54 protein-coding genes (2 of these 54 cut by a window edge) are annotated in these 56,168 nt (G+C 66.5%); 27 read left to right on the forward strand and 27 right to left on the reverse strand.

Annotation, left to right across the window (positions count from 1 at the left end):
* From ACQR0W_RS30200 to ACQR0W_RS30225, 6 genes are all read right to left on the reverse strand, one after another.
* On the reverse strand, positions 1-948 hold the 5' portion of the coding sequence (locus ACQR0W_RS30200; RefSeq protein ID WP_316235253.1) for a methylmalonyl-CoA mutase subunit beta. It extends 915 nt beyond the left edge of the window; only the first 948 of its 1,863 coding nucleotides appear in the window; it begins with the start codon at positions 946-948; its stop codon lies off the left edge, out of view.
* A gap of 100 nt (positions 949-1,048) precedes the next feature.
* A complete protein-coding gene (folK, locus tag ACQR0W_RS30205) occupies positions 1,049-1,540 on the reverse strand; it encodes a 2-amino-4-hydroxy-6-hydroxymethyldihydropteridine diphosphokinase (protein WP_316171190.1) in 492 nt (163 codons plus the stop codon).
* A 5-nt stretch (positions 1,541-1,545) separates the two neighbouring features.
* On the reverse strand, positions 1,546-1,914 hold the full coding sequence (gene folB / locus ACQR0W_RS30210; protein ID WP_315716098.1) for a dihydroneopterin aldolase: 369 nt from the start codon (positions 1,912-1,914) through the stop codon (positions 1,546-1,548).
* Positions 1,911-2,768 (reverse strand): dihydropteroate synthase, encoded by an 858-nt coding sequence (folP, locus tag ACQR0W_RS30215; RefSeq protein WP_316167045.1) that lies wholly within the window; start codon positions 2,766-2,768, stop codon positions 1,911-1,913. The genes folB and folP overlap by 4 nt, the downstream gene beginning before the upstream one ends.
* Before the next feature lie 75 nt (positions 2,769-2,843).
* Positions 2,844-3,251, reverse strand: coding sequence for a DUF4332 domain-containing protein (locus ACQR0W_RS30220; protein WP_315716100.1), 408 nt, complete (start codon positions 3,249-3,251; stop codon positions 2,844-2,846).
* A 68-nt stretch (positions 3,252-3,319) separates the two neighbouring features.
* Positions 3,320-3,526 (reverse strand): hypothetical protein, encoded by a 207-nt coding sequence (locus ACQR0W_RS30225; RefSeq protein ID WP_316167043.1) that lies wholly within the window; start codon positions 3,524-3,526, stop codon positions 3,320-3,322.
* A 335-nt stretch (positions 3,527-3,861) separates the two neighbouring features.
* Between ACQR0W_RS30225 and ACQR0W_RS30230 the strand changes: the two genes are divergently transcribed.
* Together ACQR0W_RS30230 and ACQR0W_RS30235 are read left to right on the forward strand one after the other, a co-directional pair.
* Positions 3,862-5,472: a helicase HerA-like domain-containing protein gene (locus ACQR0W_RS30230; protein ID WP_315716102.1), complete on the forward strand. Its 1,611-nt coding sequence runs from the start codon at positions 3,862-3,864 to the stop codon at positions 5,470-5,472.
* A 159-nt stretch (positions 5,473-5,631) separates the two neighbouring features.
* Complete coding sequence (locus ACQR0W_RS30235) at positions 5,632-7,035, forward strand: M20/M25/M40 family metallo-hydrolase (protein WP_316171154.1); 1,404 nt, start codon at positions 5,632-5,634, stop codon at positions 7,033-7,035.
* Positions 7,036-7,094: 59 nt separating this feature from the next.
* Here the strand turns inward: ACQR0W_RS30235 and ACQR0W_RS30240 are convergent, their stop codons facing one another.
* Together ACQR0W_RS30240 and ACQR0W_RS30245 are read right to left on the reverse strand one after the other, a co-directional pair.
* Positions 7,095-8,306 (reverse strand): GGDEF domain-containing protein, encoded by a 1,212-nt coding sequence (locus tag ACQR0W_RS30240; protein WP_316171153.1) that lies wholly within the window; start codon positions 8,304-8,306, stop codon positions 7,095-7,097.
* Between the two features lie 145 nt (positions 8,307-8,451).
* Complete coding sequence (locus ACQR0W_RS30245) at positions 8,452-9,546, reverse strand: trypsin-like peptidase domain-containing protein (protein ID WP_315753079.1); 1,095 nt, start codon at positions 9,544-9,546, stop codon at positions 8,452-8,454.
* Positions 9,547-9,768: 222 nt separating this feature from the next.
* Between ACQR0W_RS30245 and groES the strand changes: the two genes are divergently transcribed.
* The 5 genes from groES to ACQR0W_RS30270 all read left to right on the forward strand — a co-directional run bounded on the left by groES (position 9,769) and on the right by ACQR0W_RS30270 (position 13,564).
* Positions 9,769-10,083 (forward strand): co-chaperone GroES, encoded by a 315-nt coding sequence (gene groES, locus ACQR0W_RS30250; protein ID WP_008961795.1) that lies wholly within the window; start codon positions 9,769-9,771, stop codon positions 10,081-10,083.
* A gap of 42 nt (positions 10,084-10,125) precedes the next feature.
* Positions 10,126-11,748 carry a chaperonin GroEL gene (groL, locus tag ACQR0W_RS30255; protein WP_316171152.1) on the forward strand — a complete coding sequence of 541 codons (1,623 nt, stop codon included), beginning with the start codon at positions 10,126-10,128 and terminating at the stop codon, positions 11,746-11,748.
* A gap of 261 nt (positions 11,749-12,009) precedes the next feature.
* Positions 12,010-12,240 (forward strand): hypothetical protein, encoded by a 231-nt coding sequence (locus tag ACQR0W_RS30260; RefSeq protein ID WP_315716108.1) that lies wholly within the window; start codon positions 12,010-12,012, stop codon positions 12,238-12,240.
* Between the two features lie 250 nt (positions 12,241-12,490).
* Positions 12,491-12,940: an Hsp20 family protein gene (locus tag ACQR0W_RS30265; RefSeq protein ID WP_315716109.1), complete on the forward strand. Its 450-nt coding sequence runs from the start codon at positions 12,491-12,493 to the stop codon at positions 12,938-12,940.
* Positions 12,941-13,030: 90 nt separating this feature from the next.
* The gene (locus tag ACQR0W_RS30270) at positions 13,031-13,564 is read left to right on the forward strand and encodes a hypothetical protein (protein WP_316171151.1); all 534 of its coding nucleotides are present in this window, start codon (positions 13,031-13,033) and stop codon (positions 13,562-13,564) included.
* A 108-nt stretch (positions 13,565-13,672) separates the two neighbouring features.
* Here the strand turns inward: ACQR0W_RS30270 and ACQR0W_RS30275 are convergent, their stop codons facing one another.
* Entirely contained in the window at positions 13,673-14,452 is a 780-nt protein-coding gene (locus tag ACQR0W_RS30275) for a class II aldolase/adducin family protein (protein WP_315828256.1), read from the reverse strand.
* Positions 14,453-14,558: 106 nt separating this feature from the next.
* Entirely contained in the window at positions 14,559-16,211 is a 1,653-nt protein-coding gene (locus tag ACQR0W_RS30280) for a glycosyltransferase family 39 protein (RefSeq protein WP_316171150.1), read from the reverse strand.
* 441 nt (positions 16,212-16,652) lie between these two features.
* Here ACQR0W_RS30280 and ACQR0W_RS30285 point away from each other — a divergent pair, with 441 nt between their 5' ends.
* Positions 16,653-17,573 (forward strand): hypothetical protein, encoded by a 921-nt coding sequence (locus tag ACQR0W_RS30285; RefSeq protein ID WP_316171149.1) that lies wholly within the window; start codon positions 16,653-16,655, stop codon positions 17,571-17,573.
* Between the two features lie 230 nt (positions 17,574-17,803).
* The gene (locus ACQR0W_RS30290; RefSeq protein ID WP_315716114.1) at positions 17,804-18,220 is read left to right on the forward strand and encodes a MucR family transcriptional regulator; all 417 of its coding nucleotides are present in this window, start codon (positions 17,804-17,806) and stop codon (positions 18,218-18,220) included.
* 9 nt (positions 18,221-18,229) lie between these two features.
* Here ACQR0W_RS30290 and ACQR0W_RS30295 read toward each other — a convergent pair whose 3' ends face one another.
* Complete coding sequence (locus tag ACQR0W_RS30295) at positions 18,230-18,655, reverse strand: SufE family protein (protein ID WP_315753075.1); 426 nt, start codon at positions 18,653-18,655, stop codon at positions 18,230-18,232.
* Between the two features lie 74 nt (positions 18,656-18,729).
* Positions 18,730-19,191: a DUF5330 domain-containing protein gene (locus ACQR0W_RS30300; protein ID WP_316171148.1), complete on the reverse strand. Its 462-nt coding sequence runs from the start codon at positions 19,189-19,191 to the stop codon at positions 18,730-18,732.
* Between the two features lie 451 nt (positions 19,192-19,642).
* Between ACQR0W_RS30300 and ACQR0W_RS30305 the strand changes: the two genes are divergently transcribed.
* From ACQR0W_RS30305 to ACQR0W_RS30315, 3 genes are read left to right on the forward strand one after another with little or no spacing between them, the layout of a single operon-like run.
* Entirely contained in the window at positions 19,643-21,406 is a 1,764-nt protein-coding gene (locus ACQR0W_RS30305) for a PAS domain-containing sensor histidine kinase (RefSeq protein WP_315753073.1), read from the forward strand.
* Complete coding sequence (locus tag ACQR0W_RS30310; protein ID WP_316171147.1) at positions 21,399-22,085, forward strand: peptidoglycan-binding domain-containing protein; 687 nt, start codon at positions 21,399-21,401, stop codon at positions 22,083-22,085. The genes ACQR0W_RS30305 and ACQR0W_RS30310 overlap by 8 nt, the downstream gene beginning before the upstream one ends.
* 50 nt (positions 22,086-22,135) lie before the next feature.
* Positions 22,136-22,486: a DUF1491 family protein gene (locus ACQR0W_RS30315; RefSeq protein WP_315716119.1), complete on the forward strand. Its 351-nt coding sequence runs from the start codon at positions 22,136-22,138 to the stop codon at positions 22,484-22,486.
* A 32-nt stretch (positions 22,487-22,518) separates the two neighbouring features.
* Here ACQR0W_RS30315 and ACQR0W_RS30320 read toward each other — a convergent pair whose 3' ends face one another.
* Entirely contained in the window at positions 22,519-23,472 is a 954-nt protein-coding gene (locus ACQR0W_RS30320; RefSeq protein WP_315753071.1) for a DUF2336 domain-containing protein, read from the reverse strand.
* A gap of 398 nt (positions 23,473-23,870) precedes the next feature.
* Between ACQR0W_RS30320 and ACQR0W_RS30325 the strand changes: the two genes are divergently transcribed.
* A complete protein-coding gene (locus ACQR0W_RS30325) occupies positions 23,871-24,059 on the forward strand; it encodes a hypothetical protein (RefSeq protein ID WP_315716121.1) in 189 nt (62 codons plus the stop codon).
* A gap of 19 nt (positions 24,060-24,078) precedes the next feature.
* Positions 24,079-24,840 (forward strand): hypothetical protein, encoded by a 762-nt coding sequence (locus ACQR0W_RS30330; protein ID WP_315716122.1) that lies wholly within the window; start codon positions 24,079-24,081, stop codon positions 24,838-24,840.
* On the opposite strand, the gene ACQR0W_RS30335 is transcribed toward ACQR0W_RS30330, so the two are convergent.
* Positions 24,837-25,736 (reverse strand): LysR family transcriptional regulator, encoded by a 900-nt coding sequence (locus tag ACQR0W_RS30335; RefSeq protein WP_316171146.1) that lies wholly within the window; start codon positions 25,734-25,736, stop codon positions 24,837-24,839. The two genes, ACQR0W_RS30330 and ACQR0W_RS30335, sit on opposite strands and share 4 nt — an antisense overlap.
* A 97-nt stretch (positions 25,737-25,833) precedes the next feature.
* On the opposite strand from ACQR0W_RS30335, the gene ACQR0W_RS30340 reads away from it, so the two are divergent.
* Complete coding sequence (locus tag ACQR0W_RS30340) at positions 25,834-26,682, forward strand: MBL fold metallo-hydrolase (protein WP_316171145.1); 849 nt, start codon at positions 25,834-25,836, stop codon at positions 26,680-26,682.
* Here the strand turns inward: ACQR0W_RS30340 and ACQR0W_RS30345 are convergent.
* From ACQR0W_RS30345 to ACQR0W_RS30365, 5 genes are all read right to left on the reverse strand, one after another.
* Positions 26,669-28,159 (reverse strand): acetyl-CoA hydrolase/transferase family protein, encoded by a 1,491-nt coding sequence (locus ACQR0W_RS30345; RefSeq protein ID WP_316171144.1) that lies wholly within the window; start codon positions 28,157-28,159, stop codon positions 26,669-26,671. The genes ACQR0W_RS30340 and ACQR0W_RS30345 overlap by 14 nt on opposite strands.
* 108 nt (positions 28,160-28,267) lie before the next feature.
* A complete protein-coding gene (locus ACQR0W_RS30350; RefSeq protein ID WP_315768122.1) occupies positions 28,268-28,771 on the reverse strand; it encodes a CYTH domain-containing protein in 504 nt (167 codons plus the stop codon).
* Positions 28,772-28,890: 119 nt separating this feature from the next.
* Complete coding sequence (locus ACQR0W_RS30355; protein ID WP_315716127.1) at positions 28,891-29,475, reverse strand: DUF1254 domain-containing protein; 585 nt, start codon at positions 29,473-29,475, stop codon at positions 28,891-28,893.
* Positions 29,472-30,053: a DUF1214 domain-containing protein gene (locus ACQR0W_RS30360; protein ID WP_315716128.1), complete on the reverse strand. Its 582-nt coding sequence runs from the start codon at positions 30,051-30,053 to the stop codon at positions 29,472-29,474. The genes ACQR0W_RS30355 and ACQR0W_RS30360 overlap by 4 nt, the downstream gene beginning before the upstream one ends.
* Before the next feature lie 14 nt (positions 30,054-30,067).
* Positions 30,068-32,347, reverse strand: coding sequence for a transglycosylase domain-containing protein (locus tag ACQR0W_RS30365; RefSeq protein ID WP_315716129.1), 2,280 nt, complete (start codon positions 32,345-32,347; stop codon positions 30,068-30,070).
* A gap of 342 nt (positions 32,348-32,689) precedes the next feature.
* Between ACQR0W_RS30365 and ACQR0W_RS30370 the strand changes: the two genes are divergently transcribed.
* Together ACQR0W_RS30370 and ACQR0W_RS30375 are read left to right on the forward strand one after the other, a co-directional pair.
* A complete protein-coding gene (locus tag ACQR0W_RS30370; RefSeq protein WP_315753066.1) occupies positions 32,690-33,202 on the forward strand; it encodes a YcgN family cysteine cluster protein in 513 nt (170 codons plus the stop codon).
* A 168-nt stretch (positions 33,203-33,370) separates the two neighbouring features.
* Positions 33,371-34,954 carry an MDR family MFS transporter gene (locus ACQR0W_RS30375; RefSeq protein ID WP_315753065.1) on the forward strand — a complete coding sequence of 528 codons (1,584 nt, stop codon included), beginning with the start codon at positions 33,371-33,373 and terminating at the stop codon, positions 34,952-34,954.
* A 195-nt stretch (positions 34,955-35,149) separates the two neighbouring features.
* Here ACQR0W_RS30375 and ACQR0W_RS30380 read toward each other — a convergent pair whose 3' ends face one another.
* From ACQR0W_RS30380 to ACQR0W_RS30395, 4 genes are all read right to left on the reverse strand, one after another.
* Positions 35,150-36,874 carry a cell envelope biogenesis protein TolA gene (locus tag ACQR0W_RS30380; RefSeq protein WP_316171143.1) on the reverse strand — a complete coding sequence of 575 codons (1,725 nt, stop codon included), beginning with the start codon at positions 36,872-36,874 and terminating at the stop codon, positions 35,150-35,152.
* A 12-nt stretch (positions 36,875-36,886) separates the two neighbouring features.
* Positions 36,887-39,004, reverse strand: a complete 2,118-nt coding sequence (locus tag ACQR0W_RS30385; protein ID WP_434840874.1) for an OmpA family protein — start codon at positions 39,002-39,004, stop codon at positions 36,887-36,889.
* A gap of 258 nt (positions 39,005-39,262) precedes the next feature.
* A complete protein-coding gene (locus tag ACQR0W_RS30390) occupies positions 39,263-40,855 on the reverse strand; it encodes an MBL fold metallo-hydrolase (RefSeq protein ID WP_316187284.1) in 1,593 nt (530 codons plus the stop codon).
* Between the two features lie 46 nt (positions 40,856-40,901).
* Positions 40,902-42,434: a thymidine phosphorylase family protein gene (locus tag ACQR0W_RS30395; protein ID WP_315753061.1), complete on the reverse strand. Its 1,533-nt coding sequence runs from the start codon at positions 42,432-42,434 to the stop codon at positions 40,902-40,904.
* 382 nt (positions 42,435-42,816) lie between these two features.
* Here ACQR0W_RS30395 and ACQR0W_RS30400 point away from each other — a divergent pair, with 382 nt between their 5' ends.
* On the forward strand, positions 42,817-42,981 hold the full coding sequence (locus ACQR0W_RS30400) for a Flp family type IVb pilin (protein WP_315716136.1): 165 nt from the start codon (positions 42,817-42,819) through the stop codon (positions 42,979-42,981).
* 182 nt (positions 42,982-43,163) lie between these two features.
* On the opposite strand, the gene ACQR0W_RS30405 is transcribed toward ACQR0W_RS30400, so the two are convergent.
* The 4 genes from ACQR0W_RS30405 to ACQR0W_RS30420 form a co-directional block, all read right to left on the reverse strand.
* A complete protein-coding gene (locus ACQR0W_RS30405) occupies positions 43,164-44,660 on the reverse strand; it encodes a porin (RefSeq protein ID WP_315753059.1) in 1,497 nt (498 codons plus the stop codon).
* Positions 44,657-45,007, reverse strand: a complete 351-nt coding sequence (locus tag ACQR0W_RS30410; RefSeq protein ID WP_315753058.1) for a hypothetical protein — start codon at positions 45,005-45,007, stop codon at positions 44,657-44,659. The genes ACQR0W_RS30405 and ACQR0W_RS30410 overlap by 4 nt, the downstream gene beginning before the upstream one ends.
* Before the next feature lie 60 nt (positions 45,008-45,067).
* Entirely contained in the window at positions 45,068-46,069 is a 1,002-nt protein-coding gene (locus ACQR0W_RS30415) for a LysR family transcriptional regulator (protein ID WP_315753057.1), read from the reverse strand.
* Positions 46,070-46,536: 467 nt separating this feature from the next.
* Positions 46,537-47,511 (reverse strand): Ku protein, encoded by a 975-nt coding sequence (locus tag ACQR0W_RS30420; protein WP_315753055.1) that lies wholly within the window; start codon positions 47,509-47,511, stop codon positions 46,537-46,539.
* 254 nt (positions 47,512-47,765) lie between these two features.
* Between ACQR0W_RS30420 and ACQR0W_RS30425 the strand changes: the two genes are divergently transcribed.
* The 9 genes from ACQR0W_RS30425 to ACQR0W_RS30465 form a co-directional block, all read left to right on the forward strand.
* The gene (locus ACQR0W_RS30425) at positions 47,766-47,918 is read left to right on the forward strand and encodes a hypothetical protein (RefSeq protein ID WP_315756472.1); all 153 of its coding nucleotides are present in this window, start codon (positions 47,766-47,768) and stop codon (positions 47,916-47,918) included.
* Between the two features lie 274 nt (positions 47,919-48,192).
* Entirely contained in the window at positions 48,193-48,867 is a 675-nt protein-coding gene (locus ACQR0W_RS30430) for a response regulator transcription factor (protein WP_006614547.1), read from the forward strand.
* 62 nt (positions 48,868-48,929) lie between these two features.
* Positions 48,930-50,306 (forward strand): sensor histidine kinase, encoded by a 1,377-nt coding sequence (locus ACQR0W_RS30435; RefSeq protein WP_316187285.1) that lies wholly within the window; start codon positions 48,930-48,932, stop codon positions 50,304-50,306.
* 110 nt (positions 50,307-50,416) lie between these two features.
* Positions 50,417-51,883: a hypothetical protein gene (locus tag ACQR0W_RS30440; RefSeq protein WP_316187286.1), complete on the forward strand. Its 1,467-nt coding sequence runs from the start codon at positions 50,417-50,419 to the stop codon at positions 51,881-51,883.
* Positions 51,884-51,989: 106 nt separating this feature from the next.
* A complete protein-coding gene (locus tag ACQR0W_RS30445; RefSeq protein WP_315716145.1) occupies positions 51,990-52,259 on the forward strand; it encodes a hypothetical protein in 270 nt (89 codons plus the stop codon).
* Between the two features lie 138 nt (positions 52,260-52,397).
* Positions 52,398-53,501, forward strand: coding sequence for a c-type cytochrome biogenesis protein CcmI (ccmI, locus tag ACQR0W_RS30450; RefSeq protein ID WP_316187287.1), 1,104 nt, complete (start codon positions 52,398-52,400; stop codon positions 53,499-53,501).
* Between the two features lie 31 nt (positions 53,502-53,532).
* A complete protein-coding gene (gene ccmE / locus ACQR0W_RS30455; RefSeq protein ID WP_315753052.1) occupies positions 53,533-54,051 on the forward strand; it encodes a cytochrome c maturation protein CcmE in 519 nt (172 codons plus the stop codon).
* A complete protein-coding gene (locus ACQR0W_RS30460) occupies positions 54,048-56,027 on the forward strand; it encodes a heme lyase CcmF/NrfE family subunit (protein WP_316171136.1) in 1,980 nt (659 codons plus the stop codon). The genes ccmE and ACQR0W_RS30460 overlap by 4 nt, the downstream gene beginning before the upstream one ends.
* A gap of 5 nt (positions 56,028-56,032) precedes the next feature.
* A protein-coding gene (locus ACQR0W_RS30465; protein WP_316171135.1) for a cytochrome c-type biogenesis protein crosses the window boundary here: on the forward strand, positions 56,033-56,168 show its start. The gene runs 353 nt beyond the window's last position; 136 of the gene's 489 nt are visible here — the first part of the coding sequence; the start codon lies at positions 56,033-56,035; the stop codon falls past the right edge of the window.

Raw genomic sequence — 56,168 nt, forward strand, 5'->3', positions numbered from 1 at the left:
GCGCAGCATGTTCACGTAAGGATCGCGCCGGGTGAGCATGCGCCAAGCCGTCTCGCCCGAGATGAAAAGCGGCTTTGGCGCCAGGCCGCAGGCCTCCTCGATGCGCGCCCACAGCCGCCGCAGGCTGCGGAATTTCGCCAGCGTGAGAAACTGATCGGTGTCGGCGGCGAGCCGGCCATAGATCATGCCGCGCGCGGTCTCGAGCGCGATGCCTTCGGCTTCGAGCGCCCGCAGATAGGCGACGGCGGAGGCGAGCACGAAAGCGATCTCCTGCGCCTCCGATCCGCCGGCGTCGTGCACGACCCGGCCGTCCGCGGCGAAGAACGGGCCCTTGAAGCCGGCCTCGTGCAGTTGCTTGACCAGCGCGCCCGAGTTGCCGCCGAGCGTCGATGCGTCATGCGAGCTTGCGCCGCGAGCGGCCGCATGCCCGATCGGATCGAGGCCGAACCGGATGTCGCAGGCCGCGGCCTTGATGCCGCGCTGCTTGACGGTGTCGGCGAGAAGCGAGGCGGGCGAGAGCGAGTCGCCGAGGTGCAATTCGATTGCAATCGCAGCATCGAGATGCACGCCATCGAGCGCGCGCGCCACTGCGTCGGGGCTGGCGGCGAGGCCGAAGCCGTGCGCGGCATTCGACCCGGCAAACACCAGCGACAAGCCGGTCGCGCCATTCTCGAGGTCGATCAGCGCCTGCGCATTGGCCTTGGTCGGATCGGGATGATCGACGCGCTGCATGATCTGCCAAGGCGCCGATGGCGCGCGGCCGGCGACCGGCGCGGCATGCTTGGCGCGCGGATAGATCGGCTGGATCTCGAGCCCGTCATAGGTCTTGCCGACCAGCTTCTCGAAGGCCGCGCCCTTCAGCACGCCATCGACCAGCTTGCGCCAGTCCGCCTCGCCGGCCGGCGCAAAATCGGCGGCCAGTCGCAGATTGTCGGTCTCGGTCGTCATGCGGATCGCGTCTCCCGGGCGTCTGTTATCGCGATTGTTGTGGCGCAAAATGCCACGTCAGGACGGCCAAGCCAAACGGTTGTTTGGCCGGAGATGTCAGCTATTCGGCTGACGGCAACGGCCGGATTCCGTCGCGCGAAACGGCGAGCATGGCCTCATCGACGCGGCGGCCGGCAATCTGTCGCGCCGGCACGATCTCGGCCAGGGGTACCAGCACGAAGCCGCGTTCGAACAGGCGAGGGTGCGGCAGCGTGAGATCGGGGGTGTCGATCGCGAAATCGTCATAGGCGATCAGATCGAGGTCGAGCGTCCGCGGACCCCACCGCGTCTCCTGCGCGCGATTGCGGCCGAACATGCGCTCGACCGCCTGCAGAACGCCGAGCAGCGGCCGTGGAGGCATCGCGGTCGCGATCTCGATGCAGGCATTGATGAAGGGCGGCTGCTGCTCCTCGCCCCATGGCGGCGTGATGTAGTCGGACGAGCGCGCGATAAGCGCCGCCGACGCGCGCGCACAGATCTCCGGAATGGCGCGCCGGAACGTCGCCCTGACGTCGCCGACATTGCCGCCGAGAGCAACCAGCGCGCTCGCCATCGCCGTCATGGATGCCGCGAGCGCGTCAGCACCACGCCGACATCCTCGAAGATGGCGGCGATCGGCGCATGCGGCTTGTGCACCGTGACCTTGACGGCGCGAATGCGGGCGAAGGTCGACAGGATCGCATCGGCCACCGCGCCGGCCGCGCGTTCGAGCAGGCGGTAGTTGGAGTCCTTGAACGCCGCCGTCGCCGTCTCCACCACGTCGGAATAGGACACGGTGTCGGCGAGGCGGTCGCTGCGCGAGGAGTCCGAAAGGTCGGTGTAGAGCTCGAGGTCGATCACGAAGCGCTGGCCGACCTCGCTCTCATGCTCCATCACGCCATGACGCGCGTGGATGAGAACGCCCTTGATGAAGATCGTATCGGTCATCGCAGTGCCTCGATTGCCGCGGCCACGCGTACGGCCTGAACCGTTTCGGCGACGTCATGCGCCCGGATGATTGCAGCACCGCGCCGAGCCGCAATCAGATGCGCCGCGATCGAGCCGCCGAGCCGCTCCTGCGGCTCCGACGCCACCACGGTGCTGATGAAACGTTTTCGCGATGCGCCGACCAGCAGCGGCAGCCCGAAGCATGCGAATGCATCGAGCCGGGCCAGCGCAATCATGCTCTGCTCCGCCGTCTTGCCGAAGCCGATGCCTGGATCGAGCACGATGTTCCCACGGGGAATGCCGGCCTTGGCCGCGATGTCGAGCGAGCGCGTGAAGAAGCCGATCATGTCGGCGACGATGTCGATCTCCGGATCGACGGCAGCACGGTTGTGCATCACCACGATCGGCGCGCCATGCGCGGCGACGACATCGGCCATCGCGGGATCGCGCTGCAGACCCCATACATCATTGGCGATCGCAGCACCATGGTCCAGCGCGTAGCCTGCAACTTGAGATTTCATGCTGTCGATCGACACGGGCACGCCGAGTGCGACGACCGCGGGCAGGATCGGCTGCAGGCGCGCCAGTTCCTCCTCGGCCGTGACCGGCACCGCGCCCTTGTAGGGCCGGGTGGACTCGGCACCGATGTCGATGATGTCGGCGCCGGCCGCGATCAAGCGCTCGGCCTGCGCAATGGCGCGTTCCGGTGCATCGAAGCGGCCGCCGTCCGAGAACGAATCCGGTGTGACGTTGAGAATGCCCATCACCGCCGGGAATGGACGCGAAAGCCAGCTCCGCAGCAGCGGGTGGCTCGACGCGAGGTCCGGGGCGGAGTGCGGCGAAATGGCGCTCATGGGCGCCGCTTTGCGCGGTTGCCACCCTCAAGTCAAGGTGTCGCGCTGCACAAGCGCGGTCAATCTAGAGGCTGGTCAATAGCTGATCTTCGGCTCCAGCCGGCGTGCCCTTTCGATGAGCTGGCCGACCGACTTCTCCGACGGCAGGATGCGAACCAGTTTCCGCCGGGTGTTCACCTCCTTGATGTTCTGCGCCAGCCGGGCGGGATTGCGGTGCGCCAGCTCGCGCACGGTGGTCACCCCGGCTGCGCGGACGAGGCAGACCTTGGCCTTGCCCATGCCGGGAATGCGCATGTAATCGGCGGCGTTTGCCCAATCGAGCAGTTGCTGCTCGCTGATGCCGGTCTTGGCGGCCAGCGCCTTACGCCCTTTCACGGTCCGGGCGGCTTCGAGAAATGTGTCGGTGGTCCGGATGCCCAAAGCTTTCAGCTTGGCGGCATAGAAGGTCGTCATGCCTTCGAGTTCGGTGATCGGATATGTCATGATACTCGGCGCGCGCGAAGGTGCTTCAGGTGATATGGCCCGGGCGGTCGGGCTTGGGGCAACCGGGCTCAGGCCGGGTGTGCCTGTCGCGATCGTGCCAACTGATCGGCTTCGATTTGGTCGCGGCCGAACGCAAAAAGTTCACCGGCTGACGGCTGCGGCGCCTGCCATTGCCGTCCATTGCCGCTAAGGAAGTCAGGCCCGATGCCGATGATTTCAGCCACGACTTTACTGATGCCGGCCGTTCTGGCCAGCGGCTCAATCAACTCGTTCATGTGAACCCCGTCTCATCCGGTCCCCCACGACCGGATGTCCTCTCGCTGAATTCATCTTGATCGGACGATCCGTGAATTACAAGCGAGGAGCCGGCTCGGTGCGCGAATCGATTCGCGATCGACGATGAACTGTTGCAGCGATGCAAGACCGGATGTTGAATCCACGGATCAAACGTGCGCATCGCGCAGCACCAATGCTAAGAAGAGTGCGTGCCGTGCGAAGAGGTGAGGCACCCTGACGCTGGTTCCAACTCGCGAAACTCAACTATGTTATCGCGCGCGATGCTCCGCACCACGTGTGATGCGAAACATTCTCTCTCGAAAGATGGATCATCATGGCACCATCCGGAAAACCCGTGGCTGATACCGACGACAAGATCTTCGTGGGTGCCGGAGAGCAGCCGGCCTGGTTGACGCTTGCGCTTGCCAATCGCCATGGACTGGTCACCGGCGCGACCGGCACCGGCAAGACAGTCTCGCTACAGGTGATGGCCGAGGGTTTTGCCCGTGCCGGTGTTCCGGTCTTCGCCTCCGACATCAAGGGTGATCTCTCGGGCATCTCGCAGACCGGCGAAGCGAAGGACTTCATCCTCAAGCGCGCCACCGAGCTCGGCCTCACCTATCAGCCCGATCAGTTCTCGACGGTATTTTGGGATGTGTTCGGGGAGCAGGGCCATCCGGTGCGCGCCACCGTTACCGAGATGGGACCGCTGCTGCTGGCGCGGATGCTCGACCTCAATGATGTCCAGGAAGGCGTGCTCAACGTCGCGTTCCGCGTGGCCGACGAGAACGGCCTCGCCCTGATCGACATGAAGGATCTGCGCGCGCTGCTCGACGCCATCATTCCGGAGGCCGGCAAGAAGGGTGCGGATGCGGAGGCCGATCCGCTGGCGCCGATCCGGAAGGCGGCGCAGTCGTTCGGCAACGTCACGCGCGCGACCGTTGGCACGATCCAGCGGCAGTTGCTCGTGCTCGAGAACCAGGGCGGCACGAAGTTCTTCGGCGAGCCGGCGCTGGCGCTCACCGACTTCATGAAGACCGACCGCGACGGCCGCGGCATGATCAACATCCTCGTCGCCGACAGGCTGCTGGAGAGCCCGCGACTCTACGCGACGTTCCTGTTGTGGATGCTGTCCGAGCTGTTCGAGGAGCTGCCGGAGGTCGGCGATCTCGCCAAGCCCAAGCTGGTGTTCTTCTTCGACGAGGCGCATCTGTTGTTCAACGATGCGCCGAAGGCGCTGATGGACAAGATCGAGCAGGTGGTGCGGCTGATCCGGTCGAAGGGTGTCGGCGTCTATTTCGTCACGCAGAATCCGCTCGATGTTCCGGACCGGGTGCTCGGGCAATTGGGCAATCGCGTGCAGCACGCGCTGCGCGCCTTCACGCCGCGCGATCAGAAGGCGGTGGCCGCGGCCGCCGACACCTTCCGCCCCAATCCCAAGCTCGATACCGCCAAGGTGATCACCGAGCTCGGCAAGGGCGAGGCGCTGGTGTCGTTCCTGGAGGGCAACGGCACGCCGGCGATGGTGGAGCGCGTCCTGATCCGGCCGCCGTCGGCGCGCATCGGACCCGTCACGCCCGAGGAGCGCAAGGCGATCATCGCCGCGAGCCCGGTCAAGGGCAAATACGACACCGCGATCGACGCGGAGTCCGCCTACGAGCTGCTGCAGAAGCGGATCAGCGGAACCGCCGCGACGACGGAAGCCTCCTCCGGCAGCGTACTCGGCAAGATCGGCGACATCGCCGCGACGATCTTCGGCACCAACGTCAAGCGCGGCCAGCTCTCGACCACGCAGGTGATCGCGCGCAACGTCGCCCGCTCGGTCTCCGACAAGGTGGTGGGCGGGATCGCGGCCGATCTCGGCAAGCAGGTCGGCGGCTCCTTGGGCAGTTCGATCGGCCGCTCCCTCGTGCGTGGCGCGCTAGGTGGACTGCTGCGGCGTTGATATGGTGTCGTGTTCCCGGTCGGCGTGATGGCCTTGTCATGTCATCTGCGCCGATTGGGGGGCAGGCGGCATTTGCTGCCTTTGCATGAGGCTGGCCCGGACCGCGCAACGGAGCTACAAGCGGGCCGATAGCCGTTACATGCGAAGGATCTGGTGGCCATGGCCAATGCGCAGCTTCAATCCGTTCTCGACCACATCGACGCCGACTTCGACAATAGCCTGGAGCGGCTGTTTGCGCTGATCCGGATCAAGTCGATCTCGGCCGATCCGGCCTTCGCTGGGGATTGCAAGGCAGCAGCCGACCATCTTGCCCAGGATCTTGCGACGCTCGGTTTCGCCGCCGAAGTGCGGCCGACCGCCGGCCATCCGGCCGTGGTCGGCAAGAGCAACGGCCATGGCGCGGCCAAGCCACATGTCCTGTTCTACGGCCATTACGACGTGCAGCCAGTCGATCCGCTCGAGCTGTGGCATCGGCCGCCGTTCGAGCCCGTGGTCGCCGACCATGCCGACGGCCGCAAGATCATCGTCGCGCGCGGTGCCGAGGACGACAAGGGCCAGCTGATGACCTTCGTCGAGGCCTGCCGCGCCTGGAAGAAGGTGACGGGCGCGCTGCCGCTCGACGTCACCGTGGTGATCGAAGGCGAGGAGGAGGTCGGCTCCAAGAACTTCGTGCCGTTCCTCGAAGCCAACAAGGACGAGTTCAAGGCCGACTTCGCGCTGGTCTGTGACACCGGCATGTGGGACCCGAACACCCCGGCGATCACGACCTCGCTTCGCGGTCTGCTCTATGAAGAGGTGAAGATCAAGGCCGCCAATCGCGATCTGCATTCCGGCGTGTTCGGCGGCGGCGCGCGCAATCCGATCCGCGTGCTGACCGAGATCCTCGGCGGCCTGTTCGACGCCGACGGCCGCATCACCATCCCCGGCTTCTATGACGGCGTGAAGGATGTGCCGCCGGAGGTCCTGGAGCAGTGGAAGAAGCTCAACTTGACGCCCGAGAGTTTCCTGAAGCCGATCGGCCTGTCGATCCCCGCCGGCGAGAAGGATCGTCTGCTGATCGAGCAAATCTCATCGCGGCCGACCTGCGACATCAACGGCATCTGGGGCGGCTATATCGGCGAGGGCTCCAAGACCGTGATTCCGTCGCTGGCGCATGCGAAGATCTCGTTCCGCCTCGTCGAGGGCCAGGACCCGCTGAAGATCCGCAAGGCCTTCCGCGACTACGTGTCGGCGCGCATCCCCGGCGACTGCTCGGTCGAGTTCGGCGATCATTCGGCGGGCGCTGCGATCGCGCTCGACTGGACCATGAAGCCGTTGGCGGCTGCCAAGCAGGCGTTGACCGAGGAGTGGGGCAAGGAGACCATCCTGATGGGCTCGGGCGCCTCGATCCCGATCGTCACCGATTTCAAGAAGACGCTCGGCCTCGACTCGCTCCTGGTCGGCTTCGGCCTCGATGACGACAACATCCATTCGCCGAACGAGAAGTACGACCTCAAGAGCTACCACAAGGGCATCCGCTCCTGGGCCCGCATCCTCGCCGCGCTCGCGGAGATGCCACGGTAGTGCAGGCGCGCGTCCGGGCTACGACCGCGACGGCGCTGATTGTTTGTACGAGGCTGAACTCACGCCGCGCTGGCGACCGACTTCGCCGCGAGATCGCTGCCGGCGATCTTGCGCAGCGCTGCGAGATTGGCTTCGGCCGAAGCCAATCGCCAGCAGGATTTCCCGCTCGACTTGGCTTCATACAATGCGGCGTCCGCCGCGAACAGCAGGGCTTCCGGATCGGTGCCGTGCTCGGGCGCGACGGCGATGCCGATGCTGATGCCGATCTGGACATGCGCGCCGCCCGGCAGGGCCATCGGCGAGGTCATCACCTCGATGATGCGCTCGCCGAGCGCCAGCGCGTGGTCGAGCGCATCATCGCCGGCGAGCACCACGAACTCGTCGCCGCCGATCCGGGCGATGACGTCGCCGCGAGAGGCGGTCTGCCGCAGCGTCCGGCCGACGATCTTCAGCAGCTCGTCGCCTGCGGCGTGACCGAAGGTGTCATTGACCGGCTTGAAGCCATCGAGATCGAGATACAGGACGGCGAAGCTCCGATCGCCGCCGGCGTCGAGCCTGCTCTGCAGCGCATCGACCAGGCCGGCGCGGTTGGACAGGCCCGTGAGTGGATCGAGCCGCGCCCGCTCGTCGCTCTCGCGCTTGGCCTGCATGACCGCCACCAGCATCTTGTTGAGCCGGAACGCCGCGCCGGTCATGGCGAGGAAGTAGACCGGCATCTGCAGATACATCGCGAACAACAACGGCTCATGCGACGTCGCGACGCCGGGGATGACGGGGCCGATGCTGAACAGGATCATCGTGCCGACCAGGCGCGGCGCGCTGAAATTGCGAAAGCAGATGCCGCCCACCATGGCGGCCGAGGAGATGCAGGTCAGTGACGCGGCCACCCAGTCGCCGGACGCGAGGCTGATGCCGACGCCGAAGCCGACGCTGGCGCTCCAGGCCACCGACAGCAGGATGTGGATGTCGGTCGGCGTCGCCAGCCGCTCGCGGGCGCGGCGGTAGGCAATCATCATCACGATCAGCCGCGACAGGCAGATCGCGACTTCGAGCACGAACCAGGTGATGAAGAGCGGGCTCGGCGTACGCAGTGCGAGCGCTGCGGCGACAGCAACGGTGTTGATGGCGCCGCCGGCGAACACCGACCAGCAGCCGTAGAGCTCACGCGTCAACGCGCGGCGGATATCTGATGACACCGGATATCCCGGGTCGGCCAGCCAGCGCGTCACGCGCCAGCGTGGCAAACTGAACGCCAAACCATCACCCCGCATTTCAATACCTCCGCGGGGTTGCAATAAGCGCGATAGCACTTAACAGGCGTTTAGAGAGGTATCGGCGTCTCGCTGCATGCTTGATGCACGGTAAAAATTTACTCCACGTGGTATGTGCAGCTAACAACGAACTGAAGTTGAATTCTCAGCCCGAGGTTCTCGCGCGCGCACGTTCTTCGGTGACCGGCGCGACCTCCACCGTCGCATTGCCGAGCGCGCGGTCGCGCTCGAACACGAGACGGACGCGCTGCCCGACCGGTGTGAGGCCGATCAGGTTGCGCACCTGCGTGGCGCTGCGCACCGGCATGTCGTTCGCCTTCACGATGATGTCGCCCTTGCGCAGTCCCGCGCGTTCGGCCGGCGAGCCCACGGTGACGTCGGCGACGCGCGCGCCCTGAATCCGGCCATCGGCCGGCGCATCCAGGTCGAGCAGGGTCACGCCGATGCGGCCGCGATCGACGCGGCCGTTGGCGACGAGCTGCTCCATCACCCGCCGCGCCATGTTGATCGGGACGGCGAAGCCGATGCCGACATTGCCGCCGCCGGGCGAGATGATCGCGGTGTTGATGCCGACCAGCTCGCCGCGCAGATTGATCAGCGCGCCGCCGGAATTGCCGGGATTGATCGCCGCGTCGGTCTGGATGAAATCCTCGTAGCCCTGCTTGCCGAGGCCGGTCCGCCCGAGCGCGCTCACGAGACCCGAGGTGACGGTCTGGCCAAGACCGAACGGGTTGCCGACGGCGATCACGAAGTCGCCGACCTCGAGCGCATCACTGTCGCCAAGCGCGATGGCCTTGAGGTCGATGGGGTCCCTGATCTGCAGCAGCGCGATATCAGTGGCGGGATCGCGCCCGACCAGGCGGGCGGCGAATTTGCGGCCATCCTTGGTGCGGATCTGCGCTGTCGTGACGTGCTCGACGACGTGATTGGCGGTCATGACGTAGCCGCGCTGCGCATCGACGATGACGCCCGAGCCGGTGGCGCTGATCTGCTTCTCGACCTGCTTGGGGACGTCAAAGAACTCGCGAAACAGCGGGTCCTGGTAGAGCGGATTGTCCTGGCGGACCTTGCCTTCGACCGAGATGTTGACGACGGCGGGCGTCACTTCCTTGACCAGCGGGGCCAGCGTCGGCACCCGGCCGAGCTTGAGATCGGGAATTTGGGCCAAGGCAGGCCCGGTCATCAGGCAAAGCAGAATGGCAGGCGCCAGGACGGCCCGGAGAAAAGGCGGAAGCTGCATCGTGATCCCCAACAAGCGCGATCAGGATTTTTTGGCGACGACAGAACTGGGAAAACGGCCGGCCCGGTTCAAGAGCCGCACTGGCAATCGTTCCCCGAGAGTGCCAAAAAATTTACGTGACCCTCTTGAACGAAAAGTTCGGCTTTCCTAGGTCGTTGCTCGCTCGGGGGCCTGATGGGACCCGAGGCTTATGACATCGCTGATCTGTAAAGGAGGATGTGCATGCATTTCCGTCCATTGCACGACCGCGTGCTCGTGCGCCGTATCGATGCCGAGGAGAAGACCAAGGGCGGCATCATCATTCCCGACACCGCCAAGGAGAAGCCGCAGGAGGGCGAGATCGTTGCCGCGGGTCCTGGCGCGCGGAATGAGCAGGGGCAATTGGTGCCGCTCGACGTCAAGCCCGGCGACCGGGTGCTGTTCGGGAAATGGTCGGGCACCGAGGTCAAGATCGACGGCAAGGATCTTCTGATCATGAAGGAGAGCGATCTGCTCGGCATCATCGACACGCCCGTCGCGGCCAAGAAGGCTGCGTGATTCCCTCAACTGACAGTCATCGAGAGAAAGGAGACGACGAACATGGCTGCCAAGGACGTGAAGTTTTCGACCGACGCGCGCGACCGCATGCTGCGCGGCGTCGACATCCTCGCCAATGCCGTGAAGGTCACGCTCGGTCCCAAGGGCCGCAACGTCGTGATCGAGAAATCGTTCGGCGCGCCGCGCATCACCAAGGACGGCGTGACGGTCGCCAAGGAGATCGAGCTGGAGGACAAGTTCGAGAACATGGGCGCGCAGATGGTGCGCGAGGTGGCCTCGAAGACCGCCGATCTCGCCGGCGACGGCACCACCACCGCCACCGTGCTCGCCCAGGCCATCGTCAAGGAAGGCGCGAAGTCGGTCGCCGCCGGCATGAACCCGATGGATCTGAAGCGCGGCATTGATCTCGCCGTCGACGCGATCGTCAAGGATCTCAAGTCGCACGCCAAGAAGATCACCAGCAATGACGAGATCGCGCAGGTCGGCACCATCTCGGCCAATGGCGACAACGAGATCGGCCGCTTCCTCGCCGAGGCCATGCAGAAGGTCGGCAATGAGGGCGTGATCACGGTCGAGGAGGCCAAGAGCCTCGACACCGAGCTCGAGGTGGTCGAGGGCATGCAGTTCGACCGCGGCTACGTCTCGCCGTACTTCGTCACCAATTCCGAGAAGATGCGGGTCGAGCTCGAGGATCCCTTCATCCTGATCCACGAGAAGAAGCTGTCGGGCCTGCAGACCATGCTGCCGCTGCTCGAAGCCGTGGTGCAGTCCGGCAAGCCGCTGCTGATCGTCGCCGAGGATGTCGAAGGCGAGGCGCTGGCCACCCTGGTCGTCAACAAGCTGCGCGGCGGCCTGAAGATCGCCGCCGTCAAGGCGCCGGGCTTTGGCGATCGCCGCAAGGCCATGCTGGAGGACATCGCGATCCTCACCGGCGGCACCACGATCTCCGAGGATCTCGGCATCAAGCTGGAGAACGTCACCTTGTCGATGCTCGGCCGCGCCAAGAAGGTCGTGGTCGACAAGGAGAACACCACGATCGTCGACGGCGCCGGCGCCAGGAAGGACATCGAGGCGCGCACCCAGCAGATCAGGCTGCAGATCGAGGAGACCACCTCCGACTACGACCGCGAGAAGCTGCAGGAGCGGCTCGCCAAGCTCGCCGGCGGCGTCGCGGTGATCCGGGTCGGCGGCGCCACCGAGGTCGAGGTCAAGGAGCGCAAGGACCGCGTCGACGATGCGCTGCACGCCACCCGCGCCGCGGTGGAGGAGGGCATCCTGCCCGGCGGCGGCGTCGCGCTGCTGCGCGCCACCAAGGTGCTCGACGGCGTCAAGACTGTTAACGCCGACCAGAAGGCCGGCGTCGACATCGTCCGGCGCGCCATCCAGGTGCCGGTGCGGCAGATCGTGCAGAACGCCGGTGACGACGGCTCGCTGGTGGTCGGCAAGCTGCTGGAGAAGGATACCTACAGCTGGGGCTTCAACGCCGCGACCGGCGAGTACCAGGATCTGGTGCAGGCCGGCGTGATCGACCCCGCCAAGGTGGTCCGTACCGCGCTGCAGGATGCGGCCTCGGTCGCCTCGCTGCTGATCACCACCGAGGCGCTGGTGGCCGACAAGCCGAAGAAGGCGGACGCCGCCGCGGCCGCGCCGTCGATGGACTTCTGATCTGATGAAGCCGGGGCTGGCCGCAGCCAGCCTCGGCTGCCTGAAGGAAATATCTACAAACAACTGATCGCTGCCCTGTGCGGTCGTGGATCGGCCACAACGGGCAGCTATCAATCAGGTTGGCGATCGCAGTTCGTCCAGAACCGGCCACAATTGCGTTCAGTGAGCCGGCTGTGATCGGACCGACGGTCGACGGGAGGTGTGGTTGAGCGCTGCCGCGCCGCCCGGTCTCATCAGCAGCGCGAGCTCGCAGGCCCGATCATGCCAGCCTGGCAATACGATCATCCGCCGCCCAACCCGACCTCCGTCATGAGCATGGGCGATCCCCGTCGCTTGACGCGGTTCTTGATCGAGAGCGAGCAACGCGTGGTGGCGCACTGCCAGGCCGTGTTGTCGCGTGGCGACATCGATCAGCGCGAGCGCGACCGGCTGGTCAGCGTGCTGCGGGAGGCGACGATGCGGCTGCAGCGGCTGTCCGCCGTGGCCGCCTGACGGGTTTTGCGCTGCGAAAAAGGCTGCGAAAAAAATCGATCCGTTCCTCTTGAAATGGATGCCGGCTTTTCTAATTCGTCTGCTGCCGCTTCGGCGGCGCCGGGTGCCATCAGGGCCCGGTCGAAATCTGGGCGCTGACCGGTTGTCTGGTACTCAGAAGTCTCTTGGTACTCGGACATCTCCGGGACTTTGAAGTCCGCATCGGCTCGGCGCTCCTTCGTATCCATCTTGCTCCTAGGAGGACTTGGCTATGAGGACCTACGACTTCTCTCCGCTGTGGCGTTCGACCATCGGCTTCGACCGTCTGTTCGACCTGCTCGACGAGACCCAGCGCGCGGTCGAGGACCACTATCCCCCGTACAACATCGAGCGGATCGGCGACGACCGCTACCAGATTTCGCTGGCGCTGGCGGGCTTCGCTCCGGACGAACTGTCCATCACCGCCGAGCACAACGTGCTCACGGTGGAAGGACGCAAGGGCGACAAGGAGACCCGCGAATACCTCTATCAGGGCATCTCGTCGCGGCCGTTCAAGCGGCAGTTCAATCTCGCCGACTACGTGCAGGTGACCAACGCGGCGTTCGACAACGGCCTGCTGCGGATCGAGCTCGTGCGCGAGATTCCCGAGGCGATGAAGCCGCGCCGCATCGCCATCGGCACGGCGCCGGTCGAGAAGATCGCGCAGCAGAAGGCGGCCTGACGCCTTGTTCGAGCTACGGCGCGGGCGGCGTGTCGCCCGCGCCGTTGCAGCATCTGTCTCTGGTGAAAGGAGTGGGAGAGGAGAGACGCCATGAGCGAGCACCGTTTTTCGATCACCGCGGGCAGTGCCGGATTCCATCCGGTCTCGCACTACGAGTCGCCGGCGGACCTGCTGAATGACCGCAAGCTGTCACTGGCCGAGAAGCGGCTGATCCTGTCGTCCTGGGCGTCGGACATGTATGCCGTCGAGTCGCAGCCGGGCCTGCGCAATATCCCGGGCATCGCCAGGCCGCTTTATCTGGCCGACGTGCTTGGCGCGCTGCGTCAGCTGGACCGCGAGGATCAGCCGCCGCGCCCACGCGGCGGGGCGGCCATGCGCATCGTTCCGCGCGTCGATGTCGAAGCCGATGGCGCCGCGATCGACAGCGCCGCGAGCGGCAGGATGCGGCCCGCCGCCCGCCTGCGGTTCTCGCGCGAGGCCAATGTGCGGCGCTATCGCAAGCTGCTCGCCACCCGCCTTGCCGAGCACGAGCGGCGCTTCGTCGAGCGGCGGCTGGCCGAGGAATTGCAGCAACTGCACGGCCCGTCCGAGCACCAGGGCATGGCTCGGGCAGGATGCTGCTGACGGGGCACAGCATCGCACGAATAAAAACGCCGCCCGGAATTGGGCGGCGTTTCATTCCGAAAAGCGTAGAGGGTGATCGGTTCAGACTAGCCGATCAGCGGGCGACAATCAATTCCGGTAGCCCGGATTGAGGCGATCGAGCCGGCGCAGCAGCGGCGGCCAGACCAGCTGGGTGGAGCGCAGCTCGACGCGATCCTCGTTGTCGAACAGCTTCGCATTCTTGTCGATGACCTCGTCGCGCACGGGATAGGCCGAGGGACCGAGCGTGCGCGTGCGGACCTGGATCGAGCAGGCACGCTCCAGGTGATACATGCGCTCGAAGGCGGAGGCGACCGAGCGGCCGACCGTCAGGGTGCCGTGATTGCGCAAGAGCATGTGGTTCTTGCTGCCGAGGTCGCGCTGCAGCCGCGGCCGCTCGTCATGGTCCAGCGCCACGCCCTCGTAGTCGTGATAGGCGAGGTCGTGGGTCACGTATTGCGCGATCTGGTTCAGCGGCAGCAGGCCGTCGGCGCAGCTCGACACCGCGACGCCGTCGAGCGTGTGCAGATGGATCACGCAGCCGGCATCCTCGCGGACCTCATGGATCGCGGAATGGATGGTGAAGCCGGCGGGATTGATGCTGTACTCGCTCTCGGACAACTGATTGCCGTAGAGGTCGACCTTGATCAGGCTGGAGGCGGTGATCTCCTCGAACAGCAGGCCGTAGGGGTTGATCAGGAAGTGATGCTCGGGGCCGGGGACGCGGGCCGAGATGTGAGTGTCCACCAGGTCGTCCCAGCCGAACAGCGCCACCAGGCGGTAGGCGGCGGCGAGATTGACCCGCTGCGACCATTCGGCCTCGGTCATGTTCGACGGCACTTCCTTGAGGCGCGCTTCGGCTGGCGACATGGCATTCTCCGATTTCCAAGAGTTCATCGGAGCCTAGGCGGCACGCCGCCGCGCGGCAAGGCGCGGGGCAGGGGGAGCAGTCATGTCGTTTGGCTGAGCAGGCCGCTCAGGGCGCCGGGATCGACAGCAGGCTGGAGATGCTGCGGCCGCGGATGTCGTAGACCCGGGCGAACACGACGTCGTCGCGCTTGATCTCGACCATGACAGGGGCAGTCAGTCCCTTGCAGTAGAACTCGCCGAGGGTCATGGCGAAGTCGGCCGCGTGGCTGTCCCAGCCGATGGTGAAATCGGGGCCGAGCGCGACCTGGGCCGGCCGCTGCGGACCGCAGACCGCGACCTTCCATTTGTGCCCGATCGGCGGCACCTCCTGGCGCTCGTCGAGCTGCTCCTTCAGCCCGTCGGAGGCCTGCTTCAGCGCCAGCCCCCAATAGTCGAGCATGAACCGGGTGTCGGCCTCGCGCACCGTGCCGGCGATGAAGTTGAAGTGGGTGTACTGATAGGGATGCAGCCGGATCATCTCGGCCAGCGGCAGCAGCAGGCCGAAGCAGAACGCGGCGATCGCCACCGGCTGCCAGCTGCGGCGCTCGTCGGCGTTGAGCCACGACAGCAGCCAGGAGAACGCGATGCCGCCGAGCAGCGCCATCGGCGGGATCACGAACACGAAGTGGCGGATGCCGTTGTAGAGCGCCGGGCGTTTGACGATCGCGATCAGGATCGGCAGCGTCGCCGCCAGGGTCAGCATCAGCAGGATGCTCTTCTGGCGCGCCGGCATGTTGGGCCGCGACAGCGACATGATGGAGGCGACGGTGCCGGCGACGAACAGCGCGATCATCAGTTCGGGCAGCTGCAGCGCGAACAGCGTCGGCAAATACGACCAGGGCATGTCCGGCACCGAGACCAGCGCCCCGTCGAACATCTCCTTCCACGGCTTCTCGAAGAAGTGCGAGAAATAGGTCAGGGCCCGGAACGGGTTGGCCGGTTCGATGATCGACCAGGGCCAGATCAGCCCCATGATCAGGTAGCCCAGGACCAGGCCTGGGATCAGCACGTAGAGCACGTGGGCGAAGCGGCGGATCGCCTCGCGCGGCCCTTGCGTGCGGTACTCCTCCAAGAACAGCGGCATGAAGCCGACCATCGCATAGACGACAGCCATGCCGCCCAGGATGCGGGAGCCGATCGAAAAGCCGGCGCCGAGGCCGAGGATCAGGATGGTGCGCGGCGAGGGGTAGGGGTACTCCTCGGCAAGGCGCACGAGACCCATCAGCAGCACCACCATGGCGACCGCGAAGGGGGCGTCCTTCGGGTTCATGAACATGTGGCCGTAGAAGATCGGGCACAGCGCCAGCAGCAGCAGTGCGGCGAGGCCGGCCACCGGACCGCCGATGCGACGCGCCAGGCGCCAGGTCACGCCAAGGCCGATCAGCCCGACGACGGCCCCGACCAGCCGGCGCGTCTCGAACAATTCCAGCGGCAGGATCTTGTGCAGCAGGGCTGCAACCATGTCGAAGCCGCCACCGTACATATACAGGTTGGCGAACGACAGCGCCGCCTGGTCCCTGAAACCGGAGCCGTACATGCGCAGCAACAGATCGGCATATTCGGCATGGGTGTAATCGTCCCAGCCGAGGCCGTAATCCCGGAAGGTCAGTCCGGCCACCACCGCGACCGCGGCAAGCACGAACAGTGCAAGATCGTCATACGTCCGCTCGAGGGACCGCCGCGTCGGGGTCTCAAGAACCGAAGTGGTTATCGTTGTCATGGCTGAGTGTGACCCGGCGTCCCCTGGCGACCCCGCTTCCGCGTTTCAGGCCTGTGTTCCCCGCCTCCGTATAGCGCGTCCCGGCTTCCGAGGTGTCGGAATTATGGGAAGGTATGCTTCTCGCAGCGCAGCGGGGACCCGAATTTCGGCTGCTGAGCGCCATATTGGCACAGTCAAATGAACGCCCGCTGAACCACAGGGGCCGGAAGAGCCCGGGAGGAACCTCAATGAATGCCGAGGGTTGGCCGATGTATATTGTGGCGACATCATGACGATGGCTGCACGGCGGACGAGAACTTCAGCAGGATTGGCCGAACTTCCGCTGCAAATTGTCGCGGATTTGGACTAGAAACCGGATTCAAGGACGCGCGCAACCGCAGCTATCTAATGTGATTTCGGTCGGGACACCGTCCGGAACCGGCGCATTAGGGGATGAGTTCGATGATGAGTGCAATGTTGGCCGCCGGAGCCCTCGCCGTGTTGGCCGGGCTCGGGGCGATCGCCTGGGGAATTCCGGTCAAGGAGTTCAGCGTCGGCAATACGCTGATCCTGTCGGGGACCCTTGGCGTCTGCAGCGGGCTGATCCTGTTCGGACTGGCGGCCGTCCTCAGCGAGCTGAAGGTGATTTCGAGCCGGCTGAGGTCGCGTCCGGACGCCGAGTCCGAGGCCAAGCCTCTGCAGCTCCCGCTCGGCGCCAGCAAGACCGACTTCGAGACCGCCCCGGTGCCGCCGACGGAGGACGTCTGGCGCGAGGGGGGCTCGCCACGTCCGCGTCCCCGCATGCCGGACCTGTCGTCTCCCCTGTCCTCGGGGTTGTCGTCGTCGCCTCTGTCCTCGTCTCCTTTGTCAGGCTCGCTGCGCGCCTCCGAGCCCTTGCCGGCGCCGGACGAGCCGCCAGCCGAACCCGCCGAGCGGCCCAAGCGCAACCTGCTGTTTGCGTCGTCGTCGCGGCGGGAACGGGAGCGCGCGGAGAAGCGCGGCGCCGAGCCGTTGCCGACGGATTTCCGGTCACCGCCCCTCGGCGCACCGCCGCCCGTGCCGCTGGACGAGCCTGCCGCGACCGAGTCGGGCCCGTCGGACGGCTGGTCTCGACCGGAGCGGACGCCGGAGCCTCTGCGCCCGCCGTTCCCGCGGCGCTTGGCGCGGGCCGCGCCGGCCTTCGTCGAACCCGAGCCAACCCCGCCGCTGCCTGAGCCGAAGGACCTGGACGCGCCGGCCGTCAGCATCGTCAAGTCGGGTGTGGTGGATGGGATGGCCTATTCGCTCTATTCCGACGGCTCGATCGAGGCGCAGATGCCCGAAGGGATGATGCGCTTTGCGTCGATCGACGAGCTGCGCACCCATCTCGAAGGCCGGACCTGACGCGGCCGGATCACACGGTCAGGTTGAATTCGGCTGGCGTGCGGTACGCAGTACTTGGCGGGTGACAGACTTCTCAAGAAGAAGTCCTCACTATCTTGTTATTTTGCCAGTCATTTGCCCATATTGCTTGCAGAATCGCGAGACAACGCTGCCACTCGGCGCGAGTGATACTTGCGATCGAGGGATACTTTGCGATCGACGGTCGCAGGGCGGAGCGGGATGAGGGTTCGATGACCGAAGCGGTCGGCAAGAGCTTTATCGATCTGACGGCCGACATCGTGTCGGCCTATCTCAGCAACAACCCGACCCCGGCGGCGGAGATTCCCTCTCTGATCAGCCAGGTGCATGCGGCGCTGACGCGGGTCGCAGCGGGACGAAGCGAGCCCGCGCCGGAGCCGGCGCGGCCAGCGGTCCCGGTGAAGAAATCGATTCACCCGGACTATCTGGTCTGTCTCGAGGACGGCAAGCGCTTCAAGTCGCTGCGGCGACATCTGCGCACGCAGTACAACATGACGCCGGAACAATACCGCGACAAATGGAACCTGCCGCCGGACTATCCGATGGTGGCGCCGAACTACGCGGTCACCCGCTCGCAGCTCGCCAAGAAGATGGGCCTGGGCCAGCAGCGGCCCGAGCGGGAGAAGTAGCCGAACCGATCAGGACGCCGTGGCGAGCGCCTCGCGAGCGTCGGCGCGGATGCGCTCGACCATCGAGCGCAGGCCGTTGGAGCGCTGCGGCGTCAGATGCTCGCGGAACCCGAGTTCGTCGAACACCGCGGGCGCATCGATGGTCATGATCTCCTGCGGCGTCCGCCCGGAATACAGCGTCAGCAGAATTGCGATCAGACCACGAACGATGTGGGCGTCGCTGTCGCCGAGATAGTTCAGCACGGGCACGGCGCCGCTGTGATCGACGTGCTTCGACAGCCAGACCTGGCTGGCGCAGCCCTGCACCTTGTTCGCGGCGGAGTGCTCGTCCTCGGGCATCGGCGCCAGGGTGCGGCCGAGCTCGATCACGTAGCGGTAGCGGTCGTCCCAGTCGTCCAGCAGGGCGAAATTGTCGCGGATGTCGTCGATCGTCATGATGCTCTTCGGTCCCGATGTCGGCCTTCATATAGGCGTTCGGGAGGACGAAAGCGACAGTCGGTTCCGTCGCTTCAGGGCGTCGGGGGCAGATGCCATTCGGCGGCGAGATCGTCGGCCGAGAGCGTATCGGCCGGCGCGTCACCCAGCGGAATCTCCTCGAGCACGGGGGCGTCGATCGAGCCGGTGTGATCGTTGCCGCGCTTGTCGAGACTGGCCGGCTTCACCGGGCCGATGAACTTGTCGGCGCCGGCCGGCTTCTCCGCGGCGTCGGACTTGTCGGTGATGATCTGGTAGATCTTGCGCGCGCCTTCCTGGGCGCGGTGGCCGATTACGGTCGCGGCCTGGCCGCCGACCTCGCAGGCCTGCGGCTGGCGCTTGCAGAACTGGCTCATGTCGGAGACGGCCGCGGTCGCGGCCTGCACGGCTTCGTGCGCATTGATCTGCGGCAGCTTGTCGGCGTCCGGGCTCTTCTCGCGCGGCAGCAGCACCAGCACGAGTCCGAGCCAGAATGCCATCCGAAGCAGAAAGAACATCACGCAACCCCGACCGTGCTGCTGATCTCGCGTGCTCAAGTCGCGCAACGGGATCGCAGCTGATTGTTCTATGTCGCGACTGCTTGCATTGGGCTTAATTGGTTGAGATTTCGCGAAGTCGGGCACTGGATTTTTTTCGGAGTAAATTTTTCATTGGCGCCGGGCGCACGCGCCGTGCAACCGGCTGTAGATCGCGCCGCTTTCGCAACCGCAGGCCCGGCCGGAAACGATGCATTCACCATCCCGGCCGAATGGCGGGCTCACCGCAGTCTGGCCCTTAGCGTTCGCTTAATGCGAGTCTGACACGGTGACTTCCGACGACAGGGGGCGTCCCGGCGCGTTCTCTTTGTGAGAACCACCGACAGGCCGAGGCGCGAGAGCCGTGAGTGTGTTGAGTATCATCCGCGATTGTCTCGATGCGTTATTGCATCCATCGGCTCGAACTGATGCGATGACGCGCGCGCGTCATCGCGCCTTCATCGCGCCGCGCCTGCTGGGCAGCCTCGCCGCCTTCGCCGTGTTTCCTGCCTTTCTCGCGATGCGCGGTGCGCCGAGCGCGCTCGAGGTCGGCGCGCTGTCCTGGCTGATCGCGCCCATTCTGCTGTCCTGGTATCTGTCGCGCACCGGCCGCTACGAGAGCGCCTGCGCGCTGTCGTCGCTGGCACTGTCGGCGCTGATCATGGCGGTGTCGATCGAGACCGGCGGCATCGAATCCTTTGCCGCGGTGTGGCTGATCGTCGTCCCCCTGGAAGCCTCATTCTCGGCCTCGCGCCGCGTCGTCGTGTTCTCCGCGGGGCTCGCACTGTGCTGCGCGCTGCTGCTGATCCTCATCGGTCAATTCGGCTGGCTGCCGAAGCCCGAGACCAACCCCGCCTTGCGCACCGGGCTGCTCGCGTTCGGCGTCGCCTCAGCCACGCTCTATGCGGCCGTGCTCGCGTTTGCCGCCGACACGCTCGCGCGCACCAGCGTGACGCTGCTGTCGATGGAGGAGGAGCGCTATCGCCTGCTCGCGCGTAATATGAGCGACGTGATCTCCCGTCACCGCCGCAACGGCGCGGTCATGTTCATCTCGCCGGCGGCCGAGACGCTGCTCGGCGCGCCGGTCGCGCAGCTGCACGGCCACGGCCTGTTCGAACGGGTCCATGTCGCCGACCGGCCGGCCTATCTCACGGCGCTGTCGGAAGCGGCGGGCGGCAGCGAAGCCTCGAGTGTCGAGTTCCGCCTGCGTCGCGATGCGCCGGGCGAGGGCCGCGGCTTTCATCATCCGGTCGATTTCATCTGGGTCGAAATGCGTTGCCGCCCGCTCGACCGCATCGGCGTGGCGCCGGGCGGGTCGGAGCAGGAGGTGGTCGCGGTCATGCGCGACGTCACCGATCGCAAGCTGCAGGAGCAGGCGCTCGAATTGGCGCGCAGCGCCGCCGAGCGCGCCGACGCCGCGAAGACGCGATTCCTCGCCACCATGAGTCACGAGCTGCGCACGCCCTTGAACGCCATCATCGGCTTCTCCGAGATGCTGATGCAGGAGCAGGTGCTGGTGCTGAACGCGGCGCGGCGCCGCGAATATGCGCAGCTCATCAATGATTCCGGCCAGCATCTGCTGTCGGTCGTGAACGGCATCCTCGACATGTCGAAGATGGAGTCCGGCAATTTCGAGCTGACGCCGGAGCCGTTTGCGCCGCGAGTGGCGCTTATCAATTGCTGCAACCTGCTGGCGCTGCGGGCGCGCGAGAACGGTGTCGATCTGTCCGCCGACGTGCCGCAGGACCTGCCGATGGTCACCGGTGATCCGCGCGCCTTCAAGCAGATCGTGCTCAACCTCGTCTCCAATGCCATCAAGTTCACCGAGCGCGGCGGCCATGTCACAGTCTCGGCTGGCGTCGACGGCGCGCGCCTGCTGCTGCGAATCACCGACACCGGCGTCGGCATCGCCGCCGATGATCTCAAGCGCATCGGCGATCCGTTCTTCCAGGCCGGCAAGACCTACCAGCGCCGTCACGAGGGAACCGGCCTCGGGCTCTCGATCGTCAAGAGCCTCGTGACCTTGCACGGCGGCGAAATGTCGATAGAAAGCAAGATCGACGAGGGGACCACGGTCACGATCGCGCTGCCGATCAACTTCGTGGCCGAGGCCGCTGCGGGCGCCACCGTCACGCCGCTGTCACCCTCGCGCTCCGCCCAGCCAGGGCAGGTCATGCAGGTGAAGAAGAGTGCCTAGACGAGCTGCAGAGGATGATCCGGCGCCGCCGCGCCGTCGCAAGCGCGCCGCTGCGGCCGTCGTCGACGTGGCGGAGGGGCGCGGCTGGCTGCTGCGGGCCATGCTCTACAGCCCGAAGGATCTGTTTGCGGGCCTGCTGGCCTGCGCGGCTGGCAGCGCCATCATCGTCAATGCCGTGTTCCTGCAATCGGGACCGCATCCGGCGCCGATGTTCGGGTCGATTGTGACCATTCCGCCCCATCTGACGAGCTCCAATCCGCTGCCGCGGCCCCGGCCGATGGACATCTCGCCTTTGGATCCGAAGGTGATCGAGACGCGGCCCGCCGAAACCAGGGCGGCGGAGCAGAGGGCGGTCGAGCAGCGCGCCACCGAGCCGCGTCCGGATCAGAAATATGCCGATCCTCTGGCCGATCTCGTCCGCTCGGTCAGCGGCGGTCAGGGCAACGTGCCGCGTCCGCAGCCGACGCAGCAGGGCGGCAATGTCCGTCGTGTCGCCGCGGTCCAGCGTGCGCTGACCGAATACGGCTACGGCCAGTTGAAGCCGACGGGGATGGTCGGCTCCGACACCCTGGCCGCGATCCAGAAGTTCGAGCGCGAGCGCAAGCTACCGGTAACGGGCCAGGTGTCGGACCGCCTGGTGCGCGAGCTTGCGATTGTCATCGGTCACCCGATCGAATAGAGCAGGGGCGGCTGCGACGTGCAGCGCGCTTGCACCTGCATCGAACCATCATGCGATTGAAGAGCAGCATCTGGGTGAGCGCCTATCTGCGGCGTTGCCAGTCGGCCGGCGCGTTCAGCGCGATCCGCCACCGTGGCGCGGAGGAAGCCGGCGCGGTCTTCGTCAAGGTCGCGATGATGGATGGCACGGCCCAGCTCTATGTTCCCGCCCCGCAGACCGTCTATGACGACAGCCAGCCGATCGACCGCTTCTTCGTACCGATATCGCCGCAGCCGATCGCGGAAGCGCAGATCGAGGAGCGGCTCGTCAAGGAGCTGCGCTTCGATCCCGACGCCTGGATCATCGAGACCGAGGACAGGCAGGGCCGTCATTTTCTCGATCTCGTGCGCGAGCGTCCCTGATCATCGCTAAGATTCGGGACAGCGATCGCGCGTCAGCGCTTGAAGCCATCGGTCCCCGTGCGCACGATCGGCCTCGTCGCGGTGCCGGCCCGCGCCGTGCTGCCACGGACGTGCTGACGTTCGTCGTCATAGAGCGCCGCGCGGTGCTTGGCCCTGATCGCGGCCATCCCGGAGCCGCGCCAGGCCGCCAGCATGATCAGCGCCGCGCGCTCGCTGAGCCGCTCGTAGAAGCGTGACAGCCGAAACACGGTCTGGACGGACTGGCCCATCTCGGGCTTGAGGAACAGCAGTACGCGCTCGAACACCGGCGCCGGCATGCCGAGCGCCTTTGCGGCGCAGGCCAGCGGCTCGCCATGGGGATCGTTGACAACCTCGTGGGTCATGCGTGAGGGCAGGATCAGGCTCTCGCCGAGCTCGATCGTGAACGTCTCGACGTCGGCGTTGAACGCGGCCATCTCCAGCGCCTCGATCGCATGCACCGCGCGGTGCAACGGCGTCGGCGCGGCGGGCCTCAGCGGCGTGGTGGCGAGGTTCTGCAGGATGGCGATGCGTTCGTGCGAGGCGGCGCGCATGAACATCTCGCTGAGCTCGGCGGCATCCTTCGGCTGCATCGACAATCCGGACGCCGCGTCGTCGCGCGGCGGGATCGGAGGCGACGAGCGAAGCGATGCGGGAATGGGGCCGGCGAGCGGCGGCGTCGGCTCGCTCTGCGCCGGGCGCAAGCCCAGCTTGTTCAGGATCTCGATCGGCGTCGCCGGATAGATCGCCAGCCGCGCACGCACCGCCGCACGGGTCGCATCGTCGACGTCGTCGACCAGACGGGAGGCCAATTCGACGAACTGCCGCTCCTCGTCGGCGGAATGCGCGCTCGCCTGGACATAGAGGTCGGTCAGGACGCGCAGCAGAGTGGGCTTGATGTCGACGCCCTCGCGGCGCGAGAGCGTGAGCAACCCGTCGAAGCCGGGGAACAGCGATGATCTTGTCATGTCGGGGTACGCAACTTCGGCAATCGTTGCGCCGATTAGAGCGGAGTTGTTTTAATGCGGCGTTAAGGAAAACAACCGGTGAAGATGGGCCGAAATGACCCGGTGAGACAAAGGCGCAACGCTGGCTTGCCTTCTCTCCCGCCGGTGCACGCGATCCGTGTCGGGCGGCCCGCGCATTAATATCCTCTTAACCACGTCCTGATCTTAATCGATCCGTTCGATGATCTCGCCTTGGCCGCGTCACGCGGCCAGCCTGATCTTCGCCGCGCCGAATGCCAACGTGCAGCTTCATGCGCCGGCATTCGTGATCGTCAGTTCTGCGTGCCCTCTTGCCTGCGAAGTTCGGGCGACGGGGAGTTTTCAGGGGGTAAGAACTTCGGGCACGAAAGAGAGTGGACATGGCGACCATCATTGAATTCCCGGCGGACGTTGCGCGTCGCGCGCGGCCTGCCGTGACCGGCGCGCCGCAGGAGGGCATGGGAACGATCCTGATTCTTCCCGTCGTTCGGATCGAGCGCGAGACCACGACCGACGATAGCGGACCCCGCGAGGGCACAGCGCCAAGCCGCCGTCGCCGTCGCCGCTGACAGGTCGGGGGAAACGGGAATGCCGGCCATCGTGAATCCGGTCCGGCGCGCGCTGCCGGTGTTCGTACTCGTTCTCGTCGGCGGACTGCTCGGCGCCTGCAGCGGCGGCGATTTCGGCCGCACCCGCGCCGACATGCGCAATGACGACATGCACAAATGGATCGGGGCGGAAGCCACCGCCAGCGTCGGCGTCAGGCCGTCGCAGTTCCAACTGACAGACAATGAGCGCCAGCTGCGCGATCTCGCTTATCCGCTGATCGAGCCACCGCATTCGCGCCCTGCCTGGAAGAGCGTGTTCGGCGACTATCAGCCGTCGGCCTCGCCGTGGCGCCAGAAGGTCGTGTTCGACCGCACAGCCTATGGGCGGGCCTTGATCGACGAGCCGCACCGCTCGCACGCCTCGCGCTACACCCAGCTGATCGACGACGTGCGCGACGACATCACCCGCTTCGAGCCGTTCTTCGCGTCGGCCATCCGCGTCATCGATCTCGATCGCAAGCGCGATGCCAGCATGAAATACATGACCGAGCTCTCGCCGCGCGAGCAAGCCGATGCCGTCGCGCGCATGCAGGAGAACTCGCTGATCGTGCAATGGGTGCAGATCAGCCTGGAGCAGCGCGTCTCGTCCTATCGCTGGGCCTTGGAGCGCCTGGTGCTGCAGGCGCCCGACGGCATGGCCGCCGAGGCCGATCGCCTGATCCACGAACTGGCGGCTCAGACCGCCAATCCGCCGGTCGCCGCGCGGCCCCTGATCGAACGGCCGCTGACGACGCGGGGCTAGCCCGGCGCGACCTTGCTCCGGCGCCGGCCTGGCTTGGCCGGTGCTCCCTTTTGCCGCCCTGCTGTCGCACGGAGCTTCTGCGGCGCTGCCGCGCGCAGCGTCGCGATCAAGATCTTCAGCGCCTCGGATGGAGCACGCGCGGCGGAGTAGGCGAGTCCGACCTGGCGCTTCAACGTCATCTCGATCTCGCGGACCGCAACGTCGCTTCGGCCGTGCACGACGCCCTCGGGAACGATCGCGACGCCGATGCCGGCTGCGACCAGCGCCAGGGCCCAATCCTCGGTTTCGGCGATGGCGGCGATCTCGCGCGGCCCGCCGCTGCGTCGCGCCAGCGCGCTGTGCTCGCAATGGCAGCGGTCGATCATGGCGACGTCGGCGAGGTCGGCCGCGCGCAGGCGCGGCTTCAGCGTGAGCGGATGCGCAAGCGGCAAAGCCGCGACATAGCGCTCGCTCCACAGCGGCAGGAAATGCTCGCCGTCGCCGACCAGGCTTTTTGAGACGATGCGTCCGTCGGCCCGCTCGGTCGGACCGACGATGTGAAGCCTGAGATCCTCGCGCGCCGTGAGCGGCTTGAGCAGCGCGGTCACGCGCCGGCCGTCGAGGGTGCGCATGAGCCCGAGCTTGAGCGCCTGCTTCGGCGCGCCGTGCCGGAACAGGTTGCGGGCGGCATCGGCTTCGCCGACGATCCGTCGCGCGATCGGCTGCAGGCGCTCGGCCGCCTCCAGCGGCACGACACCCTTGCGGTGGCGGAGGAACAGCTCGGTGCCGAGCTCGGCCTCGAGGTTGGCGATCGCCAGCGAAATCGATGGCTGCGAGACGAAGCAGCGCGCCGCTGCCCTGGTGAGGCTGCGTTCCTCGAACACGGCGGAGAAATAGCGGAGCTCGCGGATATCCATAGGAGAAGCCTATGATGCGTATCACTGATCAATATTTTACTTATCTCAGTCCGGCACGCAAGGATGCGCCCGATATCGGCAATGAAGGAGAAGATCGATGCGCGTCCACCACCTCAACACCGGCACGATGTGTCCACGCGGCGGTCGGCTGGTGAGCGGCAGCGGCGGCCTGTTCGCGCGCGCCCGCCTCGTCTGCCACTGCCTGCTGATCGAAAGCGATGACGGCCTGGTCCTGGTCGACACCGGCATCGGCACCGGTGACATCGCGGCGCCCGCACGATTGGGGGCACGCTGGGTGAGGCAGGCCGCGCCGCTTCTCGATGCGTCGGAGACGGCGCTGCAGCAGGTAAAGGCATTGGGCTTCTCGCCCGACGACGTCAGGCACATCCTGCTCACGCATCTCGACCGGGACCACGCCGGCGGCATCGGCGATTTCCCGAAGGCCAAGGTGCACGTTCATCGCGGGGAGCATGCGATGGCCGTCGAGGGGTCTCCGGCGCCGCCGCGCGGTCGCTATGTCGCCGGCCAATGGCGGCATCGTCCCGACTGGCAGTTCTACGGCGACGACGGCGAGGACTGGTTCGGCTTTCGCGGTGTCCGCGCTGCCGTGGATCGCAGCGGCGACATCCTGATCGTTCCTCTGCCGGGCCATACGCGCGGCCATTGCGGCGTCGCCGTGCGACGCGGCGACAAATGGCTGCTGCACGCCGGCGATGCCTATTTCTTCCACGGCCAGCTGGACGCCCGCCCACGCATGCCGCTGCTGCTCGGGCTGTTCCAGCGCAAGGGCGATCAGGATCGCACGATGCGTGTCGCCAACCAGGAGCGGCTGCGGCGCTTGAAATGCGACCATGGCGACCGGGTCACGATCGTGAACAGCCACGATCCCGTCGCCTACGACACGTGTCGCTGCGGTGATCGGGCCGCAGCGCTCATTCCGGCCTGAGCAGGCGGAACGCCTCCTCGAGCAGATGCGGCGTGTGCTTGCCGGTCGAATCGCGGCAGGCGCGTTCGAAATAATCCGCCAGCGCCGGCCGGAATTTTGGATGCGCCGCCTGATCGATGATGGTGCGGGCGCGCTGTTTGGGCGACAGGCCGCGCAGATCGGCGAGGCCGCGCTCGGTCACCAGAACCTGCACGTCGTGCTCGGTGTGGTCGACATGGGTGACCATCGGCACGATGCAGGAGATCGTCCCATTCTTCGCCGTCGAGGGCGTCATGAAGATCGACAGATAGGCGTTGCGGGCGAAGTCCCCGGAGCCGCCGATGCCGTTCATGATGCTGCTGCCGCGCACGTGGGTCGAGTTGACGTTGCCGTAGATGTCGGCCTCGATCATGCCGTTCATGGCGATGACGCCGAGCCGGCGGATCACCTCGGGGTGGTTGGAGATCTCCTGCGGCCGCAGCACGATGCGGTCGCGCAGGAACTCGATCTCGCGGTTGAATTCGATCGCCGCTTCCGAGCTCAGCGACAATGCCGTCGCGGAGGCGAGATCCATCCGCCCCGAGCGGATCAGGTTCAGCATGCCGTCCTGCAGCACCTCGGTGTAGGCGGTGAGATGCGGGAACGGCCCGTCGTCGAGCCCGGCCATCACGGCGTTCGCGACGTTGCCGACGCCCGATTGCAGCGGCAGCAGATTGCGCGGCAGGCGGCCCTGCTTCACCTCGTGCGCGAAGAACTCCAGGATGTGCCCGGCGATCGCGCCGGAGACGTCGTCGGGGGCGGCGAAGCTCGTGTTGCGGTCGGGCGCGTGGGTCTCGACGACCGCGATGACCTTGTCCGGATTGCAGCGATAGGTGGTCTCGCCGATGCGGTCGCCGGGCGCCACGATCGGGATCGGCTTGCGATGCGGTGGCAGGCGGGTGCCGTAATAGACGTCGTGCATGCCGAGCAGCGCCGGGTTCATCCACGAATTGACCTCGATGATGACGCGGTCCGCCAGATCGAGCCAAGTCTTGTTGTTGCCGATCGAGGTCGATGGGATCAGCCGCCCGTCGGGCAGGATGCCGGCGCATTCGATCACGGCGACGTCGAGATGGCCGAGAAAACCGAACCACACGAACTGTGCGACATGGCTGAGATGCAGATCGATATAGTCGATGCTGCCGGCGTTGATGCGCTGTCGTGTCGCCGGATCGGACTGATAGGGCAGGCGCAGGTCGATGCCATCAGCCCGGGCGAGCGCGCCGTCGAGCTCGGGCGCGGTGCTCGCCCCGGTCCACACGCCGACGCGGAACGGCTCGCCGCGCGCATGCGCGGCTTCGATCCGGCGCGCCAGCGCGAGCGGCACCGCCTTCGGGTAGCCCGACCCGGTGAAGCCGCTCATGCCGACATGGTTGCCGGGCTCGACCAGCGCGGCCGCCTCGTCGGCCGACATGATCTTGGCGCGCAGCGCCTGTGACATCACCTGCGATGAACTCATCGTGCAAACTCCATGCGCGATCGTTCAGACCGCCAAGTCCGCGCTGTTTAAGGTGTGCCCTCGACGGGTGATTTGACAGGGGTCAAGCCGCAACGGCCCGTGCGTGCATCACAGCCCTGCAAGGCGCGCGCGCCGCAGCTCCCGGACTTTCGCCGCCCGCGAGCGCTCCGTCAGCATGTTGGCCTTGCTGTAGCGCGGATCGCCGGTGACCTCGTCGCCGACCCAGTCGGGAAGGGTCACGACGGTCGTCTCGGTCGGCAGCTCGATCTCGGCGATGACGACGCCTTCGAGCGCGTCGTGGTAGACGTCGACTTCCCAGACGCCGCTTTCGGCCGGCACATAGTGACGCGTCTTCTCGAGGATGCGTCCGTCGCAATGCGCGAACAGCATCGCGGCGTGGTCCGCGGGAATATCGTACTCGAATTCATCTCGGGTCAGGCCGCGGCGGCCGCTCTTCACGCACAGCGTCGTCCGGTTGCCATAGCAGCGAACGCGGACCTTGAGGCCGTCCTGACGTGCGACGAGGCCGTCGCGAAGGCGTTCACTGTGCGTCGCCTGATCCCGCCAAGCATCGGACTTGACGAGAAACTTCCGTTCGATTTCGAGAGGCATGACCTGATGTTGAGCGAAGCGCCGCCGTCCTAATCCATCATAGCAGCGGCGCGCGACAACGACTATGCCACCAAGGATCAAGAGAGTGTTGTCGAATTCGTCCAGGACGTCGTATTGACTTATCGTTTGCCGCGCGGCTTCTCGGCCTTGGCCGGTGCCTCGGTCTGTACGCCGCAGCTTGCCGCTGCAAGGGAGGCCTGCGCCTGCGGCATGAGACCGGGCTCGGCGGCCAGGGCCTTCAGCACGATCAACCCGGTCGTCGTCGGCGAATCGATGATCAGCCGGTCGGCGGCCGTGATCTCCTCGTCCTCGGGCAGGTCTTCGTGCTGCGCCTCGGTCATCAGGTTGAGCTCGATCACGCGCTTGCCGGCGGAGCGGTCGTTGATGGCGTAGTAGGCGATCTCGTTGCGCGTGTAGAACGACACCGATGTATAGGCCTGGCTCACCGGAACCGTGAGCTTGAGCGGTCCGTCGGACAGATCATAGCGGCAGATCGCCATGGCGAACGCCGGATCCATGAACGGCATCGGTGAATTGCCGGGATCGGCCAATGGCAACTGCGTCACGGCGTTCAGCTTGGTCATCGGCGTCAGCCGGGAGTAGGCGTCCTGGGTCGAGATCCGCGGCAGCGCCAGCACGCTGACGAGATGGACCACGCCGCCGAGCAGCACGCCGACCACGACCGTGAACAGCAGCCGGATCATGATGGGCAACCTACTGTCGTGATCGACGGCATCGGCGCGTCGCGCTGCGTGCGGGTCGCGACGCCGACCGGCGTGTCGTAGAGCCGCAGCATCAGCGCGTAGCGCTCGATGCCGCCGGTCGGCAGCCAGTTGCCGGAGCGCGAGCGCGCGGCGACACGAATCTCGAAGGAGCCATCGGCACCTCGTACCAGCTCCTGGCTGGTGAAGCCGTAGCGCTGCAGCGTGTTGGCGACGAGGTGGCCCTTGCGGTCGTAGAGCGTGAGCGTCCAGAACCGGGCGGGTGGCGTGACGCCGCTGACCAGGATGTCGCAGCGCCCGTCGAGCGGCTTCCTCTTGTCGTCCGTGGTGGCGGTGAAGGCCACGCCGTCGCCGGTGCCGATCGGCAATTCGCCATTGCGGGTGATGGTCGCGCGCGCATAGGGGTCGACATCGGCCGTGCCGGTTTTCGGACGCGCCGTCCAGGCGCCGATCGTCAGCGTGCCGAACTCGGTGCCGCGGGTCGTCGTCATCCACGTTGCGCCGATGCCGACGCCGGTGGCGATCAGGAGCGTAACCAAGGTGATGAAGAGCAGCCGCACGGGGATCGCTGACGTCAGTTCTTGCGCAGGGCAGGGGTGGTGACGCCGTCGGCCGTTGCCGCGGCGTAGTTCTCAGGGAAGGCCAGCGCGCTCGATGAGACCGGCTTGCCGGGCTTGCGCGGATCGGCAGGCGCGGCCTTCTCGGCGAGGCGCGCCGCATCGTCCAGCATCTTCTCGACCTGAACCAGCACCTCGGCGCCGCGGCGGGTCAGGATCGGCGGCGGACCGGGCTTGATCTCCAGGGTCTTCGGCTGGCCGGCCTGTGCCATCGCGGCGGACGCCGACTGCGGCAGCTTTTCGCCCATGCCGACGCCGGGCAGCTCCTTCACCTCGACGCCCTGATGCGCGGCGACCATGATGTCGTGCCACGTCTGCGCCGGCAGCGAGCCGCCGGTCATACGGTTGGTCGGCGAATAGTCGTCATTGCCGTACCAGACCGCGCAGGTGAAGTTGCCGGTGTAGCCGACGAACCAGGCGTCCCGATAGGCGTTGGTGGTGCCGGTCTTGCCGGCGGTCGGAATGCCGTCGAGTGCGGCGCGGCGTGCGGTGCCTTCGCTGACCACGTGGCTCATCATGCCCGCCATGTCGGCAGCAACCGAGGCCGGGATCGCCTGCTTCGGCTTCGGCCCGTCACGGTCCCAGCGCCAGACCAGATCGCCGGCGCCGGTGCGGACCTCCAGCACGGAATGCGGCGTCACCGCCTTGCCCTTGTTCGGGAAGGTCGCATAGGCGACCGCGTGCTCCAGCACCGTGACCTCGTCGGAGCCGATCGGCATCGACGGGGTGTCGGGCAGCGGCGCCTTGAGGCCGAAGCGCCGCGCGACCTCGATGATCTTGGCGCGGCCGGCCTTCGGACCCTCCTTGCCGCCGAGCGCGATCGACAGCTTGACCGGGACAACGTTGATCGAGCGGGTGATCGCCTGCGTCAGCGTCACCGAGCCGGAATAGGAATGGCCATAATTCTGCGGGCACCAGTTGCCGATGCAGACCGGGCCGTCGACCACGATCGAGGTCGGCTTGAAGCCGTTCAGCAGCGCGGTGGTGTAGACGTAAGGCTTGAACGACGATCCCGGCTGCCGGTAGGCGTCGACTGCGCGGTTGAACTGGCTGGCACCATAGTCGCGGCCGCCGACCATGGCGCGGATGCCGCCGTCGAGGTCGGAGACGACGGTTGCCGCCTGGGTCGCGTGATAGTCGCGGCCGAACTGGCGCAACTGGTTCTCGATCGCCTCGTCGGCCGCATGCTGCACGGTCATGTCGATCGAGGTCCGCACCACGAAGACGCGCTCGGTGTAAGACTTCGGGAACGTGTCGACCAGCTTGCGCATCTCGTCGAAGGCGTAGTCGAGGAAGTAGTTCGGCGAGCTTTCGTCGCGGCGGTCGACTGCGAAGGCCGGGTTGCGGCGGGCGCCGAACACTTGGCCCTCGGTCATGAACCCGGCATCGACCAGATTGTCGAGCACGACGTTGGCGCGGGCGCGGGCGGCGGGCAGGTTGATGTGGGGGGCGAACTTGGTCGGCGCCTTGAACAGCCCGGCCAGCATCGCGGCTTCGGCGAGGTTGATGTCGCGCACCGACTTGTTGAAATAGAAGTGTGCCGCGCCGTCGACGCCGAAGGTGCCGCCGCCCATATAGGCGCGGTCGAGATAGAGCTTGAGGATCTCGTTCTTGGTCAGCCGGGTTTCCAGCCAGATCGCCAGGAACGCCTCGTTGACCTTGCGCTCGATGGTGCGCTCGTTGGACAGGAACAGGTTCTTGGCGAGCTGCTGGCTGATCGAGGAGCCGCCCTGGCGGACGCCGCCGGCCTGGGCGTTGGTGACGAGGGCGCGCGCCGTGCCGGCAATGTCGATGCCGAAATGGTCGTAGAAGCGGCGGTCCTCGGTGGCGAGCGTCGCCTTGATCAGATTGTCCGGGAAGTCCTCCAGCGGAATCGAATCGTTGTGCTTGATGCCGCGGCTGCCGATCGGGTTGCCATAGCGGTCGAGGAAGGTCACGGCGAGGTCGGACTTCTTCAGCCAGTCCTCATCGGCAGTTTCCCGGAAGGCGGGGATCGCGAGCGCCAGCATCAGCACCAGGCCGCCGAGCCCGATCGTGGCCGCCTCCGAGAACGGCTCGACGAACACCCAGCGCTTCCAGCCGCCGACATAGAAGCGGTCCATGAACGCCGAATAGCGCTCATACAGCTCGCGGGTGCCGCGCAGGGAGGAGAACAGCGCCGAATCGAAGCGGGCGTCGAGATCCAGGCGGAAATTGTTGATCCGCTTCTTCCAATCGTCTGGAATGATCTGCCGCACGGGAACCCTGGTCGTTTCGAAAGCGTGTCAGCTGGCTTCGAAAGCACTCAGCAAGTGGGGCTGGGGGCCATCGAAGGGTCTTGCGCGATTGTTGCGGCAAACCCATGGCACTGCACAGTCAGCCGCCCGAACCCGAGCACCTGACCCCAAGCCGCATTGCCGGCGCCGCCGCCGGAGTGACTCAATCATCTATCTAGCCGAGCGGGGGTCACAAACCAATGGTTCCGCTCATAATTTGATGCACAAAGCTAACGTGCCGCCGTAATCGGCAAAGCCCCTTGCGCGGCTCGGGGCCGGGCACCTAGATGGCGGCCACCTCACGCCCTCTTTGAGAATCGCCCGATGACCGCACCGCTCAAACGTCCCTCGGGCCAGGAGGGAATGTTCTGGAAAACCAAGATCTTGGAAGAGATGTCCGAGGTGGAATGGGAGAGCCTCTGCGATGGCTGCGGGCGCTGCTGCCTGGAGAAGCTGGAAGACGAGGATACCGGCGACATCTACTTCACCCACATTTCCTGCAAGCTCTTGGATGCCGGGCTATGTGCCTGCAAGGACTACCCGAATCGTTCCGAACAGGTGTCGGATTGCGTTCGCCTGACACCTGAGAACGTCCGCACGCTGACCTGGCTGCCACCGAGCTGCGGCTACCGCCTCGTGGCTGAGGGGCGCGATCTCTACTGGTGGCATCCCCTGATCTCGGGCGATCCTCAGACGGTCCATGAAGCCGGCGTCTCGGTGCGCGGCCGGGTCGAGGGCACCGAGGACGACGTTCCGGACGACCAGCTCGAGGACCACATCGTGCAGTGGCCGGTGCTGCTGCCGAAGCGGGCCAAGTTGAAGCGACGGCCGAAATAGCGCGATCACCTCGCACCCGCAGCAAGTCACGATGATGCGACCGTTCCCGTGCTGTCGGAATGCACCCATGCACCCGACCCGCTGCCGCACGGGAAAATTATGCCTTAAGTAGTTCGCCAGACAGCGAATCCGCGCGGCGTCGTCGCGCCCGGGCACGGCATTCATCCCATGAACAAGTTTGATCGGCAGACGCATTACCCTGCCGCGTCCCAATCCCTGCCCGAAGAGATCGCCGCCGAGCTGCCGGCCATTCCGCCGCAGGTTCAGGCGATCGAGGATGCGCCGTCGCTTGCGCCGCCGGTGCCGCTGACCCAGGCCGAGGTGCGCACCATCCTGATGAGCCTGCTGCTGACGATGTTCCTGGCCGCGCTCGACCAGACCATCGTGGCGACCGCGCTGCCGACCATCGGCCGCGAGTTTCAGGACGTCACCAATCTCTCCTGGGTGATCACCGCCTACCTGCTGGCGTCGACCGCGGTGGCGCCGGTGTTCGGCACGCTCTGCGACATCTATGGCCGCCGCTCGATGATCATCACCGCGCTCAGCCTGTTCGTGGTCGGCTCGGTGGTCTGCGCGCTGGCGCCGAACATGCCGGTGCTGATCCTCGCCCGCGGCCTGCAGGGGCTCGGCGGCGGCGGCATCATGCCGGTGGTCCAGACCGTGATCTCCGACGTCGTCAGCCCGCGCGAGCGCGGCCAGTACCAGGCCTATTTCAGCGGGGTCTGGCTGCTCGCCGGCCTGCTCGGGCCGGTGATCGGCGGCTTCTTCGCCGACCATCTGCACTGGTCGATGATCTTCTGGATCAATGTCCCGCTCGCGATCGCGGCGCTCGCATTGCTGCTGCCCAAGATGGGCCGGCTGCCGGTCTACCACCGGCTGCGCAAGGTCGACTGGGCCGGCGGCCTGCTGCTGATGGCCTCGGCCGTCGTGTTCATGCTGGTGCTGACCTGGGGTGGCCACAAGCTGGCCTGGCTGTCGCCGACCCTGCTGGCGATGATCGGCAGCGCGGTGGCGCTCGGCTTGGCCTTCGTCTGGCACGCCAAGCGGGCCGATGAGCCGTTCCTGCCGCTGTCGCTGATGGGCGGAACGGTGGTGCCCTACGGCATGCTGGCGAGCGGCTGCGCACTCGGCGCCCTGATCGGGCTCACGGTCCATCTACCGCTCTATTACGAGCTGGTCTATCATTTGACCCCGAGCCAGGCCGGTCTCGGCCTGATTCCGATCGCGGCGATCTCGACCCTCGGCGCCGCGGTTGCCGGCCGCACCATGGCCCGGGTCAAGCACTACAAGCGCGTCGCCATCGTGGGCACGATCATCGGCACCATCGCCGCCGCGGTCATGACGGTGACGACGCCCTCGCTCTGGGTGCTGATGGCGCTGCTGTCGATCTACGGCATCGGGCTCGGCACGGCGTTCCCGATCTCGGTGGTGTCGCTGCAGAACGCGGTGGACCGCTCCCAGATCGGCACCATCACCGGCGCCATGAACTTCTTCCGCTCGATGATGTCCTCGTTCACGGTCGCGGCCTTCAGCGCCATCCTGCTGATGGCGCTGGGCGCCGACATTTCGCTGGCGGAGGGCGCCCATGGCGCGGTCAGCGGCATCGCGGAAGCCGACATGATCCATGCCTTCCGCTTCGTTTATGCCGCGGCCACCGCGATGCTGGCCTGCGCCTCGGTCTGCATGATGCTGATGGAGGAGCGGCCGCTGGCCGGCCCGTCGCGCAGCGAGGCGGTCGAGCTCGCCGAGTAGGAAAGCAGGGTGGGCACGGCGCCATCACCATCGCGCGTGACGAGAGGGCAAGTCAGCGCCTTTGCATACCCGACGATTCGTTTAGATCATGATGCGATTCCACGGAAGCGCATCATGATCTCATCTCTTTGTTTGAGCATGATCTTTTCGGAAAACCGGTTTCCATTTTTCCGGATCATGCTCCAGTTGGCGCCGCTACTCGCGTGGTTGCACGATCTCGACGTTGTCCTGCCCGCGGGAGCCGTCGTCGGCGGATGACTTGACCAGACCAGCCTCGACGCGGCGGGCGAATTCCGTGGTCGCGCCGCCTGCGAGCTCCTTGGCCTGACTGATCCATTGCTCGCGCTCGATTCGTCCTGCGAACGCCAGATACGAGCCGACCCATTTGGCGTGCTCGGCGGTCCAGGCCGCGATCTGCGCGAAATGCCAGATGCCGAGGCCGTGCAGCCGCGCCTCGTTCTGCTTGCCGATGCCCTTGATCAGCTTGAGATCGTCGGCCTGGCCGCCGCGCGGCGCGACGAGCCCGAGCGGGCGGGCGCCGCCATGGACGTCCTCGTTCTCGACGGGCGGCATCAGCGCCGGCAGGTGGGCCAGGAGGTAGCTCGCCTCGTCCTCGCTCAGCGGCGCGTCGGCATGTTCGTCGATGGTGATCGCGCCGGACTTCACCGCGCTGGAATGCGCGGTGTCGAGGCCGGCCGCGAGCAGCTTGGCCTGCGCGATCCAGTGCTCGCGCTCGATCCGGCCGGGAAAGGCCATGTGATGGCCGACCCAGCTCGCATGGTCAGGCCTCCACGCCGCGATCTGGCTGAAATGATGCACGCCGATGTCATTGAGGACGCGCTCGTTCTTGGGACCGATGCCCTTGATCAGCTTGAGATCGTCGGCGGCGCCCTCGGGGGCGGGCAGGGCCGGCGGTCTGTCGTCGGCCGAGGCCGGGCTCTCCGGGGCCGATGATGCGGCGACCTCGGCGGCAAGCCGTTCCGCCTCGGCGTCGGCGGCCAGGCGATCGGCTTCCGCGCGTGCGGCCGCTTCGGCGGCGAGGCGATCGGCCTCGGCCTTGGCGGTCGCTTCGGCCGCGAGACGCCGGGCTTCCGCCTCGGCTTTCGCAACGGCCTCTGCCGCAAGACGGTCTGCTTCGGCTTTCGCCGCTGCTTCGGCGGCCAAGCGTTCGGCTTCGGCCTTTTCAGCCGCAACACGATCGGCCTCTGCTTTCGCGGCTGCTTCTGCGGCGAGACGATCGGCCTCTGCTTTCGCGGCGGCCTCCGCAGCAAGGCGCTCGGCCTCGGCCTTTGCCGCCGCCTCGGCAGCGAGACGTTCGGCTTCGGCCTTCGCTGCGGCTTCAGCCGCCAGGCGATCAGCCTCGGCCCTTGCCGCGGCTTCCGCGGCGAGCCGCTCAGCCTCGGCCTTTGCGGCCGTTTCGGCGGCTAGACGCTCGGCCTCCGCCCTTGCAGCGGCTTCGGCCGCAACACGTTCGGCTTCAGCGTTTGCGGCAGCTTCAGTGGCAAGGCGATCGGCCTCGACGCTGGCTGCAGCCTGCGAAGCCGGGGACGGGCTGTCCGCCCAAGGACGAGCCGCCGCGGTTGCGCCGGCGAACGCGGCGCTGTTTCCAGGACCGCCCGGCGACATCGCACTGGTGTCACCCAGCCCGACATATTCCTTGAGCTGTCCGCCGATCAGGCAGCCGAGAACATAGGCGCCGACCATCAGCAGGCCGACCTCGAGCCACAGGCCGGCACGTCCGGGCAGCACTGTCAGCAGCGCCATCAGGATCCCGATGACGAGGGCGAGCGTCGCCGGCAGCAGCCAGCTTCTCAGCCAGTCCGGCCGCGGCTCGTCCGACCAGGTGCGCCAGCCGACAAAGCCGCCGATGCCGACGGCGAGGATGATCCAGAACGGAAATGTCGCAAGGTCGTACATCATGATGTCAGCGCCTCACTTGACGACGAATTCGATGCGGCGGTTCTGCGCGCGGCCTTCGGCCGTGTCGTTGGAGGCGACCGGCTTGGTCTGGCCGTAGCCCTCCGAGGTCATGCGCGAGGTGTCGATGCCGGCGTCGCCGATGTAGCCGACCACCGCCGCCGCCCGGCGCTTGGAGAGGTCCATGTTGTCAGCTTCGTCGCCGACATTGTCGGTGTGGCCTTCGATCGCGATCTCGGCATCCTTGCAGCGCTGCGCAACCTCGACCAGGTGATCGAGCAGCGCCAGCGAGGCGCGGCTCAGCTCGGCGCTGCCGGTGCTGAAGCGGATGCGGCCCTTGGCGAGCAGCCCGTTGAACGCCGGCTGGCACTCCGCGACCGCGAGTGGCGGGCTTTCCGGCTTGACGCCGATCTTGACGTCGTCGAGCTTGAAGCCGCTGCCGACCGCCTCGGCGAGCTCCTTGCGGACCTGCTCGGCCGACTTGTCGTAGATGGCAAGCCCGTCGACCGTGATCGCCGCGTCCTTCGCCGTCAGCGCGCCGGACCACAGCCGCGCCAGCGCCGGGAACGTCGCCTTCAGCGACTGCACGTAATCCTTTGGCGCACCGTCGCCGATCTTCAGACCGTCCTCGACCGTCTCGGTGATGAAGGTCGTTGTGGCGGCGTCGACGAGATCGCGGCGGGCGGCGTCATCAGGCACGTAGCCGCTCAGCATGACACGGCCGTCCTGCTTCTGCAGTCCGAACGCGTAAGGCGAGACCGGGCCGTCGCGGACGTCGATGGACGCGAGCGCGAACGGCGCGGGCAGGGCGTCGGCCAGTTGCTCGCGCACGGCTGCGCCGGTGACGTTGGCGAGTCCGACGCCCCTGAGCGAGACCTGGGTGTCGTTGATCTCGGCGCGCCCCTGCGACAGCCTGGCGAGCTGCTGCAGCAGGCTCGCGCTCGCTTTGGCAAGGTCGCCATCCGGGGCGCCGCGGGCGATGCCGATCTGGCTCTTGATCGGCTTGCCGTCGAACTGTCCACTGGCGGAGCCCAGCATCGCATCGCGGGCCGCTCCGCTCGGCGCGAGACCTGTGAGGCTCAAGCTGGTGCCGTCGAACTCCGCCGACCAGCGATAGGGCTTGATTTCCGGCGGCAGAATCTCGGCTTTCGCCAAGCTCAGCCCGGTCGGCAGCTTGCCGATCCCGGCCATCGTTTCATCGTAGGCGGCGGTGGAGGGGGCCTCGCCCGAAATCGCGTAGGTGGCGTCGGAGATGACGACGCGGCCCGTGCTCAGCCTGGTAAGCTCCGCCAGCGCATAGGACGTGTAGGCGCCAAAATCGCCAGCAGGCGCGCCACGCGCGATCTGCATGTGATGCATCACCGACGCGCCGGGCCAGGCCTTGATCGCGGCGGCCTCGAGCGCGCGCCTGATATCGTCATTCGGAACGACGCCGGACATCACCAGCGTGTTGTCCTCGCGAACCGCGCTCCAGATGAACGGCTTTGCCTCCGGCGGTAGGATCGCCACCTTGTCGAGCACGGCGCCGCCCGGCAGCTGCCGCGTCGCCGCGACGGCAGCCTCATAGACGTCCGATGAGGCGGCGGCACCTGCGATCGAATAAGCCTTGTCCGCGAGCGCGAACGTGCCGCCATTGAGCTTGGCGGCGTGGACCGATCCATGGCTCGCGATGGCCGCGAAGTCGGCCGGAGCTCCCAGCGCATAGGAGAGGCGATCGACCACTTCACCACCGGACGAACGGACGGCATTGAGCACGGCATTCCGAACGGCGGGCGTCGGCACCGCGCCTTCGAGCACGAGCTGGCCGCCGTTTCGCGTGGCGCGGAAGGCATAGGGCTTCGGTGTCGGCAGCTTGTCGTAGGTGCCCTCGACGAGCCGGACGCCGCTGACCGATGCGGCGTCCTCCAGTTTCGTCGACTGATCGGGACTGAACTCCGGCCCTGCGATGCGAACGTCGCGGCCCGCGACCGTGACCTTGAGGGCCGCGGCTGTGTCGGGGACGGCGGCCGCGACGGCGGCGCGTGCCCGCGGCGCAATGTCGTCCTCGACATCAGCCGTCTTGAAGCTCACGGCCGCGAGCCAGAGCACGGCAACAGCGATCAGTCCCGCCCACCATTTCGATGGTTGATGCATGTGAGAGCCCCTCGTTTCCCCACCTGCGCCCGGTTCACCCGGATCGTTCCGTTGTTATGAACCACGTGTCGAGCCTATCAGAACAGCTCTCGGAGACCAGCCGTCGGCACGTTGTGTGTTTCAATATGCACAAGCTGCGAGAGCGTCGCCGTCTGCGAGCTTCGCACCGCACCTGATGGTCCTCAAGGTGCGATCAAAGTGTGACCGTTCGACGACGAACATCGCAGGTGCGCAGCCTTCGCGGCTACGCCGCTCGCATCACTCTTCCAGCGCCCGGCGCAGGCGGCGGATGATGACGCCGCGGGCGCGATCGTCGGCGGCTTGCTCGATCCGCTCGTGGATGTCGAGCAGCAGGCCCGACATGTCGTTGTGCCAGTCCAGCCGGGTGACCGCCTCCGGCGCCAGCCGCCGCCGGCGCGCGACGTCGAGCGGCGTCGGCACCGCGCTCGTCAGCTCGTAGACGTCGTCGAGCAGGGGGGAGAACACTTTCGCGGTCGGCACGATGCGCTCGGCGACGCGCGCTGCCAGCGCCGCGATCGCGGCATCCTCGCCGTGGGACAGAAAAAGGCCGCGCGCGATCGGGCGGCGGGCCGCGATCCAGCGGGCGATCTCGGCGCCGTCGGCGTGGCCGGAATAGTCGTCGATCATGCGGATGCGCGCCGCGACCTTGATCTCCTCGCCCTGGATGCGCACCGCCTTGACGCCGTCCTGCAGGAAGCGCCCCAGCGTGCCGTTGGCCTGATAGCCGACCAGCAGCACGGTGGCGCGGTTGTTCCACAGCCAGCGCTTGAGATGATGGCGGATGCGACCGGCATCGCACATGCCGCTGGCGGCGATGACGATGTGAAATCCGGTCAGCTTGGCGATCGCCTTGCTTTCATCGACGGTCTCGGTGAAGCGCAGATGCGACGACGACAACAGCCGGCCGACATCGCTGCCGCCGTCGAGGCTCTCGGTGTGCGCGCGAAACACCTCGGTGGCGTGGATCGCCAGCGGCGAGTCCAGGAACACCGGCGCGGCCGGAATCTCGCCGCGCTCCATCAGGCCGACCAGATCGACGATCAGCTCCTGCGTCCGCTCGACCGCGAAGGCCGGGATCAATAGCGCGCCCTTGGCCGCCGCCGCGTCGCGCACCTCGCCGGCCAGACGGCCGCGGCGCAGCTCCGGCGTGGTCGGCTCGCGAATCCGGTCGCCATAGGTCGCCTCCGAGATCACGTAGTCGAATCCCTCCGGCGCTTTCGGATCGGGCTGTAAGAGCTTGGCGTCGGGCCCGACATCGCCGGAGGCAAGCAGCCGCAGTGGTCCGCCATCGGCGCCTTGTCCTGCGAATTCGATCTCGATCGAGGCGGAGCCCAACAGATGGCCGGCATTCCAGTAGCGGGCGCGAACGCCTGGAATGATCTCGGTCCAGGTCTCGTAGGGGACGGCTTGGAAGTATTGCAGCGCCGCGATGGCGTCGGCCTGGGTGTAGATCGGGCTGACCTCGCCGCGGCCGCGCGCGATGTTGCGGCGGTTCAGCGCCAGCACCTCCTGCTCCTGGATGTTGCCGGCATCGGGCAGCATCCATGAGCAGAGATCGATGGTGCCGCGCGTAGCGAAGATCTTGCCGTCGAAGCCCATGCGCACCAGCTTCGGCAGCAGGCCGCTATGGTCGATATGCGCATGCGTCAGCAGCACGGCGTCGATGTCGGCGGGACGGAATGGGAAGTCGCCGTAGTTGAGCTCCTTCAGCGTCTTCTGGCCCTGGAACAGGCCGCAATCGACCAGGAACTGGCTCTTGCCGCTCCGCACCAGATAGCAGGACCCGGTTACGGTATGCGCGGCACCGCAGAAGCGAACGGTCACACTCATGCGGTGGTCTCCCGAGGACGATGGATCGATGCTCGATGACGGTTCATCACGAACGACCATTCGCGCCGTCGGCGAAGCCATAGCCGTGGTTGGCTGCGGCTGCGGCTGCGGCCAGATCATGCTCCGACGGATCGCAGGTGAACACGCGATAGAGTGGCTCACCCTGGTCGACACGATCGCCGATCTTCTTGAACAGCATGATCCCGGAGCCCTTGTTCACCGGCGCGCCGGCGGTACGCGCCAGGCGATTGAGCCGCAGGCAATCGATCGCGGACACGACACCGTCGCGCTCCGCCTTGACGTCGAAGGCGAGATCGCCGAGCTCGCTGCGGCATTCCGGCGGGCCCTGCGCATCGATGATCTTCAGCATCTGCTTGAGCGCCGCGCCGCTGTCGAGCAGCTCGCGCGCCCTGTTGTAGCCGGCGCCGCCGCGCAGCTTCGGATCATATTCGAGCAGATGCGCGGCGAGCCGCAGCGACTTCTCGCGCAGGTCCGCAGGCGCCGACGGCTCGTTGCCCAGCACCGCCATCACGTCGCGGGCCTCCAGCACCGGACCGATGCCGTTGCCGATCGGCTGGCGGCCGTCGGTCGTGATCACCTCGACCTTGAGCCCGAAACGGTCGCCGACGAATTCGAACAGCTTGCGCAGCCGCATCGCCTCCGCGCCGCTGGTGAGCTTGGCGGTCGGCCCGACCGGCAGGTCGAGCAGCAGATGCGTCGAGCCGGCGGCCAGCTTCTTCGACAGGATCGAGGCGACCATCTGCTCGCGGGTGTCGAGGCTGAGCGGGCGCTCGACCGAGATCAGGACGTCGTCGGCCGGCGACAGATTGACGTGGCCGCCCCAGATCACGCAGCCATTGCAGGCCGCAACGATCGACTTCATTTCGTCGGCGCCGACATTCACCCGCGCCAGCACCTCCATCGTATCGGCGGTGCCGGCTGGCGAGGTGATCGCGCGCGAGGAGGTTTTTGGAATGGTCAGGCCGTGGGCGGCGACGATCGGCACCACCACCATCGAGGTGCGGTTGCCGGGTATGCCGCCGATGCAGTGCTTGTCGACCACCACCGGCTCGGGCCATTTCAATTGCGTGCCGGCATTGGCCATCGCGCGCGTCAGCGCCAGCAGCTCGCCGGAGCTCATGAAGCTGGCTGAGCCGATCAGGAAAGCCGCGATCTCCATGTCGGAGTAGCGGTAGTGGGTGAGGTCCTCGATCACGGCAGCGATCGCCTGGTCGCTCAAGGTCTCGCCCCGGATCTTGGCGCGCACCGCTTCCATGCTCTCGGGCGGGGTCGCCGGCGACACCGTCGCCCGCGTGCCGGCCGGCTCGGCGAAGCGCCGCATCGCCGGTTCCGACAGGCCGATCTCGTCGGGGCCGACCAGTGCGTCGTCGTCGGTGATCAGAAGGGTCGCCAGCAGCGTCCGCGAGTTGCAGCGCAGCTCGACGCGGCTGAAGCCGCGGAACACCTCGGGCCGCAACGCCTTCGAGCGGCGGGAGATCACGACCACGTTCTCGCGGCCGGTGTCGAGCGCGACGCTGCGGATCTTGAGCTGGGGACGGGCGGAATCTGTTGTGCTCATAGCGACCAGGATAACCTTTAAGGCGGTCCACGCCATCGCCGTTGACCCAGATCATGACGTGGCATCTGGCGGATAAGCCGAATTTTTTCTGAATGTGTCGGACGAGGATTCAGCGGCTCGGCTTTGCCGCCAACCGGCCGGGGGCCGCGGACTGAGAATAAAGCGAAGCAAGTTCAGTTGCTTGCACTCCGGTTCGGATCTCGGAGGTCGGGCGAGGGCGGGCCTGCGATGGAATGCCGGCTCCGAATCTGGGCCGCGCAGGTACCTCATCGGGTTAACCGATTGTTCAAGCCGATGACGGAGGGTTTCCGGCGGGGCGTCCATCCCGGCCTCGGCGCGCCCTTCCGGCGCGTCAGATGATCGAGCCCGACCGGAGAGGTAGATGCGGCAGTTGATTGCGAGCTTCCTGAAGAATCAGGCTGGCGCGACCTCGATCGAATACGCCATCATTGCCGGCGGATTGAGCATCGTGATCCTGGCGGCCGTCAACGGCCTGGGCTCGGGACTGAGCAGCAAGTTCACCGCGATCAACACCTCGATCAAGTAGCCGGCCGGTCACGCCGCCGCGCGATCATCGCCGTCAGACAAGTCACAGGCGTCGTGATCCGCACGACGCCTGCCGCATTTCGCCCCATCCCTCGCGACGCGCCGCCTGTCTCCACGAACGAAGCTTCCGGCGGGGGCATCGCCGGAAGCTCGTCGAGCAGTCAGAGGTTCAACAGCCCAGCTTCAAAAGTTGCGCTGGGCGCGCAGCAGCATGCTCACCGTGTCCTGGTCCTTGAGCTGGTAGATCGCGGCCGGCTTTGCCGTGCTCGTGACGGCCGGAGCAATCGCCGTGCCCGAATATTTCTGGTCGAGGTGGCTGTAGGTCACGTCGGCCGAGAAGGTGAGGCCCTTGACCGGCGTCCATCGGGTGATGAGGCCGATCTGTCCGAGATTGAAGTCGGGATTGCAGGTCGAGCCCGCGGTCAGCATCCCGGTGGCGGCGATGCCGGCACAGATGAGGCTCGATCCCGTCTGGCCATAGCGCACCTGGGCATAGGCGCCATACAGCGCCGTATTCCAGCGCGGATCCCAATTGTGGGTGAAGGCGCCGCGCATGCCCCAGGTCTGCACGGTCGACAGGCCCGTGCCGGTGCCGAACACCGCGTCGCCGACGCCGGCGAAGCCGATGCTCTGATAGGCGCCGGCTACGCCCGTGCTGCCATACATCGAATAGGTCGTGTTGGCGAGGCTCTGGAAGTTGTAGCGGCTCGCGCCGTCGGTGTAGACCGCCTGCAGGTTGACGACGTCGCCTGGACCGGTCGGGATGTTCTTGATCGACAGCGCCAGTTGCGCGGCCCAGCCCCACTTGTCGGAGGGATGACCCGAGGTCTCGGACGCGCCGTAATAGGCGGCATGATTGTCATGCGCGGCGAACGACGCCTGGAAGATGCCCCACGCCTGGTCGACGCGAACCATGCCGATGATGTCGGGAGACACCGTCCCGCCGAAGCTGCTCGAGCCATAATTGCCGCCGAGCACGCCGGCCGCGGTGATGCCCGAGGTGTTCCAGATGTTGGTGGTGAAGAACTGCGTCTGGTCTTCCAGCGAGACCGCGGCGGTGATGCCCTGGCCGAAATCGGCGGTGTAGGTGAACTGGTTGACGCCGTTGTTGGAGCCGCTGCCGCCGACCAGGCCGTCGAAATTGTTGCCAGGATAGTTGGTCCAGGGCGCGTCGAAGGTCGACACGGCCTTGCCCATCGTGAATCCGGCGAACTGGATGAAGGCGTAGTAGACGCCGACGATGCCGCCCGAGATGGCGTCGCCGGTGTAGGACGTCGCGCCGGCGCCCGCACCGCCATAGGAGCCCGAGGTCCAGTTCAGCACGGTCTCGAAATAGGTACGCACCACGCCATATTCGGTCGCGGTGCGCGTATCGATGTTCAGATCCTGGCGCGAACGGGTCTGATAGCGGTTGCTCAGGCGGTTATCGGCGCCGGCCTGGCCTGAATAGGCGCCACCATAGTTGCTGTTGGTCCACAGCGCGGTCTCGGCGCGCAGATAGCCGCCGAGCTTGATGCAGGTGTCGGTACCGGGAATGTAGTAGAAGCCCGTGCCGTACAGCGAGCACACCTTCACATATTCGACGGCTTTGGCCTTCAGTGGAAGATCCGCAGCCTGCGCCGCCGCGGCGGACAATATCACTGCTCCCGTTCCGAGTAGCAGGCCCCTCAACGTCTTCATTTCCCGTTTCTCCGGTTGATGGCGATGCACACGGCCCCCCGCGTGTCGCCCCTGGCTTCGCCAGATTGCCGCTCCCACACCTCTGATTCCGACGACGGCTCGATCAGCGCGGCCGGCGGAATGGTTGAATGAAGTGTGCATGAGCCAATTTCAATTTGATGAATGCGCTCTGCTTTGTTCGAAGCCCACTCGATCGTCGTTAACACGCTGCTCGCACGCACCAGCATCGACGCAGTCACGCCGCGGTTTTGGCCTCGCGGTGTCGATTTGTTAATGGTGATAATCGTGAATAGGTTAGATGGGAATCCCGAACAATCCCGGTGCACATCGCAAGCTGCGTACATCATGGCGCGTTCGCAGCGCCGCTGCCGACGCGCGATTGACCTCTCCAGCCTCGCAACGCGATCTCAGCGACGGTTGGGCTCGACGTGAATCGACGTTCGATGTGACGTCGCTGCTACCAACCCGCGTGCGTCGTAATCCGCCGCGCGCGACATTGCGTCCAGCGTGACGCCGCTGCGCCAGCGCTTGACGAAGTCGAGAAAGACCTGCAGCGGCATCGGCGGTTGCCGGCGGCTCGGATGGTACAGGAACAGTCCGGGCGTCGCGTAGCGCCAGCCGGGCAGCAGCCGCATTAGCCGTCCGTCGGCCAGATGCGACTCGATCATCGGCTCGACGAGATACGCGACGCCGATGCCGTCGAGCGCGGCATTCAGCGCCAGATCGAAGTCGTTGACGATAAGGGAGCCGTCCACGGCAATCTCGGTGCGCTCGCCGCCCTTTTCGAAGATCCAGGGCTGCAGCGTATCGTCGGCAGGGACCCGATGTCGGATGCAATTATGGGCCTGGAGATCCTCGGGCACGGCCGGCGCGGGATGCGCCGCGAGATAGCCGGGGGCGGCAACCGCAACGAAGCTGCACTCGTCGAAGACGCGGATGACCTTCATGTCGCGCTCCACCCGGTGGCCGGATCTGATGCCGGCATCAAAGCGATTGCGCACGATGTCACTGTTGGTGTCGTCGACAGCCAGTTCGATATGGATGTCCGGGTATTCGGCCAGGAATGACCTGATCAGGGGCCCGAGCCCTCTCACGGCGAACACACGGGATACGGTCAGGCGCAGGGTACCCATCGGCTTGTCGCGGAACGCGTTGATGCTCTCGATGGCCTGGTCGACCCGTTCGAGAATCGGCTGGATCTCCGCCAGCAGGCGCTCGCCGGCCTCGGTGAGGGCCACGCTGCGCGTCGTCCGGTTGAACAGCCTGACGTCCAGCCGCTCCTCGAGGCTCTTGATGGTCTGGCTGATGGTCGGCAAGGAGCAGCCGAGATGAGCGGCCGCCTTGGTGAAGCTCAACGAATCCGCGACGGCTGCGAAAGCGGAGAGCTCGGACAGCTGAACCCGTGCCATCGCTAGGCGTACTGCGCCCGGCGTTGGTCCGCATCGTGCTGAAACATCCACATCCCCCTGATACGCCGCGTCGTGCGGCTGGGACGACTTCGCCAGCGTCGTCCCGACCGATCAGGCACATCAATCTTCCATCAGGAAGCTTACGCCCGGATCACCATCCCGCGCCGCAGAGCTAGGTGCGACGTGATCATTCCGCAAGCATCGAAGTGATGTCGAAACGATCACAAATCCGCGCCTGATCGCCGGACCACCATCGCAGGATCGACTTACCTGACCTAGGCAGATATTTTTTCCACCAATTGGGGGGACGATCGATGCGGTGTCCTTGGTGGATGACCCGCAACACCACGCGCGATGGCGTGCCCACGGCAACAGCTGGAACTCGCGGGAGTCGCGGTCGAGCGACCATTATGCACAGGACCCGTGCGCCGCGCGAAGGTTCGGAGGTCGTTCGCCGTATCGACGCCTCAACTGGCCTTGCGTGAGCGTGCGGTGGTTCGTGCCGGCTTCTCCGACTTCTTCGGCTCCTCGGCCTTCTTCGGCTCGTCCTTGGCCTTCTTGCCGCTGATCGGCAGCAGCATCTCGCGCTGGCCTTCGACGCGCTTCTTCGGCTTCTTGGCCTTGGCCTTCGGCGCGGGGGCGCCAGCGGCGGGCGCCTTGTCACCCTCGCTGGCAAGGCTGCGCTTCAGGGCGTCCATCAGGTTGATGACGTTGCCGCTCGACTTCGGTGCAGCCTTGGCGGCGATGGTCACGCCGCTGCGCTTCTTGTTGATGAGCTCGATCAGCGCGGCCTCGTAGTGATCCTCGAAGTTCTCCGGCTGGAAGTCGGCCGATTTCTTCTCGACGATGTGCTTGGCGAGATCCAGCATGTCGCTGGTGATCTTCACATCCTGGATGTCGTCGAAATATTCTTCCTCGTTGCGCACCTCGTAAGGGTAGCGCAGCAGCGTTCCCATCAGGCCCTTGCCGAGCGGCTCCAGCGCGATGATGTGCTCGCGATTGGTGAGCACGACCCGGCCGATCGCGACCTTGTCCATGCTGCGGATGGTCTCGCGAATGACCGCGAAGGCGTCGTGGCCGACCTTGCCGTCGGGGACGAGATAATAGGGACGGATCAGATAGCGGCTGTCGATGTCGGTGCGCGGCACGAACTCGTCGATCTCGATCGTGTGCGTCGATTCCAGCGCGATGTCCTCGAGCTCGTCCTTGGTGACCTCGATGTAGGTGTCGGTGTCGACCTTGTAGCCCTTGACGATGTCGTCATTGGCGACTTCCTCGCCGGTCTCGGCATCGACCCTGCTGTATTTGATGCGGTGGCCGGTCTTGCGGTTGATCTGGTTGAAGGAGACCTTCTCGGACTCCGATGTCGCCGGATAGAGCGCGACCGGACAGGTCACGAGCGACAGGCGCAGAAAACCCTTCCAATTGGCGCGCGGGGCCATGACCTACTCCACTTAACTCCGAACTAACGGCTTGCTCCGAACCGGACTGCTGCGGGCGTCGTTCTCGCGGCAGCCGCGAGGATAACACCCGAGGCTGCGGATTCAACAAGCTGGCCGGCAGATTCTCGGATCGGCGTTAACCCGTCGCAGGGGGCGCCGCCCGGAACATCATCTGGCTGCCGACGTTGCCAACGGGAGTGCGTGACAGAGCGCTTCACCGCTCGGAATGCGAATAACAGTGAGCTGAGGGCACCATGGCAGCCAGACGACCGACGCAGATCGTCGAGACCCCCACCGAAGCGCGGCAGGGCGAGCCTGGACCGTCCGTCCTGGCGATCCTGGCCATCTCCACCGGACTGGCGCTGCTCGTCCTTGGCCTGATCTGGTTCGTGTTCTTCCGCACCTGACGCGAGGACCGTTCGATCCGCTCCGTTACGTGGCCGGGTAACGTCCGTCCGCGTCCCTCAGATCCGCGTTCGAGCCCCGCCATCCGTGCGGCGGGTCTTCTCATGCCCGTCTTTCAGAGCTTATATCCGCCCCAATTCTGTCGGCCCCTGCCGGCGGTCCCGATCGAGATGACCAAAAAGTAACCTGGTCGCTCGGGTTCCGTTCATGCACGGTTCACGGCCTTCCGGTTCATCTTGAGGGCGGAAATCGTGCAGTTCAGCTTTGGAGGCAAGCGTGCGTCTGCTCGTTGTCGAGGACGATCCGGATCTCAACCGTCAGCTCACCACGGCCCTGAGCGACGCCGGCTACGTCGTGGACCGTGCGTTCGATGGGGAGGAAGGGCACTATCTGGGCGACAGCGAGCCCTACGACGCTGTCGTGCTGGACATCGGCCTGCCCAAGATGGACGGCATTTCGGTGCTGGAGGCGTGGCGGCGCAATGGCCGGGCGATGCCGGTCTTGATTCTCACCGCGCGCGACCGCTGGAGCGACAAGGTCCAGGGCTTCGACGCCGGTGCCGACGACTACGTGGCCAAGCCCTTCCACCTGGAAGAGGTTCTGGCGCGCATCCGCGCGCTGCTGCGCCGCTCGGCCGGCCACGCCCAGAGCGAGCTGACCTGCGGGCCGGTCACCCTCGACACCCGCACTGGCAAGGTCAGCGTGTCGGGCAACCCCGTCAAGATGACCTCACACGAATACCGCCTGCTGTCCTATCTGATGCATCATTCCGGCCGCGTCGTCTCGCGCAGCGAGCTGGTCGAGCATCTCTACGACCAGGACTTCGACCGCGACTCGAACACCATCGAGGTGTTCGTCGGCCGCATCAGGAAGAAGCTCGACTGCGACGTCATCCAGACCGTGCGCGGCCTCGGCTACCTGCTGACCCCGCCGCCGGCCGCAGGCGCCTGATCCGTTTCCGGAGCCAGCCATTCGAGGTGGCCGGGCCCCGGCCGTTTCGCTAGTTTGCGGTCATGCGCCAGAGTTCACTTGCCACCCGGTTGTTCCTGTCCGCGACCGCGTGGCTCGTGGTCATCCTCGCCATCACCGGCATCGTGCTGTCCTCGGTGTATCGCAATGCGACCGAGCGCGCCTTCGATCGCCGGCTCAACCTCTATCTCCGCACCCTGATCGCCGAGGTCGCCACCCCCGACGATCCGCCGGACCGCCAATTCCAGTCCTTGGGCGAGCCGCTGTTCGAGCTGCCGCTGTCCGGCTGGTACTGGCAGATCACCCGTACCGACACCGAGAAGCCGGAGGTACGGGCCTCGCGCTCGCTGTGGGACAAGAAGCTGCCCAAGCTGGAGGAGCAGGGGATCGAGCTGACGGCGGCCGGGATCCGGATCGGCTATGTCGAAGGGCCGGAGAACCAGGACCTGCGCATGGTCGAGCGCCCGGTGGATCTCGGCTCCGACGGCAAGTTCCTGGTCAGCGTCGCCGGCGATGCCTCGGAGATCTTCGACGAGACCCGCAGCTTCGACTACTACCTCGGCGGCACCTTCACCGCGCTCGGGATCGTGCTGCTGCTCACGACCATCTTCCAGGTCCGCTATGGCCTCGCGCCGCTGAAACGCATCTCCGAATCGATCGCCGACATCCGGTCCGGGCGTGCCGAGCGGCTGGAAGGGGAGTTTCCGGTGGAGATCGCGCCGCTGGCCCGCGAGACCAATGCCCTGATCGACGCCAATCGCGAGATCGTCGAGCGGGCGCGCACGCATGTCGGCAATCTCGCCCATGCCATCAAGACGCCGCTCTCGGTCATCGTGAACGAAGCGGCGACCCATGCGGCGGACCCGTTCGCGGCCAAGGTGATGGAGCAGGCGGACGTCATGCGCGACCAGGTCGCTCACCACCTCGAGCGGGCGCGGATCGCCGCGCGCGTCACCATCGTGTCCACCGTGACGGAGGTGGCGCCGGCCATCGAGGCGCTGCGCCGCACCATGGAAAAGATCTACCGCGACCGCAGCATCGTGGTCGAGGCGACCGCCGATCCCGCCGCGCGGTTTCGCGGCGAGCGCCAGGATCTGGAGGAGATGGTCGGCAATCTGGTCGACAATGCCTGCAAATGGGCGGCTTCGCGGGTCTCGGTCGAGCTCACCGTGGAGCCGCCGGCCCAGTCCGGGGCCTCGCCGATGCTGCGGATCGTGGTCGATGACGATGGCCGCGGCCTCTCGGCGGCCGAGCGCGCCCAGGTGCTGCGGCGCGGCCAGCGGCTGGACGAATCCAAGCCGGGGTCGGGGCTCGGGCTGTCGATCGTCACCGATCTGGCCGCGCTCTATGGCGGCCGCCTGACCCTGGGCGATGCCCCGACCGGGGGACTGCGGGCGGAGCTGAGACTTCCCGGCGTTTGACGGGGCGGCGAATTTCGCCATCCTAAAGGTGTTCTTAATACCGCGGACGCTATGGTTCGGGCAGGGGTGCGCGATGTGCGCTCTCGCCGTGGAAATTTGCACGCCGGCGCATGGGTCAGACAGCTCACGAGCGGTTAAGGGAATATCTCGGGCAGCTGCCGCCGAACGCGCAGTCGCTCCTGATGCGCGAATTCGAGCGCGCCATCGAGCGCGGCCAGGACGTCGCCGTGGCGACCCTGGTGCTCGAGCAGCTGCGCAAGGTGGTGCGGCCCGTCGCGCCGCCGGCTCCCGCTCCAGCAGCCGACCCGGCGCGGCCCCAACCCGCCATCGAGGTCGCCCGTCCGCAAGGCCGCGACGAGCGCCGCCAGAGCGGCGATGGCCCGCGTCGGCTGTTCCGGCCGCTCGACCCGTTCCTCACCGATTCCACCGGTCCTCTCCGTCCCGGCCAGATCCGCCGTGCCTCGCTGCTGCCGGTCTGGCAGTGGCTCGGTCGCGAAGGCGCGCCGGAGCGCTATGCCGAATTCGAGGCCGCGATGTCGGTCTCCGGCGACAGTTCGCGCGAGGTCGAGATGACCGCACGCAAGCTGCAGCGCGCCGCCGCCGAGGCGCTGATGAACCTCGTCGGCCCCAACGCGACCGGCGACCGCCAGCGCGCGCTGGCCCGCATCGGCGCCCCCAGCGTGATCGAGGATCTGCTGCCGATCGCGCTGGTGCTGCAGAACCGCGAGGCGCTCGACGGCCTCAACGGCCGGCTGCCCGGCATCATCCGCGTGCTCGGCGATTCGCAGATCGCCTCCGTCACCGAAGCCATCAACGTGCCGTCGCTGCAGACGCCCTCGATGCTGCCGTTCGCACTGTCGCTGGTGATGCAGCGGCTCGCCGCGCCCTGGCAGATCATCCGTCTCGCCACCAAGATCGCCGCCTCCGACGACGAGATCAGGGTCGCCGCGACCCCGTTCGGCGTCGCCGTCACCATCGCGCTCAACGATCTCGCCGGTCTCGCCTCGGTGCTGCGCGCCGACATCCGGCGCGGTCATTTCTCCGATCTCGGCGATACGCTGAAGACGCTGCATGACGGCGTTCGCGGCCTGCGCACCGAGCTCGACCTGCGCTCGGAATCGAACTGGGGCAAGCAGCTCACCGCGATCCGCGCCGACATCTCCAATGCCCTGCAATCGGAGATCGACAGCGTGCCTGGCCGCGTCCGCCGCATCCTGCGCCAGCGCGCCGACAAGGACATTCCGGCCGGCGCCGGCGTCGATGGCAGCGAGGTCGAGGAGGTGGCTGCACTGATCGAGTTCGTCGCCGTCTGCCGCAACTATGCCAGCGAGCTCGCGATCAACGAGGTGACGCTGCGGACCTATTCCGATCTGCAGCAATATGTCGAGAAGGCCACCGAAGCGCTGGTGCAGTCGCTGCGCTCGGGCGACGCGCGGGCGCGCGCCTATCGGCAGTCGCAGGTGTCGGCGGCGATCCGCTTCTGTCACGTCCTGTTCGGCAACGACTACGCCCAATTGATGAGCAGGTCGGCCGAGAACGCGATGAACGGCGAGCGAAAATCCTCGCGCGCCGGTTGAGATTTTCTGCTAGTCTGTCGACGTTTTTGATTTTGCAATTTCAGGTTGACCTCGCCCCGGGGCCACGCATAGGTTCCGCCAAGTTCCATCCATTTTCATCAAGACCATGATTTCCGTCATCAACTTCGTCGAGGTCGAGAACCGCGTCGTCCGCGCGACCTATCGCAACCTCATGATCAAGGCCAAGGTCGTGCTCGTCGACAAGACGAGCGGGGCGCCACTTCCCGATCCCGTCACCACCATCGCCTCTCCGGTCCCGGTCGGGTCGCTGCGGATCAGGCTCACCGACCATGTCCGGCCGGGCACCTATTTCCTTATGGCCCTGAACGGGCACGGCAGCTATCTCGCCAAGAGCGCCGAGTTCGAGGTCCCCTAATTACGTAATCCTCCTGAGTTTTTTGGCGCGGACGGCTGCGCTACCACGGCGGTAAATGTGAATTGCCGCCGGGAACGGTGCTGGTTAAAAGCGGCGCGAGGCGCGCCTGCCGGTGGGCGCTGACTGGAACTCTGTCCGATGACTCTCTGGTTCGTGTTCGCCGTGATGACGGCCGCGGCGATCTTCGCCGTCCTGCTGCCGCTCGGCCTGGGCGCGCGGGCCGCGTCTGGCGGTCGCGAGGTCGTCGTCTACAAGGATCAGCTGGCCGAGATCGAGCGCGACGTCGAAACCGGGCTGATCGGCAAGGTCGAGGCGGAAGCCGCGCGGGTCGAGATCGGCCGCCGCCTGCTGGCTGCCGCCGACCAGGAGGGCGAGGCCGCGGGGAAGCCGAGCCTCGGCCTGCGCCGCGCGGCGGCCGTGCTGGCGCTGATCGGCGTGCCGATCGTGGCGCTCGCGGTCTACCTGCCGCTCGGCTCGCCGCAACTGCCGGATTTCCCGCTCACCGCACGGGCGGCGCCGCCCAACGGGACGCAGCCGCTGGAAACGCTGGTGGCGCAGGTCGAGCAGCACCTGCAGAAGAACCCGACCGACGGCCGCGGCTGGACCGTGCTCGCCCCGGTGCTGGCGCGGCTCGGCCGCACCGATGACGCGATTCGGGCCTATCGCAACATGATCACCTATGCCGGCGACGGCGCGGCCAAGCGCGCCGATCTCGGCGAGATGATCACGGCCGCCGCTGGCGGCGTCGTCACCGCCGAGGCCAAGGCGGAGTTCGAGCGCGCCCATGCGCTCGAGGCCGACGAGCCGAAGTCGAACTACTATCTCGGTCTCGCCGCCGAGCAGGACGGCCGCAAGGACGATGCGGCCAACATCTGGCGGGCGATGCTGGGCAAGGCGCCGGCGGATGCGCCGTGGCGGCCGCTGGTGACGGCGGCGCTCGGCCGGGTCGGCAGCGGCGAGGTGCCGGCGCTGCCGAGCGAGGCGATGGCCGCGGCCAAGAGCATGAGCGACGGTGACCGCGAGACGATGATCCGCGGCATGGTCGACCGGCTGGCGGCGCGGCTGAAGCAGAATGGCGACGACGTCGAGGGCTGGTTGCGCCTGGTGCGCGCCTACGTCGTGATGGGCGATCTCGACAAGGCCAAGGGGGCGTTGTCGGATGCGCGGCAGGCGGTGTCCGGCGATACCGAGCGGTTGCGGCAGCTCAACGAGGGCGTGAAGACTTTCGGCTTGGATGGATGAGCGGCGCTTCCGCCGCCAACGGGATCAAGGGATGACACGCAAGCAGAGGCGTTTGACGATCATCGGCGGGGCGCTGTTCGTGCTCGCGGTCGCCGCAGGGCTGGTGCTCAACGCGCTGCGCGACTCCATCGTGTTTTTCTCGACCCCGACCATGGTCGCAGAGAAGCATATCGGCCCGGGCAAGCGCTTCCGGCTCGGCGGCCTGGTGCAGCCGGGCTCGCTGAAGCGCGGCGACGATCTCGCCGTCAGCTTCGAGGTCGCCGATGGCGGCGCCAAGCTGCCGGTCGCCTACAAGGGCATCCTGCCGGATCTGTTCCGCGAAGGGCAGGGCGTCGTCGCCGAGGGCGCGCTCGATGCCGACGGCGTGTTCAAGGCCGACACCGTGCTCGCCAAGCACGACGAGACCTACATGCCGAAGGAAGTGGCCGATGCCCTGAAGAAGCAGGGCCATTGGAAGGACGATTACGGCAAGCCGAAAGGCGGCGCCAAACCGGGCCCGGTGTCGATGCGCGAGGGCACTGACAAGAGCGCGGCAGGAGCGACGCAGTGATTGCAGAGAGCGGACATTACGCCCTGGTGCTGGCGCTTGCGCTGGCGCTGATCCAGTCCACCGTGCCGATGCTCGGCGCGCATCAGCGTGACGTCGCCCTGATGAATGTCGGCCGCTCGGCCGCGCTGGCGCAATTGCTGTTCGCCGGTCTCTCCTTCATCGCGCTGATCACGTTGCACGTGACCTCGGATTTCTCCGTCGCCAACGTGTTCGAGAACTCGCACTCGATGAAGCCGCTGCTCTACAAGATCACCGGCGTGTGGGGCAACCACGAAGGCTCGATGCTGCTGTGGGTGTCGATCCTGGCGCTGTTCGGCGCCATGGTCGCGGCCTTCGGCAACAACCTGCCGCTGTCCTTGCGCGCCCGCGTGCTCGCGGTGCAGGCCTGGGTGGCGACCGCGTTCTATCTGTTCATCCTGACCACATCGAATCCGTTCGCGCGCCTCGCCAACCCGCCGATCGAGGGCCGCGATCTCAATCCGGTGCTGCAGGACATCGGCCTCGCCGTGCATCCGCCGATGCTCTATCTCGGCTATGTCGGCTTCTCGATCTCGTTCTCGTTCGCAATCGCAGCCCTGCTCGAAGGCCGTATCGATGCCGCCTGGGCGCGCTGGGTGCGGCCGTGGACCCTGATGGCCTGGATCTTCCTGACGCTCGGCATCGCCATGGGTTCGTACTGGGCCTATTACGAGCTCGGCTGGGGCGGCTGGTGGTTCTGGGACCCGGTCGAGAACGCCTCGCTGATGCCCTGGCTCGCCGGCACCGCGCTGTTGCACTCCGCTGTCGTCATGGAGAAGCGCAACGCGCTCAAGGTCTGGACCATCCTGCTGTCGATCCTGACCTTCTCGCTGTCCCTGCTCGGCACCTTCCTGGTGCGCTCCGGCGTCATCACCTCGGTGCACGCCTTCGCCAGCGATCCGACGCGCGGCGTGTTCATCCTCGGTATCCTCGTGCTGTTCATCGGCGGCAGCCTGACGCTGTTCGCCGGCCGCGCCACCGCGCTGAAGCAGGGCGGCCTGTTCGCGCCGATCTCGCGCGAGGGCGCGCTGGTCTTGAACAATCTGCTGCTCACCGTGTCCTGCGCCACCGTGCTGTTCGGCACGCTCTATCCGGTGATCATGGAGGCGCTCGACTTCAAGCTCTCGGTCGGCGCGCCGTTCTACAACATCACCTTCGGCCCCTTGTTCGCGCTGTTGCTGCTGATGGTGCCGTTCGGCCCGATGCTGGCGTGGAAGCGCGGCGACCTCGTCGCGGCGGCCCAACGGCTGCTCGCGGCCGGCGTCACGGCGCTGGTGACGATCGCGATCGTCTGGGCCTGGGCGCGCGGCGGCAGCGCGCTGGCGCCGCTCGGCATCGGTCTCGGCGTGTTCGTCATCACCGGCTCGGTCGTCGATCTGGTCGAGCGCAGCGGCGTGGCCCGCGTGCCGTTCAAGACCGCGCTGCACCGGACGGCCGGCCTGCCGCGCTCGGTGTGGGGCACGGCGTTCGCGCATGCCGGCCTTGGCGTCGCGCTGCTCGGCATCGTCTGCGAGACCACCTGGAACAGCGAGCTGATCAGCACGCTGCGTCCGGGCGACGTCCGCAATCTCGCCGGCTACCAGATCAAGTTCGACGGCATGAGCCAGCGCCAGGGCCCGAATTTCAGCGAGGTCGTCAGCACCTTCGTCATCAGCGAGGACGGCAGGCAGCTCAGCGTCCTGACGCCTAGCAAGCGCAGCTTCGCCACCCGCGGCATGTCGACGACGGAAGCCGCGCTGATGACCCGCGGCGTCAGCCAGCTCTACGTCTCGCTCGGCGATGCCACCGCCGACGGCGGGCTGGCCGTGCGCATCTATCACAAGCCGCTGGTGCTCTTGATCTGGTTCGGTCCGGTGCTGATGGCGTTCGGCGGCCTGCTGTCGCTGTCCGACCGGCGCCTGCGCGTCGGCGCGCCGCGGCCGGCGCGCGCCGCGCGCGCGCTGCAGCCGGCGGAGTAGGGCGGATGCGACGCAGTCTCGGCTTCCTCGCGCTCGCGCTGCTGCTGCTTGCCGCACCGGTCGCGCATGCCGTGCAGCCCGACGAGGTCATGTCGGACACCGCCAAGGAGCAGCGCGCCCGCGCGCTGTCGCGCGAGCTGC

This window comes from Bradyrhizobium sp. HKCCYLRH1034 (assembly GCF_051168375.1).
Lineage (GTDB): Bacteria > Pseudomonadota > Alphaproteobacteria > Rhizobiales > Xanthobacteraceae > Bradyrhizobium.

Coding starts and splice junctions, on each gene's coding strand:
- folK (WP_316171190.1), bottom strand. CDS start 1,540: ATGGCGAGCGCGCTGGTTGCTCTCGGCGGCAATGTCGGCGACGTCAGG.
- folB (WP_315716098.1), bottom strand. CDS start 1,914: ATGACCGATACGATCTTCATCAAGGGCGTTCTCATCCACGCGCGTCAT.
- folP (WP_316167045.1), bottom strand. CDS start 2,768: ATGAGCGCCATTTCGCCGCACTCCGCCCCGGACCTCGCGTCGAGCCAC.
- ACQR0W_RS30220 (WP_315716100.1), bottom strand. CDS start 3,251: ATGACATATCCGATCACCGAACTCGAAGGCATGACGACCTTCTATGCC.
- ACQR0W_RS30225 (WP_316167043.1), bottom strand. CDS start 3,526: ATGAACGAGTTGATTGAGCCGCTGGCCAGAACGGCCGGCATCAGTAAA.
- ACQR0W_RS30230 (WP_315716102.1), top strand. CDS start 3,862: ATGGCACCATCCGGAAAACCCGTGGCTGATACCGACGACAAGATCTTC.
- ACQR0W_RS30235 (WP_316171154.1), top strand. CDS start 5,632: ATGGCCAATGCGCAGCTTCAATCCGTTCTCGACCACATCGACGCCGAC.
- ACQR0W_RS30240 (WP_316171153.1), bottom strand. CDS start 8,306: ATGCGGGGTGATGGTTTGGCGTTCAGTTTGCCACGCTGGCGCGTGACG.
- ACQR0W_RS30245 (WP_315753079.1), bottom strand. CDS start 9,546: ATGCAGCTTCCGCCTTTTCTCCGGGCCGTCCTGGCGCCTGCCATTCTG.
- groES (WP_008961795.1), top strand. CDS start 9,769: ATGCATTTCCGTCCATTGCACGACCGCGTGCTCGTGCGCCGTATCGAT.
- groL (WP_316171152.1), top strand. CDS start 10,126: ATGGCTGCCAAGGACGTGAAGTTTTCGACCGACGCGCGCGACCGCATG.
- ACQR0W_RS30260 (WP_315716108.1), top strand. CDS start 12,010: ATGCCAGCCTGGCAATACGATCATCCGCCGCCCAACCCGACCTCCGTC.
- ACQR0W_RS30265 (WP_315716109.1), top strand. CDS start 12,491: ATGAGGACCTACGACTTCTCTCCGCTGTGGCGTTCGACCATCGGCTTC.
- ACQR0W_RS30270 (WP_316171151.1), top strand. CDS start 13,031: ATGAGCGAGCACCGTTTTTCGATCACCGCGGGCAGTGCCGGATTCCAT.
- ACQR0W_RS30275 (WP_315828256.1), bottom strand. CDS start 14,452: ATGTCGCCAGCCGAAGCGCGCCTCAAGGAAGTGCCGTCGAACATGACC.
- ACQR0W_RS30280 (WP_316171150.1), bottom strand. CDS start 16,211: ATGACAACGATAACCACTTCGGTTCTTGAGACCCCGACGCGGCGGTCC.
- ACQR0W_RS30285 (WP_316171149.1), top strand. CDS start 16,653: ATGATGAGTGCAATGTTGGCCGCCGGAGCCCTCGCCGTGTTGGCCGGG.
- ACQR0W_RS30290 (WP_315716114.1), top strand. CDS start 17,804: ATGACCGAAGCGGTCGGCAAGAGCTTTATCGATCTGACGGCCGACATC.
- ACQR0W_RS30295 (WP_315753075.1), bottom strand. CDS start 18,655: ATGACGATCGACGACATCCGCGACAATTTCGCCCTGCTGGACGACTGG.
- ACQR0W_RS30300 (WP_316171148.1), bottom strand. CDS start 19,191: ATGTTCTTTCTGCTTCGGATGGCATTCTGGCTCGGACTCGTGCTGGTG.
- ACQR0W_RS30305 (WP_315753073.1), top strand. CDS start 19,643: ATGACGCGCGCGCGTCATCGCGCCTTCATCGCGCCGCGCCTGCTGGGC.
- ACQR0W_RS30315 (WP_315716119.1), top strand. CDS start 22,136: ATGCGATTGAAGAGCAGCATCTGGGTGAGCGCCTATCTGCGGCGTTGC.
- ACQR0W_RS30320 (WP_315753071.1), bottom strand. CDS start 23,472: ATGACAAGATCATCGCTGTTCCCCGGCTTCGACGGGTTGCTCACGCTC.
- ACQR0W_RS30325 (WP_315716121.1), top strand. CDS start 23,871: ATGGCGACCATCATTGAATTCCCGGCGGACGTTGCGCGTCGCGCGCGG.
- ACQR0W_RS30330 (WP_315716122.1), top strand. CDS start 24,079: ATGCCGGCCATCGTGAATCCGGTCCGGCGCGCGCTGCCGGTGTTCGTA.
- ACQR0W_RS30335 (WP_316171146.1), bottom strand. CDS start 25,736: ATGGATATCCGCGAGCTCCGCTATTTCTCCGCCGTGTTCGAGGAACGC.
- ACQR0W_RS30340 (WP_316171145.1), top strand. CDS start 25,834: ATGCGCGTCCACCACCTCAACACCGGCACGATGTGTCCACGCGGCGGT.
- ACQR0W_RS30345 (WP_316171144.1), bottom strand. CDS start 28,159: ATGAGTTCATCGCAGGTGATGTCACAGGCGCTGCGCGCCAAGATCATG.
- ACQR0W_RS30350 (WP_315768122.1), bottom strand. CDS start 28,771: ATGCCTCTCGAAATCGAACGGAAGTTTCTCGTCAAGTCCGATGCTTGG.
- ACQR0W_RS30355 (WP_315716127.1), bottom strand. CDS start 29,475: ATGATCCGGCTGCTGTTCACGGTCGTGGTCGGCGTGCTGCTCGGCGGC.
- ACQR0W_RS30370 (WP_315753066.1), top strand. CDS start 32,690: ATGACCGCACCGCTCAAACGTCCCTCGGGCCAGGAGGGAATGTTCTGG.
- ACQR0W_RS30375 (WP_315753065.1), top strand. CDS start 33,371: ATGAACAAGTTTGATCGGCAGACGCATTACCCTGCCGCGTCCCAATCC.
- ACQR0W_RS30380 (WP_316171143.1), bottom strand. CDS start 36,874: ATGATGTACGACCTTGCGACATTTCCGTTCTGGATCATCCTCGCCGTC.
- ACQR0W_RS30385 (WP_434840874.1), bottom strand. CDS start 39,004: ATGCATCAACCATCGAAATGGTGGGCGGGACTGATCGCTGTTGCCGTG.
- ACQR0W_RS30390 (WP_316187284.1), bottom strand. CDS start 40,855: ATGAGTGTGACCGTTCGCTTCTGCGGTGCCGCGCATACCGTAACCGGG.
- ACQR0W_RS30395 (WP_315753061.1), bottom strand. CDS start 42,434: ATGAGCACAACAGATTCCGCCCGTCCCCAGCTCAAGATCCGCAGCGTC.
- ACQR0W_RS30400 (WP_315716136.1), top strand. CDS start 42,817: ATGCGGCAGTTGATTGCGAGCTTCCTGAAGAATCAGGCTGGCGCGACC.
- ACQR0W_RS30405 (WP_315753059.1), bottom strand. CDS start 44,660: ATGAAGACGTTGAGGGGCCTGCTACTCGGAACGGGAGCAGTGATATTG.
- ACQR0W_RS30410 (WP_315753058.1), bottom strand. CDS start 45,007: ATGATGTACGCAGCTTGCGATGTGCACCGGGATTGTTCGGGATTCCCA.
- ACQR0W_RS30415 (WP_315753057.1), bottom strand. CDS start 46,069: ATGGCACGGGTTCAGCTGTCCGAGCTCTCCGCTTTCGCAGCCGTCGCG.
- ACQR0W_RS30420 (WP_315753055.1), bottom strand. CDS start 47,511: ATGGCCCCGCGCGCCAATTGGAAGGGTTTTCTGCGCCTGTCGCTCGTG.
- ACQR0W_RS30425 (WP_315756472.1), top strand. CDS start 47,766: ATGGCAGCCAGACGACCGACGCAGATCGTCGAGACCCCCACCGAAGCG.
- ACQR0W_RS30435 (WP_316187285.1), top strand. CDS start 48,930: ATGCGCCAGAGTTCACTTGCCACCCGGTTGTTCCTGTCCGCGACCGCG.
- ACQR0W_RS30440 (WP_316187286.1), top strand. CDS start 50,417: ATGGGTCAGACAGCTCACGAGCGGTTAAGGGAATATCTCGGGCAGCTG.
- ACQR0W_RS30445 (WP_315716145.1), top strand. CDS start 51,990: ATGATTTCCGTCATCAACTTCGTCGAGGTCGAGAACCGCGTCGTCCGC.
- ccmI (WP_316187287.1), top strand. CDS start 52,398: ATGACTCTCTGGTTCGTGTTCGCCGTGATGACGGCCGCGGCGATCTTC.
- ccmE (WP_315753052.1), top strand. CDS start 53,533: ATGACACGCAAGCAGAGGCGTTTGACGATCATCGGCGGGGCGCTGTTC.